At 59.8% G+C, this 57,671-nt stretch carries 43 protein-coding genes, 2 tRNA genes and 4 rRNA genes (2 of these 49 running past the window's edge); 25 read left to right on the forward strand and 24 right to left on the reverse strand.

The window, feature by feature from the left end:
* Positions 1 to 617: the 3' portion of an N-acetylmuramoyl-L-alanine amidase gene (locus H045_RS21490; protein WP_015373417.1), read on the forward strand. The gene continues 160 nt to the left of window position 1, outside the view; 617 of the gene's 777 nt are visible here — the last part of the coding sequence; the start codon falls outside the window, past its left edge; the stop codon is at positions 615 to 617.
* 224 nt (positions 618 to 841) lie between these two features.
* Here H045_RS21490 and H045_RS21495 read toward each other — a convergent pair whose 3' ends face one another.
* On the reverse strand, positions 842 to 2,629 hold the full coding sequence (locus tag H045_RS21495; protein WP_003233751.1) for a KinB sensor domain-containing domain: 1,788 nt from the start codon (positions 2,627 to 2,629) through the stop codon (positions 842 to 844).
* 10 nt (positions 2,630 to 2,639) lie between these two features.
* Entirely contained in the window at positions 2,640 to 3,986 is a 1,347-nt protein-coding gene (gene algB, locus H045_RS21500) for a sigma-54-dependent response regulator transcription factor AlgB (protein WP_003233753.1), read from the reverse strand.
* 382 nt (positions 3,987 to 4,368) lie between these two features.
* Between algB and H045_RS21505 the strand changes: the two genes are divergently transcribed.
* The 5 genes from H045_RS21505 to H045_RS21525 all read left to right on the forward strand — a co-directional run bounded on the left by H045_RS21505 (position 4,369) and on the right by H045_RS21525 (position 8,758).
* Positions 4,369 to 4,653, forward strand: coding sequence for a hypothetical protein (locus H045_RS21505; protein WP_015373418.1), 285 nt, complete (start codon positions 4,369 to 4,371; stop codon positions 4,651 to 4,653).
* A gap of 79 nt (positions 4,654 to 4,732) precedes the next feature.
* On the forward strand, positions 4,733 to 4,897 hold the full coding sequence (locus tag H045_RS24800; RefSeq protein ID WP_003187386.1) for a DUF1328 domain-containing protein: 165 nt from the start codon (positions 4,733 to 4,735) through the stop codon (positions 4,895 to 4,897).
* A gap of 2 nt (positions 4,898 to 4,899) precedes the next feature.
* Positions 4,900 to 5,370: an inhibitor of vertebrate lysozyme family protein gene (locus H045_RS21515; protein ID WP_015373419.1), complete on the forward strand. Its 471-nt coding sequence runs from the start codon at positions 4,900 to 4,902 to the stop codon at positions 5,368 to 5,370.
* Positions 5,371 to 6,098: 728 nt separating this feature from the next.
* Positions 6,099 to 7,430 (forward strand): glutamate/aspartate:proton symporter GltP, encoded by a 1,332-nt coding sequence (gene gltP, locus H045_RS21520; RefSeq protein ID WP_003233758.1) that lies wholly within the window; start codon positions 6,099 to 6,101, stop codon positions 7,428 to 7,430.
* Positions 7,431 to 7,528: 98 nt separating this feature from the next.
* Complete coding sequence (locus H045_RS21525; protein WP_015373420.1) at positions 7,529 to 8,758, forward strand: nucleoside recognition domain-containing protein; 1,230 nt, start codon at positions 7,529 to 7,531, stop codon at positions 8,756 to 8,758.
* 34 nt (positions 8,759 to 8,792) lie between these two features.
* Here the strand turns inward: H045_RS21525 and H045_RS21530 are convergent, their stop codons facing one another.
* From H045_RS21530 to H045_RS21600, 15 genes are all read right to left on the reverse strand, one after another.
* Complete coding sequence (locus tag H045_RS21530) at positions 8,793 to 9,824, reverse strand: DUF5924 family protein (protein ID WP_015373421.1); 1,032 nt, start codon at positions 9,822 to 9,824, stop codon at positions 8,793 to 8,795.
* Positions 9,825 to 9,894: 70 nt separating this feature from the next.
* Complete coding sequence (locus H045_RS21535; protein ID WP_015373422.1) at positions 9,895 to 11,280, reverse strand: M16 family metallopeptidase; 1,386 nt, start codon at positions 11,278 to 11,280, stop codon at positions 9,895 to 9,897.
* 57 nt (positions 11,281 to 11,337) lie between these two features.
* A complete protein-coding gene (locus H045_RS21540) occupies positions 11,338 to 12,996 on the reverse strand; it encodes a Na/Pi cotransporter family protein (protein WP_015373423.1) in 1,659 nt (552 codons plus the stop codon).
* 204 nt (positions 12,997 to 13,200) lie between these two features.
* A complete protein-coding gene (locus H045_RS21545) occupies positions 13,201 to 13,968 on the reverse strand; it encodes a TerC family protein (protein ID WP_003233768.1) in 768 nt (255 codons plus the stop codon).
* Between the two features lie 68 nt (positions 13,969 to 14,036).
* Positions 14,037 to 15,344, reverse strand: a complete 1,308-nt coding sequence (locus tag H045_RS21550) for a CitMHS family transporter (RefSeq protein ID WP_003233770.1) — start codon at positions 15,342 to 15,344, stop codon at positions 14,037 to 14,039.
* 320 nt (positions 15,345 to 15,664) lie between these two features.
* Complete coding sequence (locus H045_RS21555) at positions 15,665 to 17,626, reverse strand: DUF7844 domain-containing protein (RefSeq protein ID WP_015373424.1); 1,962 nt, start codon at positions 17,624 to 17,626, stop codon at positions 15,665 to 15,667.
* Positions 17,623 to 17,943: a DUF2388 domain-containing protein gene (locus tag H045_RS21560; protein WP_003233774.1), complete on the reverse strand. Its 321-nt coding sequence runs from the start codon at positions 17,941 to 17,943 to the stop codon at positions 17,623 to 17,625. The genes H045_RS21555 and H045_RS21560 overlap by 4 nt, the downstream gene beginning before the upstream one ends.
* A 17-nt stretch (positions 17,944 to 17,960) precedes the next feature.
* Positions 17,961 to 18,278, reverse strand: coding sequence for a DUF2388 domain-containing protein (locus H045_RS21565; RefSeq protein WP_015373425.1), 318 nt, complete (start codon positions 18,276 to 18,278; stop codon positions 17,961 to 17,963).
* Positions 18,279 to 18,387: 109 nt separating this feature from the next.
* Complete coding sequence (locus H045_RS21570; protein ID WP_003233778.1) at positions 18,388 to 18,708, reverse strand: DUF2388 domain-containing protein; 321 nt, start codon at positions 18,706 to 18,708, stop codon at positions 18,388 to 18,390.
* A gap of 322 nt (positions 18,709 to 19,030) precedes the next feature.
* Entirely contained in the window at positions 19,031 to 19,246 is a 216-nt protein-coding gene (locus H045_RS21575; protein WP_003233780.1) for a DUF1127 domain-containing protein, read from the reverse strand.
* A 318-nt stretch (positions 19,247 to 19,564) separates the two neighbouring features.
* The gene (locus tag H045_RS21580) at positions 19,565 to 21,058 is read right to left on the reverse strand and encodes an acetyl-CoA hydrolase/transferase family protein (protein ID WP_015373426.1); all 1,494 of its coding nucleotides are present in this window, start codon (positions 21,056 to 21,058) and stop codon (positions 19,565 to 19,567) included.
* 177 nt (positions 21,059 to 21,235) lie between these two features.
* Positions 21,236 to 22,672 carry an NAD(P)(+) transhydrogenase (Re/Si-specific) subunit beta gene (locus H045_RS21585; protein ID WP_003233784.1) on the reverse strand — a complete coding sequence of 479 codons (1,437 nt, stop codon included), beginning with the start codon at positions 22,670 to 22,672 and terminating at the stop codon, positions 21,236 to 21,238.
* Entirely contained in the window at positions 22,672 to 22,992 is a 321-nt protein-coding gene (locus H045_RS21590; RefSeq protein WP_003233786.1) for an NAD(P) transhydrogenase subunit alpha part 2, read from the reverse strand. The genes H045_RS21585 and H045_RS21590 overlap by 1 nt, the downstream gene beginning before the upstream one ends.
* Positions 22,993 to 23,007: 15 nt before the next feature.
* Entirely contained in the window at positions 23,008 to 24,129 is a 1,122-nt protein-coding gene (locus tag H045_RS21595; protein WP_015373427.1) for a Re/Si-specific NAD(P)(+) transhydrogenase subunit alpha, read from the reverse strand.
* A 451-nt stretch (positions 24,130 to 24,580) separates the two neighbouring features.
* On the reverse strand, positions 24,581 to 25,480 hold the full coding sequence (locus tag H045_RS21600; protein ID WP_015373428.1) for a LysR family transcriptional regulator: 900 nt from the start codon (positions 25,478 to 25,480) through the stop codon (positions 24,581 to 24,583).
* Positions 25,481 to 25,637: 157 nt separating this feature from the next.
* Between H045_RS21600 and H045_RS21605 the strand changes: the two genes are divergently transcribed.
* The 9 genes from H045_RS21605 (at position 25,638) to H045_RS21645 (ending at position 36,280) form a co-directional block, all read left to right on the forward strand.
* On the forward strand, positions 25,638 to 26,819 hold the full coding sequence (locus tag H045_RS21605; protein WP_003233792.1) for an acyl-CoA dehydrogenase: 1,182 nt from the start codon (positions 25,638 to 25,640) through the stop codon (positions 26,817 to 26,819).
* Positions 26,820 to 26,832: 13 nt separating this feature from the next.
* The gene (locus H045_RS21610; protein WP_003233795.1) at positions 26,833 to 28,053 is read left to right on the forward strand and encodes a CaiB/BaiF CoA transferase family protein; all 1,221 of its coding nucleotides are present in this window, start codon (positions 26,833 to 26,835) and stop codon (positions 28,051 to 28,053) included.
* Between the two features lie 622 nt (positions 28,054 to 28,675).
* Positions 28,676 to 30,212 (forward strand): 16S ribosomal RNA (locus H045_RS21615).
* A gap of 82 nt (positions 30,213 to 30,294) precedes the next feature.
* A tRNA-Ile gene (locus H045_RS21620) sits at positions 30,295 to 30,371 on the forward strand.
* A 30-nt stretch (positions 30,372 to 30,401) separates the two neighbouring features.
* Positions 30,402 to 30,477 (forward strand) — tRNA-Ala (locus tag H045_RS21625).
* 247 nt (positions 30,478 to 30,724) lie between these two features.
* Positions 30,725 to 33,616: ribosomal RNA gene (locus tag H045_RS21630) — 23S ribosomal RNA — on the forward strand.
* Positions 33,617 to 33,767: 151 nt separating this feature from the next.
* Positions 33,768 to 33,883 (forward strand): 5S ribosomal RNA (gene rrf / locus H045_RS21635).
* 109 nt (positions 33,884 to 33,992) lie between these two features.
* A 5S ribosomal RNA gene (gene rrf, locus H045_RS21640) occupies positions 33,993 to 34,108 on the forward strand.
* Together the 16S, 23S and 5S rRNA genes with 2 tRNA genes alongside form the textbook arrangement of a ribosomal RNA operon.
* A gap of 291 nt (positions 34,109 to 34,399) precedes the next feature.
* Entirely contained in the window at positions 34,400 to 36,280 is a 1,881-nt protein-coding gene (locus H045_RS21645) for a methyl-accepting chemotaxis protein (RefSeq protein ID WP_015373429.1), read from the forward strand.
* A gap of 43 nt (positions 36,281 to 36,323) precedes the next feature.
* Here H045_RS21645 and H045_RS21650 read toward each other — a convergent pair whose 3' ends face one another.
* From H045_RS21650 to H045_RS21670, 5 genes are all read right to left on the reverse strand, one after another.
* On the reverse strand, positions 36,324 to 36,782 hold the full coding sequence (locus H045_RS21650) for an SRPBCC family protein (RefSeq protein WP_041931549.1): 459 nt from the start codon (positions 36,780 to 36,782) through the stop codon (positions 36,324 to 36,326).
* 21 nt (positions 36,783 to 36,803) lie between these two features.
* A complete protein-coding gene (locus H045_RS21655) occupies positions 36,804 to 40,175 on the reverse strand; it encodes an amino acid adenylation domain-containing protein (RefSeq protein WP_015373431.1) in 3,372 nt (1,123 codons plus the stop codon).
* Positions 40,172 to 41,119, reverse strand: coding sequence for a diiron oxygenase (locus tag H045_RS21660; RefSeq protein WP_015373432.1), 948 nt, complete (start codon positions 41,117 to 41,119; stop codon positions 40,172 to 40,174). The genes H045_RS21655 and H045_RS21660 overlap by 4 nt, the downstream gene beginning before the upstream one ends.
* The gene (locus H045_RS21665; protein WP_081602910.1) at positions 41,116 to 41,874 is read right to left on the reverse strand and encodes a DUF3050 domain-containing protein; all 759 of its coding nucleotides are present in this window, start codon (positions 41,872 to 41,874) and stop codon (positions 41,116 to 41,118) included. The genes H045_RS21660 and H045_RS21665 overlap by 4 nt, the downstream gene beginning before the upstream one ends.
* A gap of 346 nt (positions 41,875 to 42,220) precedes the next feature.
* Positions 42,221 to 42,919: a GntR family transcriptional regulator gene (locus H045_RS21670; protein WP_003231031.1), complete on the reverse strand. Its 699-nt coding sequence runs from the start codon at positions 42,917 to 42,919 to the stop codon at positions 42,221 to 42,223.
* Between the two features lie 314 nt (positions 42,920 to 43,233).
* On the opposite strand from H045_RS21670, the gene H045_RS21675 reads away from it, so the two are divergent.
* The 7 genes from H045_RS21675 (at position 43,234) to H045_RS21705 (ending at position 51,006) form a co-directional block, all read left to right on the forward strand.
* A complete protein-coding gene (locus H045_RS21675; protein WP_003231029.1) occupies positions 43,234 to 44,127 on the forward strand; it encodes a TauD/TfdA dioxygenase family protein in 894 nt (297 codons plus the stop codon).
* A gap of 22 nt (positions 44,128 to 44,149) precedes the next feature.
* Positions 44,150 to 45,001, forward strand: coding sequence for an ABC transporter ATP-binding protein (locus H045_RS21680; RefSeq protein ID WP_003231027.1), 852 nt, complete (start codon positions 44,150 to 44,152; stop codon positions 44,999 to 45,001).
* Positions 45,002 to 45,012: 11 nt separating this feature from the next.
* The gene (locus tag H045_RS21685; RefSeq protein ID WP_015373434.1) at positions 45,013 to 45,861 is read left to right on the forward strand and encodes an ABC transporter permease; all 849 of its coding nucleotides are present in this window, start codon (positions 45,013 to 45,015) and stop codon (positions 45,859 to 45,861) included.
* Between the two features lie 60 nt (positions 45,862 to 45,921).
* The gene (locus tag H045_RS21690) at positions 45,922 to 46,842 is read left to right on the forward strand and encodes a LysR family transcriptional regulator (RefSeq protein ID WP_041931550.1); all 921 of its coding nucleotides are present in this window, start codon (positions 45,922 to 45,924) and stop codon (positions 46,840 to 46,842) included.
* Between the two features lie 112 nt (positions 46,843 to 46,954).
* Positions 46,955 to 48,490: an MFS transporter gene (locus tag H045_RS21695; RefSeq protein WP_015373436.1), complete on the forward strand. Its 1,536-nt coding sequence runs from the start codon at positions 46,955 to 46,957 to the stop codon at positions 48,488 to 48,490.
* 15 nt (positions 48,491 to 48,505) lie between these two features.
* Entirely contained in the window at positions 48,506 to 49,564 is a 1,059-nt protein-coding gene (locus H045_RS21700) for an HlyD family secretion protein (protein ID WP_015373437.1), read from the forward strand.
* The gene (locus tag H045_RS21705; protein ID WP_003231019.1) at positions 49,561 to 51,006 is read left to right on the forward strand and encodes an efflux transporter outer membrane subunit; all 1,446 of its coding nucleotides are present in this window, start codon (positions 49,561 to 49,563) and stop codon (positions 51,004 to 51,006) included. Before H045_RS21700 ends, H045_RS21705 begins: the two co-directional genes overlap by 4 nt.
* A 289-nt stretch (positions 51,007 to 51,295) precedes the next feature.
* Here the strand turns inward: H045_RS21705 and H045_RS21710 are convergent, their stop codons facing one another.
* On the reverse strand, positions 51,296 to 51,994 hold the full coding sequence (locus H045_RS21710) for a DUF3142 domain-containing protein (RefSeq protein ID WP_015373438.1): 699 nt from the start codon (positions 51,992 to 51,994) through the stop codon (positions 51,296 to 51,298).
* The gene (locus H045_RS21715) at positions 51,991 to 54,156 is read right to left on the reverse strand and encodes a PA5441 family protein (protein ID WP_015373439.1); all 2,166 of its coding nucleotides are present in this window, start codon (positions 54,154 to 54,156) and stop codon (positions 51,991 to 51,993) included. The genes H045_RS21710 and H045_RS21715 overlap by 4 nt, the downstream gene beginning before the upstream one ends.
* A 180-nt stretch (positions 54,157 to 54,336) precedes the next feature.
* Between H045_RS21715 and H045_RS21720 the strand changes: the two genes are divergently transcribed.
* The 3 genes from H045_RS21720 to H045_RS21730 form a co-directional block, all read left to right on the forward strand.
* Entirely contained in the window at positions 54,337 to 55,920 is a 1,584-nt protein-coding gene (locus tag H045_RS21720; protein ID WP_032869881.1) for a glycosyltransferase family 39 protein, read from the forward strand.
* Positions 55,921 to 56,094: 174 nt separating this feature from the next.
* Positions 56,095 to 56,514, forward strand: coding sequence for a MarR family winged helix-turn-helix transcriptional regulator (locus H045_RS21725; protein WP_015373440.1), 420 nt, complete (start codon positions 56,095 to 56,097; stop codon positions 56,512 to 56,514).
* Positions 56,511 to 57,671 carry the 5' portion of an FUSC family protein gene (locus H045_RS21730; protein WP_003231010.1) on the forward strand. It continues 918 nt past the right edge of the window, so the window shows 1,161 of its 2,079 coding nt (coding positions 1–1,161); it begins with the start codon at positions 56,511 to 56,513; its stop codon lies off the right edge, out of view. Before H045_RS21725 ends, H045_RS21730 begins: the two co-directional genes overlap by 4 nt.

The raw sequence follows: 57,671 nt of genomic DNA on the forward strand, positions 1-57,671 counted from the left end.
TCACCCACGGCCAGGTCAGCAGCCATTACCTGATCGGCGACGACGCCAGCGCCACCATCTACAAGCTGGTGGATGAGAGCCAGCGCGCCTGGCATGCCGGTGAAAGCGAATGGGCGGGCCGCACCTGGCTCAATTCCAGCTCCATCGGCATCGAAATCGTCAACCCCGGGTACAAGGACACTCCGACCGGTCGCCTGTGGTACCCCTATTCGGAGGCTCAGGTGAAATCCCTGGTGGTGCTGCTCAAGGACATCAGCAAGCGCAACGGCATCGATCCCAAGAACATCATCGGTCACAGCGACATCGCGCCGCTGCGCAAACTCGACCCTGGTCCCTTGTTCCCCTGGAAGCGTCTGGCCAACGAAGGCCTGGGCCTGTGGCCCGATGCCAAGGCGGTTGCCCGCTTCCAGCAGCAGTACGCCACGCAGCTGCCGAGCACCACCTGGTTCCAGGAAGAGTTGGCGAAGTTGGGCTACCCGACGCCACAGACCGGCGAGCTGGACGTGGCCACGCGGCATGTGATTTCGGCATTCCAGATGCACTTCCGTGCCTCGCTGTTCGACGGTACGCCGGACGCCGAAAGCGCGGCGATCCTGAGTGCCCTGAACCAACGCTAAACCCCGGGCAGGCCTGTGGCGAGCGACTTTCATGGCAAGCGGGCCTTGTGGCAAGCGGGATTTGTGGCGAGCGGGCTTGCCCCGCGTTGGGGTGCGAAGCGCCCCCAATCCAGCAAAACGCGGTGTACCTGATACGGCTCAGCGCCTGGTTTTGGGGCTGCTGCGCAGCCCAACGCAGGACAAGCCCGCTCGCCACAGGGTTCGCTCCCGATAGAGCCTGCGAACTACAGGGGCAACGCCATATAAAACTGCGTGCCCTGCCCCGGCCGTGAATACACGCCCATGCGTCCGCCGTGCAATTGCACGATTTCCTTGCACAGCGCCAGCCCCAGGCCGGCACCGCCTTTTTTGCGCCCCACCTGCACAAAGGGTTCGAAGATGCGCCCTTGCTGGCCGTAGGCGATGCCTTCGCCATTGTCCTCGACGCTGACAATCACCCGCTCGCCATGGCGTCGCGCCTGCAGGTGGATTTGCCCGCCTTCGGCGGTATGACGCAGTGCGTTGGCCAACAGGTTGTCGAGCACTCGTTCCAGTTGCGCCTGATCGGCGTATAGCCGTGGCACGTCAGCCTGGGCCTCCACCAGCAATTCAATATGTTGCGCATTTGCCGTCTCGGCAAAGCGGGCGCGCGCATGCTCAAGCAAATCCGTCACGTCGCACGGCCCCAGCGTGAGTTTCTGCAGGCCGTTCTGGTAGCGCGAGAAGTTGAGCAGGTCGTTGATCAACTGCATCAGGCGCTGCATTTCTTCGTTGACCGTATCCAGCAGGTCCGCTTCCCGCGACTCCGACGGAAACTTCGCGCGCTCGCGAAAAAGACCAAACGCCATGTGCATGCCGGTCACTGGCGTGCGCAGCTCATGGGAGGCGCGCAAGACGAACTCGCTGCGCACCCGCTCGAAGGCACGCTGCTCGGTGACGTCATGCAGCACCATCACCGCGCCGAGGATATGCCCCTGGGTGTGGCTTACGGGTGTCAGGCTGTAGGTCAGCAGGCGCAATTCGCCTTCGACTTCCACTTCCAGATCTTCCGGCGCCCGCTCCAGGTTGCCACCGCGCAGCACCAGTTGCAGTTGTTCGTCCAGTTCCGGACGCATCAGCGCTTCACCCAAACCTTGCCCGAGGCGCTCCTCATCCCAGCCCAACTGACGCTGCGCCACGGGATTGAGATGCTCCAGGCGGCCCTGGCGATCGATCATCAGCAGGCCATCGTCGATGCTGTCGAGCACCGCTTGCAGGCGCTGCTGGCCGGCCAGGAGTTCGTCGACATTGGTTGCCTGATGCTGGCGCAGCGCCTCAGCCATGATGCCGAAGCGCCGCGTCAGCTGGTTCATTTCCGCCGCTGAGGAGATCGGCAGCGTCACCTCGAAATCACCTTGGCCGATCCTGTCGGCCGCCTTGGCCAAGGCTTCGATCGGTCCGCCAAAGCGCCTTGCGATGCCATGGGCGGTGATGAAGCCGATAATCAGCACGGCAAGCCCAACCACCCCCAGGGCTGCGGCGATCAACAAGGCACGGCTGCGCGATTTGTGTTCGCTGGTGTTGATGTTTTCCAGGGCTTGTTTGTGTTCGGTGATCAGGCCGTTGCGCAGGGCATTGAAGCTGTCGGTCAGTTTCTGATTTTTTTTGTTCGCCAGTGGCGAACGCTGGGCTTCGTCGAAGGCTTTGAGAAAGTCCAGGTAGTCGACGCGCGCCTGGCTGAAACCGTTGATTCGTCCATCGCGCTTTTCATGGGCGATGCCTTCGTCCAGCAACGCAAAATACTGTTGCTTGGCCGTTTCCAGGGCCTTGGAATCCGGTTGCTCCTCCAGCATCAGGATCAACTGGTCCCCCAGACTCTGGCGCAGCTTGAGCCCCAGGTCCAGGGTGATGAAGTTGTTGCGGATCAGGGATTCCTGGCTTTTTGCCATTTGCATCACGCTGACCAGCCCCAGCACCAAGCCCAACAGGGCCACGGTGATCAGTGCGGAAATGCTCAGGAATAACCGAGTGCGCAGTTTCATCGCAAGCTTCATAAGGTACAGCTCACAGGTTGTACTGTTTGCGTTTGCGGTACAGGGTCGAGGCGTCGATACCGAGGGTACGGGCCGCCTGATCCAGCGTGTCGCTGGTGGCCAGCACGGCGCCGATGTGGGCTTTTTCCAGCTCATCCAGGCTCAGCGCGGCACCGATGCGCGGCGCATTGTTGGTCGGTTGCTCCGCCATGCCCAAGTGGCTGATCTCGACTTTTTCCTGGGGGCAAATGATGCTCGCGCGCTCCACGACGTTGCGCAGTTCGCGGATATTGCCAGGCCAGCGGTAGTTGAGCAGCGCTTCGCGGGCCTGGTCGCTGAAACCTCGCGCCGGTCGGGCGTAGTCCTTGACGAAGCGCGCCAGGAAGCGGTCCGCCAGGGTCAGGATATCTTCACTGCGCTCGCGCAGCGGCGGCAGGTGCAAGGTGATCACGTTGAGACGGTAAAGCAGGTCTTCACGGAAGCGGCCGTCGCGCACCATGTCTTCCAGGTTCAGGTTGGTGGCCGCGAGGATACGCACATCGGCACGGCGGGTAACCGGATCGCCCACACGTTCGTATTCCTTGTCCTGGATGAAACGCAGCAACTTGGGCTGCAGAGTGAGGGGAAAATCGCCGATTTCGTCGAGAAACAGCGTGCCGCCGTCTGCCTGGTTGACCCGACCCAGTGTGCTCTCGCTGGCCCCGGTGAAGGCACCGCGGCTGTGGCCGAACAACTCGCTCTCCATCAATTCCGCCGTGAGCGACGGGCAGTTGATGGTGACGCAGGACTTTTTGGTGCGCTTGCTCCAGCCATGAATGGCCCGCGCCAGCTCACCTTTACCGGTGCCAGACTCGCCCAGTATGAGGATGTTGGCGTCGGTACCGGCCACCTGGCGTGCGGTTTCGAGCACCACCATCATCGCCGGGCTGTGGGAGTCGAGGCCGTCCTTGGGTTTGCGTACTTCGCCTTCCAGCGCTTCCAGGCGCGCGGATAGCTGGCGCACTTCCAGCTGCTTGGCGGTGGCCAGACGCAATTGGTCCGGGCTGCACGGCTTGACCAGGTAATCGGCCGCGCCGGCTTGGATTGCATCCACGGCGGTGTCGACGGCCGAATGCGCAGTGACGATCACCACGCGCATCCACGGCGCCTGAATACGCATCTGGGCGAGCACATCCAGGCCATTGTCTTCACCCAGGCGCAGGTCGAGGAAACACAGGTCGAACACTTGGCGCTGCATCAGGGCATCGGCCTGGGCGGCGCTGTTGGCGGTAGCTACGGTGTAGCCTTCGTCTTCCAGGCAGTAACGGAAGGTGCGGAGGATCGCGGATTCGTCATCCACTAAAAGAATGCGGCCTTGAAGTTCCTTGGCTGATTCCATCTGTCCCGCGCTCCTTAACTTTAAATAATGATGGTGATTAGTCCCGGAATAATCGGGCAAGTTGCATGGTTTATTCTGATTCATAAAAGGCGACTTCGCGCAGCTATCTGCGCACCTTCCTACAGCACGCCCTTTTTAGCCCTTGGTGCCAATTCGGCAAGCGTTGCGACAGGTTCTATCCCTTGACCCGACCACTGGCCATCGTGCATTTCGCACGGCCTACAGGCGGGCATCGTGCAGGATGCTGGGGCGTTTGTATTGGATGTAATTATAACTTGTTGATTTTATTAGTATTTATTTTGAAAAAAAGCTGGCATGCGCTCTGCAATACATCTCCCAAGAACGTCATGAACGAATAATCAGAATGCGGGAGAAATGCAGCATGACTCGCCAAAGCCTCAGCCAACTGCGTGTATCGCCACTGCTCCTGCAACAGGGTTTGTTCGCCAGCTTGGCCCTCATGGTCACGTTGATTGGCGGCCAGCAGCTGCAGCACTGGCAGCAGAGTCAGCAGCAAATGCCCCAATTCGACCGTCCAGCCATGACGCAAAACCATTTTCGTTCCATCGCCAGCGCGGCTGCCGATGTGACTGCCCCGCAATTGCGCGTGGTCGACCAGGACAACACCCTGGACGAGCTGCCGGTACAAGAGCGTTGGGTGTTCTAGGCAATAAATCGGGCGCTGTATTGAGCGACCGCACTGCACTACAGCTGTTACCCCCTATGAAAGCGTAAGGAGAATCACCATGTTGAGTTGGGCAATCACGTTTCTGATCATCGCCATTGTGGCTGCAGTCCTGGGCTTCGGTGGCATCGCCGGCACCGCCACGGGTATCGCCAAGATCCTGTTCGTTGTCTTCCTGGTGATGTTCATCGCTTCGTTCTTCTTTGGTCGTAAAGGCCGAGGCTGAAGATGACCACTCTTTCTTTTAAAGCCATTACTGTCGCCCTTTTATTGGGCGGCAGCGGTTTGGCGATGGCCGCCCATGATGGTCAGACCCGAGCCAACGAATTGCTCAGTGCGGACCCGCAGTACCGTGAAACCTGGCGAGACGTGGTGAAGAAAGAAGAGCGCCTGCCGGAATGGGTGATGAACCTGTCCGGCTCGGCCGAACAGCAGATGACTGCTGTTGAGGAAGATGGCGACAAGTACTTGGTCGGGCCGCTCTGCGAGACCGCAGACACTTGCCTGAACAAGCGTCTGATCGTCGCCGTCAGCTTCGACAAGGAAGATGCCTACGCCCTGTTGGTGCAAGTCCCGGCCGGTTTGCCGAAGGACAAATCGCCGACGCGGCACGCCGATTACCGATTTATCGGTAAGCCGGACGAAGGCATGCAAAAGCTGTTGATGGAACAGCTCAAGAAAGATCCGAATTGGTACTAGGTTCCGTATGACGCGTCCAGCGTCTGCGGGGCCGGCGTCCATAGAAGGAAGCCCGTCGCTTCTTTCTGTCTGCATCGCTCGCCAAGGGCGATGCATGGCCAGGGGGCCGGGTTGCTCTGATCAATCGAGATCGGCGTGACCTACGGGTACAGGGAGTGCCTGCGCAAGGGCCGGGTCAGGCGAAAAGCTGCGGCGCAAGTTCACAGGTCCTCAAGCTTGTTGAACTTGCGACGGGCTCACTGCTCTGATGGCGGCGTCCCATGTCGGCCTTAGCCGAACATTTCGTTTTCGCTCGTCATCAACCATTGCCGGTTGTGTCTTCGCGACCATCTATCGAGAAAGTTTTGTCTGCGCCATCGGGTATTTCTGACGCGAGCTCCGTTAATTTTCGAGAGGCCGTGCCAGCCACCCAGCACGCGTCTGACTCTCTGAGCAAGCCTGTAATGGCAGGTTCACGGCCTATTTGCCGTTCAGATTGGCGTAATCGAGCTGACCACTCAGACAGTTATCCCCCCAAAAAGCCATGCCGATTCTGCATAGGGTAGGCGTTTACGGCATTAGACGTTGCGCCCTTGCATGGGAATAGTTGCGGCTTTTTTCGCATGCCATTAAGCCATTTCGGCCATGCGGCGGTAACTTTCGACGGAGGCTGGTGCACACACTTTTTCGCTCTCGAGCGTTGCGGCTGGCGCATTTGCCTTAAGTTCACGTGAAGTAAGGGTAATGACATGAAGAAGGCAAAACTAAGCCTCGCCTGGCAGATCCTCATCGGTCTGGTGCTGGGGATTGCAATCGGTGCGGTGCTCAACCATTTCAGTGCTGAAAAGGCCTGGTGGATCAGCAACGTCTTGCAGCCGGCAGGCGATATCTTTATTCGCCTGATCAAGATGATCGTCATCCCGATTGTAATTTCCTCGCTGATCGTCGGCATCGCTGGTGTTGGTGACGCGAAAAAACTGGGTCGAATTGGTGTCAAAACCATCCTTTACTTCGAAATTGTCACCACTATCGCCATCGTGGTCGGCCTGTTGCTGGCCAACCTGTTCCATCCGGGTGCGGGCATCGACATGAGCACCCTGGGCACCGTCGATATTTCCAAGTACCAGGCGACTGCCGCTGAGGTGCAGCATGAACACGCGTTCATCCAGACCATCCTCAACCTGATCCCCTCGAACATCTTTGCCGCCGTCGCCCGCGGCGAGATGCTGCCGATCATTTTCTTCTCGGTACTCTTCGGCCTCGGCTTGTCGAGTCTCAAGCCGGAGTTGCGCGAGCCGCTGGTGACCATGTTCCAGGGCGTGTCCGAGAGCATGTTCAAAGTCACGCACATGATCATGAAGTACGCCCCCATCGGGGTCTTCGCGCTGATCGCAGTGACCGTCGCCAACTTCGGCTTCGCCTCCCTGCTGCCGCTGGCCAAGCTGGTGATCCTGGTTTACGTCGCCATCCTGTTCTTCGCCTTTGTGGTGTTGGGCCTGATCGCCCGCCTGTTCGGCTTCTCGGTGCTCAAGCTGATGCGCATCTTCAAGGATGAACTGGTACTGGCCTACTCCACCGCCAGTTCCGAGACCGTGCTGCCGCGCGTGATCGAGAAGATGGAAGCTTACGGCGCGCCGAAGGCGATCTGCAGCTTTGTGGTGCCGACCGGTTACTCGTTCAACCTCGACGGCTCGACCCTGTACCAGAGCATTGCCGCCCTCTTTATCGCCCAGCTGTACGGCATCGACCTGTCGATCGGCCAGCAACTGATGCTGGTGCTGACCCTGATGGTCACCTCCAAAGGGATTGCCGGCGTGCCGGGCGTGTCCTTCGTGGTGTTGCTGGCCACCCTGGGCAGCGTGGGCATTCCGCTGGAAGGCCTGGCCTTCATCGCTGGCGTCGATCGCATCATGGACATGGCGCGCACTGCGCTCAACGTGATCGGCAACGCCCTGGCCGTGCTGGTGATCTCTCGCTGGGAAGGCATGTACGACGATGCCAAGGGCGAGCGCTACTGGAACTCGCTGCCGCACTGGCGCACCCGGACTGCGGTGCCAACCGCCCAGGCCACTCGCGGCTGATTGCACTCAGGTGCTGAAACAAACCCCGGAACATTCCGGGGTTTGTCGTTTCTGTCAGCCCCGCTATCATTCGCCCCATCTTTCGGGGGATTCAACTGATGCTCAATGGCCTGTGGCTTGGCTTCTTTGTCGTGGCAATGGTGTCAGCACTGGCGCAATGGCTGGTGGGCGGTAACGCCGGGATTTTCGCGGCGATGGTCGAAAGCATTTTCGCCATGGCCAAATTGTCGGTGGAGGTCATGGTGCTGCTGTTCGGCACCCTGACGTTATGGCTGGGCTTTTTGCGCATCGCTGAAAAAGCCGGGATCGTCGACTGGCTGGCCAAGGCCCTCGGGCCGCTGTTTCGCCGACTGATGCCCGAAGTGCCGGCCGGCCACCCGGCCATCGGCCTGATTACCCTCAACTTCGCCGCCAACGGCCTGGGCCTGGACAACGCCGCGACGCCCATTGGCCTGAAGGCCATGAAGGCGCTGCAGGAACTCAATCCCATCCCCAACACCGCCAGTAACGCGCAGATCCTTTTCCTGGTGCTTAACGCCTCGTCGCTGACGCTGTTGCCGGTGACTATCTTCATGTACCGCGCCCAGCAAGGCGCCGCTGACCCGACACTGGTGTTCCTGCCGATCCTGCTGGCCACCAGCGCCTCGACCCTGGTGGGCCTGCTGTCGGTGGCGGTGATGCAACGCCTGCGGTTGTGGGACCCGGTGGTGCTGGCCTACCTGATCCCCGGTGCGCTGGTGCTGGGTGGTTTCATGGCGTTGCTGGCGACCCTGTCCGCCACCGCGCTGGCCGGGTTGTCGTCGATCCTTGGCAACCTGACGCTGTTTGGCTTGATCATGCTGTTTTTGCTGATCGGCGCGCTGCGCAAGGTCAAGGTGTACGAGGCGTTTGTCGAAGGGGCCAAGGAAGGCTTCGATGTGGCGAAAAACCTGCTGCCCTACCTGGTGGCGATGCTCTGCGCGGTCGGCGTATTGCGTGCTTCCGGGGCGCTGGACTTCGGCCTGGAAGGCATCCGTCATCTGGTGGCGTGGACCGGCATGGACACGCGGTTTGTCGATGCCCTGCCAACCGCGATGGTCAAACCGTTCTCTGGCAGCGCGGCACGGGCGATGCTGATCGAGACCATGCAGACTCAGGGCGTGGACAGCTTTCCCGCGTTGGTGGCGGCGACGGTTCAAGGCAGCACCGAGACCACGTTTTACGTGCTGGCGGTGTACTTTGGGTCGGTCGGGATCCAGCGGGCAAGGCATGCCGTTGGGTGTGCGTTGCTGGCAGAGTTTGCTGGTGTGGTTGCGGCGATTTCGGTGTGCTACTGGTTTTTTGGCTGAGGCTGAAATCGCTATCGGGGGATTGCTCCACCGCTTACGTGGGATTGTCCGTTTGTGCTGTGTCCGTCACTTTGAAGCGCAGCACGCCGATCACTTGCCCGTCTTCGGTGAGCACCTGCACCTGCCAGCGCCCTGCTGCGTCGCCGGGGAAGTTCTGTTTGTGAGTCCAGGCGCGGTAGCCTTCCTTGCGTCCGCCGTGGATATCGAGGGCGATGCGGTCGACCTCTTTGCCGTTGAATTTCCACACATGGTAGATCCGCTCATCCAGCCCGCGCGGCGCATTGATGGCGGTGTAGGCGTACAACCCGCCGCTGCGCAACTGGGCGGCGTTGACCTCCTTGAGGTCGTCGCCTGGTGTGCGATCCTGCATCTGCGTGCTGATGGCCACTTCGGTCATCCACAACGTTGCGGGCGGCACCCAACTGCGCAGGAACCAGCCGGCGCAGCCGATGGCGGCCGTGACCCCCAGCAGCATCGCCCAGCCCTTGAGGCTGCGCAGCGGCAGGCTCAACGCCAGGCTTGGAATCGACAGCGCCATGGCCACGCCAAGCGCCAGCTTGTAACTCTCGGCGGTGGTCAGGTGCAGGATGATCGGCAGCGCGGTCAGCAGTGCGGCAAACAGTGTCAGGGTGTGCAGAGCCAGGAACAGCGAACGCTTGGGTGCCAGCCATTTGTAATACAGCGGGTCGATGATCGACACCAGCGCCGCCGCACCGAGCAGGCCGGTGAACACTGACTGGCCGCTGTTCCAGGCGGTGGTGACGAAGAAAAACGGCAGCACGAAAAACAGGCTTTCCTGATGGATCATCTGGGTGGCATAGCGCAACAGGGGCTCGGGAATTTCCCGCTTGAACAGCTTGGCGAACAGTTGGGTAAAACTGTTCTCCAGCATCAGCCACAACCAGCTCACCAGCATGATCACCGCGATCCAACTGGCCATGCCCTGCTGGCGGTCCACCAGAATGAAGCTACCCACACCCGAGATGAAGCCGCCGAGTGCGATCACCCCTGGGTAGCGCTTCATCAGTTCGAGGATGCGCTGGATTACGTGACTCAGGTTTGGCATTCGGCGATTCGCAGTAGGTGTAGGAAAAGGTCCCGGACAGGATAGCGTTTCGGTGCGCGTGTGCGGTGGCTCACTGCGCGATCCGTTTGCGATAACTGCGTACGCCGATCAACACAATTGCGATCAGCCCAAGCATGCCGGCACCGATCCAGTTCAGGGCGTCGTAGCTGAGCAGCGGTTTTTCGATGCGCCAGTAGCCCGGTTGCTTGAGCACCCGGCGCATGGCCTGGTTGGTCTGCTCCAGGCTGACCGCCTTGATGCGCTTGACCGGGTCGCTGAAGCGCCCGTTGGCGTACTCGCCGGACGCGGCCCAATAATAGTCGGCCAGGGCGCTGTTGCCCTGCACGGCCCAGGCCTGGCGAGCGATGGCAGCCTGCTTCAGGCGGGCGAAGGTGGCCGGGTCGAGGCCGTCCTTGAGTAACCTGGCGGTGAGGTCGTGCAGCACCTGTTCGGCCTCGGGGAGGTCTTCGCGTTCAAGATCGGCATTCAGGCTGAGGAAGCCAACGCCACCGAGTACTTCGCGCTCGCTCCAGGGGCCGTAGGACAAACCGTGCCTGAGGCGCAGTTCGCGGTACAACGCCCAGTCCAGGTAATCCTTGAGCAGGTCGTAGGTTTGGTCATGCTGATCGTCCAGCATCGGTTCAGGAAACAGCCAGTGCAGCTTGGCGCCGTCACCGACCCAGCCGTGCATCAGGTCGCGATGGTGGGCTGCGGTGTGCTGGATTTCGGGCAGGGTCAGGTGGTCGGTCGGCTCGACTGGATCGAGTTCGCCGTAGGTGCGCTCCAGGTAGGCCGGCAGCAGTTTGTCGAGGTCGCCGACGATGATCAGGGTCATGTTGTTGGGTGCGTACCAGTTTTTGCGCAGCGCCTCCAATTGGTCGCGCGTGAGTTGACCGACCTCGGCGCGTTCGGCGCACTTGAGGCCCAGCTCGACAGCCAATTGATTGCTGGCGGTGTGGCCCAGGTCCTGGCGGTCGAGCAGGCGCTGCAGGTGCGAGTAATGCCCGCCGTCCTCGCGCTCGACGACGCGCTTGGCGGCACTGATATTGGCGTCGGTCAGTTCGGTACGGGTGAGGATGGCCAGTAGCAGGTCGAGCACCTTGCGCTGGTTTTGCGCCGGGGCCTCGATCACGAAGGTGGTGTCGGCGTTGCTGGTGTAGGCGTTCCACTCACCGCCCAGGGCTTGCATGCGGTCTTCGAGATCACCTTCGCCGCCGCCGTCGATGCCGCTGAACAGCAGGTGTTCGAGCAGGTGCGGCAGCTCTTTTTGCTCACAACTGAAATCATCCAGGCCCACGCCGACCACCAGGCGGATCGCCACATGCCCGCGCTCGGTGCCTGGCTTGAGCAGCACTTGCAGGCCGTTGGGCAAGGTGTAGCCCTCGACTTGCAAACGGTCAAAAGCAAAGGCATGGGCAGAACCCATGAGCAGACAAGCGAACAACAGGCGACGCATAACAAGCTTCCTGGCGAGTGAGGTCAGCTTTAACTGACTTCACAGGCCACCATCCGTTCAGGGTGAATGCGTGATGTCGGCAATATCGTCGGCGGAGAGTGCGCTGGTGTCGGACGTTTCCAGCACGACATAGGCGCTGCTGCAAAACAGCGAGTTGAGACGCTTCATGTCGGCAATCAGCTCCAGGTGCAGGGAGCTGGTCTCCAGGCTCTGTACGACCTTGTGCTGCAGTCGGCTGACGTGGGCGTGTGCCAGGCGGCGCTCCTGGGCGCGGAAGCGACGTTTTTCGCGCAGTAATTGGCGTGCGCTCTCCGGGTCGGCACTCAGAAACACCGACAGCCCCAGGCGCAGATTGGCGATCAACTGGCTGTGCAGGCCTGAAAGCTCCTCCAGGCCGACTTCGGAAAACTGGCGGCGCTGCGAGGTCTTCTGCTGCTGCACCTTGCGCAGCATGCGCTCGATCAGGTCGCCGGCCAGCTTCAGGTTGATCGACAGTTCGATGATTTCGGCCCAGCGGCGGCTGTCGTGTTCGCCCAGGTCTTCGCGGGGCATTTGCGCGAGGTAAAGCTTGATCGCGCTGTACAGTGCCTCGACGTCGTCGCTGAGGCTGCGCATTTCCTGGGTGATGGCGGTTTGCTTGCCGCGCAGCACTTCCTGCATGGCCATCAGCATGTTGTCGATCAGGTCACCCAGGCGCAGGGTTTCCCGCGCGGCGTTGGCCAGGGCCAGGCTCGGTGTGGCGAGGGCGGCAGCGTCCAGATGGCGCGGCTTGGCCTTGCCGTTGATCTCTTCGCGCTCCGGCAGCAGCCACTCGCACAGTCGCGCCATCGGGCCGATGGTGGGTAGCAGGATCAGGCAGCGGCTGACGTTGTAGAGCAGGTGAAAGGTGATGACCATGCCCTGGGCGCTGTAGTCCAGGCTGTCCATCCACAGCACCAGCGGGTCGAGCACCGGGATAATCAGCAGCAGGCCGATCAGTTTGTAGAGCAGGCTGCCCAGCGCTACCTGGCGCCCGGCGGCGTTTTGCATGCTGGTGCTGAGGAAGGCCAGTATGCCGCTGCCGATATTGGCGCCGATCACCAGGCCGATGGCCACGTGCAGGCCGATCACACCCGCACCGGCCAGGGTGGCGGTGAGCAGCACGGCGGCCAGGCTGGAGTAGGAAATCATCGCGAACAGCGCGCCGATCAGGGCGTCGAGCAGGATGTCGCCAGTGAGCGAGGCGAAGATCACTTTGACGCCCTGAGCATGGGTGATCGGCCCGGCAGCTTCGACGATCAATTGCAGGGCGAGGATGATCAGGCCTAGGCCGATGCTCACACGGCCCATTTGACCGGCACGCGTCTGTTTGCGCGAAAGGAAGAAGATAACGCCGAGGAAAATCAGCAGCGGTGACAGCCAGGACAGGTCGAAGGTCAGCACCCGCGCCATCAACGCCGTACCGACGTCGGCACCGAGCATGGTCGCCAGTGCAGGCACCAGCCCCATGAGGCCTTGGCCGACAAAGGATGTCACCAGCATCGCGGTGGCGTTGCTGCTTTGCACCATGGCTGTTACCAGGATACCGGCAACGAAGGCCAGCCAGCGCCTGGACATGTTCTGCCCGATGACCTGGCGCAAATTGGAACCGTAGACCCGCAGAATGCCGGTACGGACGATGTGCGTGCCCCAGATAAGCAGGGTCACGGCGGAAAGCAGATTGAGCAAGGTCAGCATGCTCGGCCCCCCGTGTGGGTGTGCTCCATGAGGAGCGAAGGAAAGTTGCCGCGTGCCGTTCTACGTCTTGTACTTAAGCTGTAGTTGGCGAATGGGCTGCGCGCCAGCATCGCATAGCTAAAGTGAGGATTGAAACAAAACTGTCATATGCAGGAGCGAGCAAGCTCGCTCCTGCAGGCCGTTTGTGGTGCGCGACGTTCCGGGTTATTGACCCGGAACATCCTTGCGCAGTTTCACCGGATCCTGCTGTTTCTTCTTTTTCGCGATGGCGGTACGCATCTTGATGTTGACCGCTTCCACCGCCAGCGAGAACGCCATGGCAAAGTAGACGTAGCCTTTTGGCACGTGCACGTCGAAGGATTCGGCGATCAGCACGGTACCCACCACCAGCAGGAACGACAGCGCCAGCATCTTCAGCGACGGATGTTTGTCGATGAACGCGCTGATGGTGCCGGCTGCCAGCATCATCACCAGCACCGCGACCACAATGGCCGCGACCATCACCGGCACATGGGACACCATGCCGACGGCGGTGATCACCGAGTCCAGGGAGAACACGATGTCGATGATCGCGATCTGGATGATGGTGTAGATGAACTTGCCACCCTTGCCGCCGGGTTCGTCGTGGGATTCGTCTTCACCTTCCAGGGCGTGGTACATCTCCTGGGAGCTTTTCCACAGCAGGAACAGGCCACCGAAGAACAGGATCAGGTCGCGACCGGAAATGCCTTGGCCGAACACCACGAACAGGTCAGCCGTAAGTCGCATGACCCAGGTGATCGACAGCAGCAACAGGATGCGCGTGACCATCGCCAGGGCCAGGCCGAAGATCCGGGTGCGCGCCTGCATGTGCTTGGGCATGCGGCTGACCAGGATCGAAATCATGATGATGTTATCGATGCCCAGGACGATCTCGAGGGCCGTCAGGGTGAAGAAGGCAATCCAGATTTCCGGATTGGTCAGCCATTCCATGTGTATTCCTTTGAGCAAATGTTAAACCGCGCAAGCTGCAGCGCCGCGCGGTGAGTGAGTCGGTAGGATTATAGAGTGCTGAACAGCGGAAAAATCCCCATCAGCAATGCGGCGACCATTATGCACAGGCATACCAGCACTGCCCACTTCAGGGTAAAGCGCTGGTGATCGCCGAATTCGATACCGGCCAAGGCCACCAGCAGGTACGTCGACGGCACCAGCGGGCTGAGCAAGTGCACCGGTTGGCCGACGATCGAGGCGCGGGCCATCTCCACGGCGGTGATGCCGTAGTGGCTGGCGGCTTCGGCAAGTACCGGCAGTACGCCGTAGTAGAACGCGTCGTTGGACATGAAGAACGTGAACGGCATGCTCACCAGTGCGGTGATTACCGCTAGGTATGGGCCCAGGGCTTCCGGGATCACGGCCAGCAGGCTTTTGGACATGGCGTCGACCATGCCGGTGCCTGACAGGATGCCGGTGAAGATACCGGCGGCGAAGATCAGCCCGACCACCGCCAGTACGCTGCCGGCGTGTGCGGCGACGCGGTCTTTCTGTTGTTGCAGGCACGGGTAGTTGACGATCATGGCGATACTGAACGCCACCATGAACAGCACCGGCAGCGGCAACAGGCCGGCGATGAGTGTGCACATCAGGCCCAGGGTCAGCGCGCCGTTGAACCAGATCAGCTTGGGACGGCGGGCGTCCGGGAATTGCGACACGCTGATGTCGCTGTGATCGATGTCGTCGCCCTGCAGATGCAGCTCACCCAGGCGCGCACGTTCGCGTTTGCCGTACATGTAAGCGATCACCAGGATTGCGACTACACCGGCAGCCATGGCCGGAATCATGGGTACGAAGATGTCGGATGGGTCTACATGCAGCGCACTGGCCGCACGGGCGGTCGGGCCACCCCAGGGGGTCATGTTCATCACGCCACCGGCGAGGATGATCAAGCCGGCCATGATCCGCGGGCTCATGCCGATGCGTTTGTACAGCGGCAGCATGGCCGCCACGCAGATCATGTAGGTGGTGGCACCGTCACCGTCGAGCGACACAACCAGAGCCAGCACGGCGGTGCCGACCGACACTTTGAGCGGGTCGCCCTTGACCATCTTGAGGATCTTGCGCACGGCCGGGTCGAACAGGCCGGAGTCGATCATCAGGGCAAAGTAGAGAATGGCGAACATCAGCATCACGCCGGTCGGCGCAAGCTTGGTGATGCCTTCGAGCATCATCGGGCCGATCTTCGGTGCGAAACCGCCGAACAGCGCGAACAGGATCGGCACGATGATCAAGGCGATCAGCGCGGACAGGCGCTTGGTCATGATCAGGAACATGAACGTGATGACCATGGCAAAGCCAAGGAAAGTCAGCATAGGAATACTCCAGGCGTAGCGCGGCTAGGGAATGGCGAACCGGTTGGGTCAGCGCAGAACGAAAGGCACGAGGCGTACGGGGGGAGTGAGGGCAAGCAGGCGTTTACTAGCGGACATCAGGGTCACCATTGTTGTTGTTAACAGTCGGTCTGTTGCCGACAGTGAAGGCGATCCTAGACGCGTAAGCTTTCAGCCAGCTTTCGCCGGGGAAACAGGGGACACACGGTAAAAATTTCAGGCTGCTTGAATTTATACAGCCTGGCTTTATGTGGGAGGGGGCAAGTTCCCTCTCACATTTGGACTGTGTTGCAACACAGGGTCTACGGCAGTTCGAGACCACCAGCGGCTTTATGGAGACTGCGCAGGTGTTCGCCGACTTGCTTGAGGTTAGCCTCGCACGCGGCGATCTCGGCGGCGCGGGATGGCTCCAGCAGCGCCCTTACCTCCTTATCCAGCTCACCGGTCAGCGATTGCAGTTGCTTCTGGCGTTCGGCGCTTTCCGATTCCAGGCGCTTGGCTTCGGACGGCTGCGGCAGGCCGTAACCGCTGCTGCCGAGCAACTCCGCCGGGCGGCTGAGAAAGCCGCTGTTGGCGAGGATCTGTTGCAGCGTCGCGTTGGCCTTCTCCATGCCGCCATTCTTCAGCTCGCGGGCACCGAGGTAGCGTTGTTTGACTTCATCCTGGGCCAGCATCAACTGTCTGCGAAAGCTGGCCTGCTCCAGCAGCAGCAAGGCAGCGCTGGTGCGCAGGTCGGCCTGGCCGAACCATTGACGGCGCTCTTCGGCACTGAGCGCCAACCAGTCTTCGACCTCGGCCTGCTTGATCGGCAGGTATTTGCGTAGCACATCGAACATCGCCTGATAGCGCTCGCGGAACGAGTCGAAGTGATAACCCAGGCGCAGCGCCTTGCGTTTGTCGTCCAGTACGCTGGTGTCCGCCAGGCCCCGTGCCTGCAGAACTTCAAGCAGGCCGTTGGGGGTAATGTTGTCCAGCCCGGTCAGTTGCGGGTTGGCACTGCCGCTGCGCAACAGCTTGAGGCTTTCGACGGCGCAGTTATTGGAAATGAAGAAATAGTTGCCGTCGTAGCTCCAGTGCATCTCGGCGGCGTGTTCGACGGTGTCGTTGATTTCCTGACGTGACAGCTTCAGGGGCACGGAGGCGAGGCCGCGCAGCTCGGTCTTGGTGTACTCGTCGATCACCTGGGCCAGCGGCAGCACGAACAGGCGTGAAGGGTACTTGCCCACCAGGCCATCCCAGCTCGACAGCTGTACGTCACCGACGAATGCGCGGTAGGACAACACCAGGTGCTGGTCCAGGTCCAGCCGGCAATCCGGGCCGCGAGGGCGTCCGGGGGCGCAGATCACCAGCCGCAGCATGCTGTGGCCCCAGCGGCTGACCAGGTTCTGGTTGGCTTCGGCGAGCAGGTAATCAATTTCGTAGACGCGCTCGGGATCGACGTGGCCCAGTGGCGTTTTGGCAAAGTCATTGCCGGCATTGAGAAAGGCGTAGGTCTTTTCGCAGGCATCCTGCTGGGGAGGAGCCCAGCCGAAGTGTTTCTTGTAATAGCGGAACAGCGAAGGGCGACGGCAGGCGTAGCTCGGATCAAGGAGGAAGTACTCCATGTTGACCGCCACGAACTCCAGCGGGCTGGTGGTTTCGTAGAGGTCAGGGCTGCGCGCGATCTGGCGGTTGTGCTGTTCGCGTTCGCCGCGCCGGCCCACATATTGCGGCCAGCCGGCGATGTCCAGCAGGCGTGGATCATCGCTGAGGGTGAAGCGGCGGTTGTTCTGCCCACGGCATTCGTCCGGCAGGCCGATCAGACCGGTGATGCTGTTCTGGCGGCTGCAGCGGTTGATCAGCGCGCGGTCGTCCTTGGACCACAGGCGCGCACGGTCATAGATGTGGGTCAGTTCATGCAGCACGGTGGCGAGCATTTCCCGGCGCACGGTGCCGTGGGGGCGGTGGGTCTTTTGGGTGGCGGCGCTGCCGTCGGTGAGGCTGGCGAGCAGGTTGCGGTTGAGGTCCAGCTCGGACACCAGTGAGGCTTGGCCATAAGCGTTTTCGGGCATCTGGTCGGTCCAGCCGACATCGATGCGGCGGTCCAGTTGCTCGATAAAACGGGGCGGCAAGGCGCTCATCGCTTCATCGAGCAACGCCTGGCTGGCTTGCTGTTCGGCGGGGCTCAGACCGTCGGTCTTGAGCCGCAGTTGCAGGCTGGCCTGGGCTGCGCCGCCACCTAGCAGCACAGTCCCGGCCAGGAGCCAGGCGACCAGGCGCCTCACAGAGCGAGAATAGCTTCGGCGAGGGTCTGGTCAGTGGCATCGCGGGCTTCGGGCACGCGGGTGCGCAGGGTATCGAAAGCGGCTTCGAGTTGTGCGCCACGGATCTCGCCATTGGTGGCGACGAAACTGGCGGCATCATCGTGGGCTTCGCGCACAACTTTGGAGTCGCGGATGGAGGTGGTGGTGTCCGAGGTGAAATCGATGGTGCGCGCAGAAGCGCGGACGACGATGTTACTGGTGGCCTTGAGGGTTTGCGCCTGGGCGACATCGGCCAGGAACAGCAGGCCGAGGGCGGCGACGATCAGCGGGCTACGCATGGAATGGCTCCAGAATATTAAGATGACGATTGGACGAGAATTGCCTGCGCCAGTTCAAGGTCGCTTGCATGAAGTTTTGGCCGGGTGCGGCGCAGGTAATCCAGCGCGGACTCCAGACGTGCGCCTCGCCATTGGCCGTCAGTGGCAATGAAAGCGGCAGCATCATCCCGTGCGGCCAGTATTCTTTTTCTGTCGAAGGGTGCAGACGTCACCTTGCTGGTGGCATATACGCTGACGACGGTGCTCTGCACGGTCACATCAAAGGCCGAAGCCAACGGTGACCAGCCGACGCACATCAACAAGGCAACGGTGAAGAGGCGGTAAGAAAAAGCCATGGGACTCGACGCTTGAAAACGAGCGCCAAGGCTAGCGCAATGCCCCAGCGAGAGCCAGCGCAGCGGCGTTCGGGAGCGGCTGGCGCTCCCTTTTCCTACACCGCTGTTATCAGATGGCCAGAATTGCCTGGGCCAGTTGTGCATCGGTGGCGGTATTGAGCTGCGGCGCTTGTTGGCGGATCTGCGCCAGGGCGCTCTCCAGCTTCACGCCACGGATGGCGCCTTCACTGGCAACAAAACTGGCGGCATCGTCACGGGCGGCGCGTACGACTTTGTTGTCGCGCAGGGAGGACGTGGCGTCGGAGGTTGCATCGGATGTGGCTTTCAGCGCGCCGACGATGGAGTCGGTGGTGACGATAAAGCTGCTGGCGTGAGCATTGGTGGCCACAACAAGAAGCGTGGCAGCGCTCAACAGGCGAAGACGGGACATGGGGTGACTCCTGTGGATGGACAATCAAGGTGGCGCAGTGGGCAATTGTTGCCGTTGGGCATAAGACGTCAGCTGTACACGGTCTGCCACGTAGTACCGGGATATTAGGCTGCGGCTTGAGTGTTCGGGTAGTTTTATATCGCCGCCAAAATTGTACCTGTCTAAAAATTCATTTAAAGAACTGTACCGTTTGTATGCAAGTTGCTTTAAGTCCAGGCGTCGAATACAACAAAGCCCGCCACCGGTCTCCCGGGGCGGGCTTTGTTTTGACAAATCAGGTTGCTGGCGGGGGACCTGGAAGGTCAGGGCCAGCGAGCGCCAATCAGCGCCAGAACGGCTTGCTCAGCTCTTCGTAGCGTTGAGCTTCGCTGATACCGGCATCAGCCAGCAGGCGCGAATCCAGTCGAGCCAGTTGGTGGCGGCTGGAGATGCGGCGCTGCCACAACATCAGGTTGGCGAGAACGCGCAAAGGCATGGAAGCCTGGTTGTTTACAGCTTTTTCTTCGAAGAACAGTTCGGAACTGAGTGTACGTTCCATGATTGCATCCTTCCGCTTATGGCGGGATTAGGTAGTGGTTTAACTGATGCCAATCATCCTCTTCGAGCGCAAGACTCTCCAGATACAGTTCCCCTGTATTGTGAGGGCCCAGTTAACTGTTTAGAGGTGCTGTACTGTACGTAAATGGGGCAACTGTACTTGTCCGCACTGAAATGGGGCGAAATATGCAATTTCGCCGCGAGCTGTGGGATATTTCAGTAAGAAGTCACCGGTACAGCAGTACAGTTTTTTACATAATCACGGGCGATGGTTGCGAGCTGAGCAAACTGTGTGTGCATCAGCTCGGATCTGTATCCATCACGCCTTGAGCATATGCCCGGTTTCTTCCAGGTTAATGTGCCAGCTCAGTGCTTCGCGCAGGATGTGCGGCGTGTGCCCGCCGACAGCGCAGGCCGCTTCGAAGTAACGGTTGAGGGCATCGCGGTACGCCGGGTGCACACAGTTGTCGATGATTACCCGTGCACGTTCCCTTGGCGCCAGGCCTCGCAGGTCGGCCAGGCCGATTTCGGTCACGAGGATATCGACGTCATGCTCGGTGTGGTCCACATGGCTGACCATCGGCACCACGCTGGAAATCGCGCCATTCTTGGCAATCGACTTGGTGACGAAGATCGCCAGGTGTGCATTGCGCGCGAAGTCGCCGGAGCCGCCGATGCCGTTCATCATCCGCGTGCCGCAGACGTGGGTGGAGTTGACGTTGCCGTAGATGTCGAACTCCAGCGCCGTGTTGATACCGATAATGCCCAGACGCCTGACTACTTCAGGGTGGTTGGAAATTTCCTGTGGTCGCAGTACCAGCTTGTCCTTGTAGTGTTTCAGGTTGCCGAACACGTCCGCATTGCGCCGTTCCGACAATGTGATCGAGCTGCCGGAGGCGAAGCTCAGCTTGCCGGCGTCGATCAGGTCGAATGTCGAATCCTGCAACACTTCCGAATACATGGTCAGGTCTTCGAACGGCGATTCGATCAAGCCGCACATTACCGCGTTGGCGATGTTGCCGATGCCGGCCTGCAGCGGGCCGAGCTTGTTAGTCATGCGCCCGGCATCGACTTCCTGCTTGAGAAAGTTGATCAGGTGATCGGCGATGCCCTGGGTGTCGCTGTCCGGTGGCGTCACGGTCGAAGCCGAATCCGCCTGGTTGGTGATGACGATGGCGACGATTTTTTCCGGCGGGATCGCAATTGCGGTGCTGCCAATGCGGTCGTCGACGTTCACCAGCGGTATCGGTGTGCGAGTCGGCCGGTACGTGGGGATATAGATGTCGTGCAACCCTTCCAGGTTCGGGTTGTGGGCCAGGTTGATCTCGACGATCACCCGCTTGGCGAAGATCGCAAAACTGGCCGAATTGCCCACCGATGTGGTGGGCACGATATGCCCCTGCTCGGTAATAGCGATCGCTTCGATCACGGCAATGTCCGGCAACTTGAGCTGGCTGTTGCGCAGTTGCTCAACGGTTTCCGACAGATGCTGATCAATGAACATCACTTGGCCAGCGTTGATCGCCTTGCGCAGTGTGCTGTCGACCTGGAACGGCATGCGGCGCGATAGCACACCGGCTTCGGTCAATTGCTTGTCCAGATCGTTGCCCAGGCTGGCACCGGTCATCAGGGTGATTTTCAGCGGTGACGTCTTGGCGCGTTCGGCCAGGGCGTGGGGGACGGCCTTGGCCTCGCCGGCGCGGGTGAAGCCGCTCATGCCGACGGTCATGCCGTCCTCGATCAGTGCGGCGGCGTCGGCCGCGCTCATGACCTTGTTCATCAATGAAAGCAAGCGGATACGATCACGGTACATGGATAGTTATCTCGGACTACGGAAGCAAAGTGCGCAGTTTAGTCATTTCAAAAAGTTTCGGCGCGCTACCATGGTCGCATGCCAGGCCTTGATTTAGAGCCTTTGGTCGGTTTTGCCCGCGCATAAAAAACCCCAGCCTACGACAGGCCGGGGTTTGGTGTATTGCGCTGGAGCAGGTTACTCGACGGCCTTGACCATCTCTTCAATGACTTTTTTGGCATCACCAAAGACCATCATGGTCTTGTCGAGGTAGAACAGTTCATTGTCCAGGCCGGCATAACCGCTGGCCATCGAGCGCTTGTTGACGATGATGGTCTTGGCCTTGAACGCCTCCAGGATCGGCATGCCGGCGATCGGCGAGTTCGGGTCGTTCTTGGCGGCCGGGTTGACCACGTCGTTTGCGCCCAGCACGAGCACAACGTCGGCCTGGCCGAACTCGGAGTTGATGTCCTCCATCTCGAACACCTGGTCGTAGGGCACTTCCGCCTCGGCCAGCAGTACGTTCATGTGCCCCGGCATACGGCCGGCCACCGGGTGGATTGCGTACTTCACGGTGACGCCGCGGTGAGTGAGTTTTTCGGTCAGTTCCTTGAGCGCATGCTGCGCGCGCGCCACGGCCAGGCCGTAGCCTGGCACGATGATCACGGTGTCGGCGTTGGTCAGCAGGAAGGTCGCGTCGTCGGCCGAGCCGGACTTCACCGGGCGTGTTTCTTTCGACCCTGCCGCCGCACCGGCATCCGGCGCATTGCCGAAACCGCCGAGCAGTACATTGAAGAAGGAACGGTTCATGGCCTTGCACATGATGTACGACAGGATCGCACCGCTGGAGCCCACCAGTGAGCCGGCGATGATCAGCATCGAGTTGTTCAGCGAAAAGCCGATGCCCGCCGCGGCCCAGCCGGAATAGCTGTTGAGCATCGACACCACCACCGGCATGTCGGCACCGCCGATGGGGATGATGATCAGCACGCCCAGTACGAACGCCAGGGCCAGCATCAGCGCAAAGGCCGTGAGGTTGCCAGTGAGCATGAACAGCAGGCCCAGGCCCAGTGTTGTCAGGCCGAGCACGAGGTTCAGCTTATGCTGACCCGCGAACTGTACTGGTGCGCCCTGAAACAGGCGGAACTTGTACTTGCCCGACAGTTTGCCGAAGGCGATCACCGAACCGGAAAAGGTGATGGCGCCGATGGCTGCGCCGAGGAACAGTTCCAGGCGGTTACCGGCAGGGATCGCGTCACCCAGCTGTTTGACGATACCCAGGGACTGCGGCTCGACCACAGCGGCAATCGCAATAAATACCGCAGCCAGGCCGATCATGCTGTGCATGAATGCCACCAGCTCCGGCATCTTGGTCATTTCCACGCGCTTGGCCATGATCGAGCCGGCGGTGCCGCCGATCAGCAGGCCGACGATCACGTAGCCGATACCGGCCGTCGCCAGTTCAGCGCCCAGCTTATAGATGAGGCCCACGGTCGTCAGCACCGCCAGCGCCATGCCGAGCATGCCGAACAGGTTGCCACGCCGCGACGTGGTGGGGTGTGACAGGCCCTTGAGAGCCTGGATGAAACAGATCGAGGCGATCAGGTAAAGCGTCGTGACAAGGTTCATGCTCATTATTTCTGCACCTCTTCTTTAGCCTTGGGCGCTTTCTTCTTGAACATCTCAAGCATCCTGCGGGTTACCAGAAAACCGCCGAATACATTCACCGCCGCGAGGGCAACGGCCAGGGTGCCCATGGTCTTGCCCAGTGGGGTAACCGTGAGGGCGGCTGCGAGCATGGCGCCGACGATCACGATCGCCGAGATTGCGTTGGTCACGGCCATCAACGGCGTGTGCAACGCAGGGGTGACGTTCCAGACCACGTGATAACCGACATAGATCGCCAGCACAAAGATGATCAGGTTGTAGATACCTGGGGAGATAAGCTCTTCCATTGTCTGAATCCCTGCTTAGGCGTTTTTGCGGATGACTTGGCCGTCGCGGCACATCAGGCACGCGGCGACGATGTCGTCTTCGAGGTTGATTTCAAACTGCCCTTCCCTGGTGAAAACCAGCTTCAGGAAGTCCAGCAGGTTGCGCGCGTACAGGGCCGAGGCGTCGGCGGCCACGGTGCCGGCGAGGTTGGTCGGGCCGCAGATGATCACGCCGTTTTCCACGACGACCTGATCGGCGACGGTCAGTGGGCAATTACCGCCTTGAGCGGCAGCGAGGTCGATGACCACCGAACCTGGCTTCATTTGCGCGACGGTCTCGGCGCTGAGCAAGGTCGGCGCCTTGCGGCCAGGGATCAGGGCGGTGGTGATGACAATATCGGCCTGCCTGGCGCGTTCATGCACGGCCACGGCCTGACGCTGCATCCAGCTCGCGGGCATTGGGCGTGCGTAGCCGCCGACCCCGACGGCGCACTCGCGCTCTTCATCGGTTTCGTAGGGCACGTCGACGAACTTGGCGCCGAGAGACTCAATTTGTTCCTTTACTGCCGGGCGCACGTCGGAGGCTTCGATCACTGCACCCAGACGTTTCGCCGTGGCGATGGCCTGCAGGCCCGCAACGCCGGCGCCAAGGATCAACACGCGCGCCGCTTTCACGGTACCTGCGGCGGTCATCAGCATTGGCATGAAGCGCGGGTAGTGGTGTGCGGCCAGCAACACCGCCTTGTAACCGGCGATGTTAGCCTGAGAAGACAGCACGTCGAGGCTTTGGGCGCGTGATGTACGCGGCGCCGCCTCGAGAGCGAAGGCAGTAATCCCATGCCCGGCGAGCCTGGCGATGGTTTCGTTGCTGAAAGGGTTGAGCATGCCCACCAGGACGCTATCGCTTTTGATCAGCGCCAGTTCGCTGTCGCTGGGCGCCGCCACCTTGAGAATCAGCTCGGCGCCAAAGGCATCGTTGGCGCTGCCAATGATTGCGCCCGCCGCTTCATAGGCACTGTCGACGATGCTGGCCTTGGCGCCTGCTCCGCTTTGTACCGTGACCTTATGGCCCTGGCCGATCAGCTTCTTGATGGTTTCCGGGGTGGCAGCCACCCGCGTTTCACCGGTCTGGGTTTCGAGAGGAACACCAATGTGCACGTCAAATCTCCTGCATGATCTTTTTGCTTTTGATCTTTTTGTAAAAAGGCCAGTGCGCCGCGAGTGGCGCAACTGGGGCGGCCGATCAGCACGGCCCCGCAAAAATGACAGCGGGGCGCGGCATTTTGCAGGCGAACTTTACGGCCTTCAAGGGATTATGACGGGTGACGAATAATTAACTACAAGTCACCGTGTGACTGATTGTCGCAGTATCGGAACGTAATCTCTTTAACTTCATAGAGTTAGCGGGATAACAGTGTTTATAGCGTGTTTTTTAGTGACTGCCATAAAACGTCGCGCATTGAACAATGAGAGTCGCTGAAAGCCTTGGAAATAATGAGGTTTAGGCTTTTTTGATCAGGAAGGTACGGTCGGCTAAATTGCGACATATAAATATATCTGTAGGGCTTTATGTAGTCTGACTACAAGGTCAGCAATTCTGTTTTGTCCTTTAAATGCTGGGGTTGTAGCGCCGCGACTGCTCAAGCAGCCAGTCTTTGAAAGCGTGCAGCGAGGCAGATTCGACCTTTCTCTCGGGAATCATAAGGAAATAGGCTTTGGAACTGTTCAGCGCTTCCGGGTTAGCGATCACCAAACGCTGATCTTCAAGCTCTCGCTGGATAAGGAAAGGCGGAATCAGGGCTATGCCCATGTCGTGCATGGCTGCCTGGGACAGCATCGAGAACAGTTCGTAACGGGGGCCTGTCATGTCGCGGGGTACGCTCAGCTGCTGGGCATTGAACCAATGGCGCCAGGCATAAGGGCGCGTGGTCTGTTGCAGCAGTGGCAGTTCAGCTATTTCCTGTGGGCTGAAATGCTTTCGTGTGCCGAGCAAGCCTGGACTGCAGACCGGAACGGGGTTTTCGCCCATCAGTCTGTGGGATTCGGTACCGGACCAGTCGGCGTCGCCAAAGTAGATGGCTGCGTCGAATTCCGTGTCTGCAAACAGGAAGGGGCGCGTGCGGTTGGTCAGGTTGACGGTGACTTCCGGGCGCTGATGCTGGAAGTCCTTCAAGCGTGGGATCAGCCATTGCGTACCAAAAGTCGGCACCACGGCCAACTCGATGACATTGGTGCCCTGCTGGCCCATCACCGACAAGGTGTCGCGCTCCACGGCGTCCAGTTGCGTGGCAACTCTGCGGCTATAGGACAACCCCGCTTCGGTGAGTTTGACGCCACGTCGCGATCGTCGAAACAGTTCCACACTCAAGAACTCCTCAAGGCTGGCAATTTGTCGACAAATGGCGCCTTGGGTAATGGATAGCTCGTGGGCCGCCTTGGTAAAGCTCTCGTGACGGGCTGCGGCTTCGAAGCTGACGAGGGCGGTGGTGCTGGGGATTTTTCTGCGCATGTACCGTGCTCTCACATCAAAGGCGCGTCTGCGGTGATCTTGAGTATTACGAAGTGACAAATTATCACAAGGCTATGCGGAAACCTCGTTTGCCGTCTCCTCTTGGCCGACCTACGCTGCATGCACGACTTCTGATTCTCCCCCCGAGGACTTATTCATGGCTGGCAAGGCAAGCTTCAACTGGATCGATCCACTCCTGCTGGATCAACAGCTCACCGAAGAAGAGCGCATGGTGCGCGACACGGCCGAGCAATTCGCGCAGGACAAGCTGGCGCCGCGCGTACTTGAAGCCTTCCGTCATGAAAAGACCGACCCTGCCATCTTCCGTGAAATGGGCGAAACCGGACTGCTCGGGGCAATGATTCCCGAGCAGTACGGTGGCAGCGGTTTGAATTACGTCAGCTACGGGTTGATTGCTCGCGAAGTGGAGCGTGTCGATTCGGGTTATCGCTCAATGATGAGTGTGCAATCGTCACTGGTCATGGTGCCAATCAATGAGTTCGGTACAGAGGCGCAGAAACAGAAGTACCTGCCGAAGCTGGCGTCCGGCGAGTGGATCGGCTGTTTTGGTCTGACGGAACCTGACCATGGTTCCGACCCGGGCGCGATGATAACCCGCGCGCGCAAAGTGGATGGGGGCTACAGCCTTACCGGTGCCAAGATGTGGATCACCAATAGCCCGATCGCGGATGTGTTCGTGGTGTGGGGAAAGGACGATGCCGGTGATATCCGTGGGTTTGTCCTGGAGAAAGGCTGGAAGGGCCTGAGTGCTCCGGCGATCCATGGCAAGGTGGGTCTTCGTGCGTCCATTACCGGTGAGATCGTGATGGAAAACGTATTTGTACCGGAAGAGAACATTTTTCCCGACGTGCGTGGTTTGAAGGGGCCTTTCACGTGCCTCAACTCGGCGCGCTACGGAATCTCATGGGGCGCGTTGGGTGCTGCGGAATTTTGCTGGCACACCGCTCGCCAATACACCCTTGATCGCCAGCAGTTCGGGCGACCACTGGCCGCTACCCAGTTAATCCAGAAGAAGCTGGCCGACATGCAGACCGAAATCACCCTGGCCTTGCAAGGTTGCCTGCGTCTGGGGCGGATGAAAGACGAGGGGACGGCTGCTGTAGAGATTACATCGATCATGAAGCGCAACTCGTGCGGCAAGTCGCTGGATATCGCGCGTATGGCGCGGGATATGCTGGGTGGCAACGGGATCTCCGATGAGTTCGGCGTGGCGCGTCACCTGGTCAATCTTGAGGTGGTCAACACCTATGAAGGCACCCACGATGTACATGCCTTGATTCTGGGGCGTGCGCAAACCGGTCTCCAGGCTTTCTATTAATAGGAGCATGGGCATGGGCGCGCTTTCGCATTTACGAGTACTGGATTTATCGCGGGTGCTCGCGGGGCCATGGGCCGGGCAGATTCTTGCGGACCTTGGGGCTGAGGTGATCAAGGTTGAGCGACCGGGTAAAGGTGACGACACTCGAGCATGGGGGCCTCCGTTCCTTAAGGACGCCTACGGCGAGAATACGAGTGAGGCGGCGTATTACCTTTCGGCGAACCGTAATAAGGAGTCGGTGACCATCGACTTCACTCGGCCGGAGGGTCAGAAGCTGGTGCGTGAGCTGGCAGCCAAGTCAGACATTCTTATCGAGAATTTCAAGGTGGGTGGTCTTGCCGCGTATGGGCTGGACTATGAGTCGCTCAAGGCAATCAACCCGGAGCTGATTTATTGCTCGATTACGGGGTTTGGTCAGACCGGTCCGTATGCGTCGCGCGCGGGTTACGACTTCATGATCCAGGGTTTAGGTGGGCTCATGAGCCTGACCGGTCGGCCCGAGGGCGAGGAGGGGGCGGGGCCCGTCAAGGTTGGGGTGGCGTTGACGGACATTCTGACTGGGCTTTACTCAAGCGTAGCGATCCTTGCGGCGCTGGCGCATCGCGACCATGACGGTGGCGGGCAGCATATAGATATGGCGTTGCTGGATGTGCAGGTGGCTTGTCTGGCTAATCAGGCAATGAACTACCTGACCACAGGTGTTTCGCCCAAGCGCCTGGGTAATGCTCATCCGAACATCGTGCCGTATCAGGATTTTCCCACCGCCGATGGCGATTTCATCCTGACGGTGGGTAATGACGGGCAGTTTCGCAAGTTTGCTGAAGCTGCCGGGCAGTCGCAGTGGGCGGATGATGCGCGTTTTGCCACTAACCAGATGCGGGTGGCTAATCGAGCGCAGCTGATCCCGCTGATTCGCCAGGTCACCGTTTTCAAGACGACAGCCGAGTGGGTGTCATTGCTGGAGCGGATCGGTGTGCCGTGTGGACCGATCAATGATCTTGCGCAGGTGTTTGCCGATCCGCAGGTAAAGGCGCGCGGCCTGGCGATGGAGCTGCCTCATGTGCTGGCGGGGAGGGTGCCTCAGGTAGCCAGCCCTATGCGGCTGTCCAAGACGCCTGTTGAATATCGAAGCGCGCCTCCTCTATTGGGTGAGCATACGGCCCAGGTGCTACAAACGGTACTGGGGTTGGGGCCTGAGAAGGTCGCTGTTCTGAGGGCAGCTGGAGTTGTCTGATCTATCTCTTCTATATAGAAGGAGTAGGTTGTTGATGATTTTTTAATCAATCCTAACTAATTGATAAAGAATACAAAATTAAGGGTTGACGGCAGATTCTGGAAGTCTATAATTCGCCCCACTTCCGGCGCAGTCGAAACGGAAAACTCCTTGGTAAACAAGTAGTTACGCAGAATTCGACAGCGAGTTGCTTCAGGTCATCGAAGCCCAGAAGGAGTTGATAGTGCAGTGTTGTTTGGCGCTATTAGCGTTTCGATCTTCTCGATCGAAAGCTGAGAAAAATAGGTGTTGACAGCAGCGTGTAACGCTGTAGAATTCGCCTCCCGCTGACGAGAGATCGGAAGCGCAAGTGGTTGAAGTTGTTGAAGAATTCTTCGAAAGCTTCTGAAAATAATCACTTGACAGCAAATGAGGCTGCTGTAGAATGCGCGCCTCGGTTGAGACGAAAGATCTTAACCAACCGCTCTTTAACAACTGAATCAAGCAATTCGTGTGGGTGCTTGTGTAGTCAGACTGATAGTCAACAAGATTATCAGCATCACAAGTTACTCCGCGAGAAATCAAAGAATAACCAACGATTGCTGAGCCAAGTTTAGGGTTTCTTAAAAACCCAAAGATGTTTGAACTGAAGAGTTTGATCATGGCTCAGATTGAACGCTGGCGGCAGGCCTAACACATGCAAGTCGAGCGGTAGAGAGAAGCTCGCTTCTCTTGAGAGCGGCGGACGGGTGAGTAATGCCTAGGAATCTGCCTGGTAGTGGGGGATAACGTTCGGAAACGGACGCTAATACCGCATACGTCCTACGGGAGAAAGCAGGGGACCTTCGGGCCTTGCGCTATCAGATGAGCCTAGGTCGGATTAGCTAGTTGGTGGGGTAATGGCTCACCAAGGCGACGATCCGTAACTGGTCTGAGAGGATGATCAGTCACACTGGAACTGAGACACGGTCCAGACTCCTACGGGAGGCAGCAGTGGGGAATATTGGACAATGGGCGAAAGCCTGATCCAGCCATGCCGCGTGTGTGAAGAAGGTCTTCGGATTGTAAAGCACTTTAAGTTGGGAGGAAGGGCAGTTACCTAATACGTGATTGTTTTGACGTTACCGACAGAATAAGCACCGGCTAACTCTGTGCCAGCAGCCGCGGTAATACAGAGGGTGCAAGCGTTAATCGGAATTACTGGGCGTAAAGCGCGCGTAGGTGGTTTGTTAAGTTGGATGTGAAATCCCCGGGCTCAACCTGGGAACTGCATTCAAAACTGACTGACTAGAGTATGGTAGAGGGTGGTGGAATTTCCTGTGTAGCGGTGAAATGCGTAGATATAGGAAGGAACACCAGTGGCGAAGGCGACCACCTGGACTAATACTGACACTGAGGTGCGAAAGCGTGGGGAGCAAACAGGATTAGATACCCTGGTAGTCCACGCCGTAAACGATGTCAACTAGCCGTTGGAAGCCTTGAGCTTTTAGTGGCGCAGCTAACGCATTAAGTTGACCGCCTGGGGAGTACGGCCGCAAGGTTAAAACTCAAATGAATTGACGGGGGCCCGCACAAGCGGTGGAGCATGTGGTTTAATTCGAAGCAACGCGAAGAACCTTACCAGGCCTTGACATCCAATGAACTTTCTAGAGATAGATTGGTGCCTTCGGGAACATTGAGACAGGTGCTGCATGGCTGTCGTCAGCTCGTGTCGTGAGATGTTGGGTTAAGTCCCGTAACGAGCGCAACCCTTGTCCTTAGTTACCAGCACGTCATGGTGGGCACTCTAAGGAGACTGCCGGTGACAAACCGGAGGAAGGTGGGGATGACGTCAAGTCATCATGGCCCTTACGGCCTGGGCTACACACGTGCTACAATGGTCGGTACAGAGGGTTGCCAAGCCGCGAGGTGGAGCTAATCCCATAAAACCGATCGTAGTCCGGATCGCAGTCTGCAACTCGACTGCGTGAAGTCGGAATCGCTAGTAATCGCGAATCAGAATGTCGCGGTGAATACGTTCCCGGGCCTTGTACACACCGCCCGTCACACCATGGGAGTGGGTTGCACCAGAAGTAGCTAGTCTAACCTTCGGGAGGACGGTTACCACGGTGTGATTCATGACTGGGGTGAAGTCGTAACAAGGTAGCCGTAGGGGAACCTGCGGCTGGATCACCTCCTTAATCGACGACATCAGCTGCTCCATAAGTTCCCACACGAATTGCTTGATTCATTGAAGAAGACGATAAGAAGCAGCCCGAAATTGGGTCTGTAGCTCAGTTGGTTAGAGCGCACCCCTGATAAGGGTGAGGTCGGCAGTTCGAATCTGCCCAGACCCACCAATTTTGTGTGGGAAACGCCTGTAGAAATACGGGGCCATAGCTCAGCTGGGAGAGCGCCTGCCTTGCACGCAGGAGGTCAACGGTTCGATCCCGTTTGGCTCCACCACTACTGCTTCTGTTGTATGAAAGCTTAGAAATGAGCATTCCATTGTGATGATGGTGAATGTTGATTTCTAGTCTTTGATTAGATCGTTCTTTAAAAATTTGGGTATGTGATAGAAAGATAGACTGAACGTTACTTTCACTGGTAACGGATCAGGCTAAGGTAAAATTTGTGAGTTCTCTTAATTGAGAAATTCGAATTTTCGGCGAATGTTGTCTTCACAGTATAACCAGATTGCTTGGGGTTATATGGTCAAGTGAAGAAGCGCATACGGTGGATGCCTTGGCAGTCAGAGGCGATGAAAGACGTGGTAGCCTGCGAAAAGCTTCGGGGAGTCGGCAAACAGACTTTGATCCGGAGATGTCTGAATGGGGGAACCCAGCCATCATAAGATGGTTATCTTACGCTGAATACATAGGCGTAAGAGGCGAACCAGGGGAACTGAAACATCTAAGTACCCTGAGGAAAAGAAATCAACCGAGATTCCCTTAGTAGTGGCGAGCGAACGGGGACTAGCCCTTAAGTGGCTTTGAGATTAGCGGAACGCTCTGGAAAGTGCGGCCATAGTGGGTGATAGCCCTGTACGCGAAAATCTCTTAGTCATGAAATCGAGTAGGACGGAGCACGAGAAACTTTGTCTGAATATGGGGGGACCATCCTCCAAGGCTAAATACTACTGACTGACCGATAGTGAACTAGTACCGTGAGGGAAAGGCGAAAAGAACCCCGGAGAGGGGAGTGAAATAGATCCTGAAACCGTATGCGTACAAGCAGTGGGAGCCTACTTTGTTAGGTGACTGCGTACCTTTTGTATAATGGGTCAGCGACTTATTTTCAGTGGCGAGCTTAACCGAATAGGGGAGGCGTAGCGAAAGCGAGTCTTAATAGGGCGTCTAGTCGCTGGGAATAGACCCGAAACCGGGCGATCTATCCATGGGCAGGTTGAAGGTTGGGTAACACTAACTGGAGGACCGAACCGACTACCGTTGAAAAGTTAGCGGATGACCTGTGGATCGGAGTGAAAGGCTAATCAAGCTCGGAGATAGCTGGTTCTCCTCGAAAGCTATTTAGGTAGCGCCTCATGTATCACTGTAGGGGGTAGAGCACTGTTTCGGCTAGGGGGTCATCCCGACTTACCAAACCGATGCAAACTCCGAATACCTACAAGTGCCGAGCATGGGAGACACACGGCGGGTGCTAACGTCCGTCGTGAAAAGGGAAACAACCCAGACCGTCAGCTAAGGTCCCAAAGTTATGGTTAAGTGGGAAACGATGTGGGAAGGCTTAGACAGCTAGGAGGTTGGCTTAGAAGCAGCCACCCTTTAAAGAAAGCGTAATAGCTCACTAGTCGAGTCGGCCTGCGCGGAAGATGTAACGGGGCTCAAACCATACACCGAAGCTACGGGTATCACGTAAGTGATGCGGTAGAGGAGCGTTCTGTAAGCCTGTGAAGGTGAGTTGAGAAGCTTGCTGGAGGTATCAGAAGTGCGAATGCTGACATGAGTAACGACAATGGGTGTGAAAAACACCCACGCCGAAAGACCAAGGTTTCCTGCGCAACGTTAATCGACGCAGGGTTAGTCGGTCCCTAAGGCGAGGCTGAAAAGCGTAGTCGATGGAAAACAGGTTAATATTCCTGTACTTCTGGTTATTGCGATGGAGGGACGGAGAAGGCTAGGCCAGCTTGGCGTTGGTTGTCCAAGTTTAAGGTGGTAGGCTGAGATCTTAGGTAAATCCGGGATCTTAAGGCCGAGAGCTGATGACGAGTGTTCTTTTAGAACACGAAGTGGTTGATGCCATGCTTCCAAGAAAAGCTTCTAAGCTTCAGGTAACCAGGAACCGTACCCCAAACCGACACAGGTGGTTGGGTAGAGAATACCAAGGCGCTTGAGAGAACTCGGGTGAAGGAACTAGGCAAAATGGCACCGTAACTTCGGGAGAAGGTGCGCCGGTGAGGGTGAAGGACTTGCTCCGTAAGCTCATGCCGGTCGAAGATACCAGGCCGCTGCGACTGTTTATTAAAAACACAGCACTCTGCAAACACGAAAGTGGACGTATAGGGTGTGACGCCTGCCCGGTGCCGGAAGGTTAATTGATGGGGTTAGCTAACGCGAAGCTCTTGATCGAAGCCCCGGTAAACGGCGGCCGTAACTATAACGGTCCTAAGGTAGCGAAATTCCTTGTCGGGTAAGTTCCGACCTGCACGAATGGCGTAACGATGGCGGCGCTGTCTCCACCCGAGACTCAGTGAAATTGAAATCGCTGTGAAGATGCAGTGTATCCGCGGCTAGACGGAAAGACCCCGTGAACCTTTACTATAGCTTTGCACTGGACTTTGAATTTGCTTGTGTAGGATAGGTGGGAGGCTTTGAAGCGTGGACGCCAGTCTGCGTGGAGCCAACCTTGAAATACCACCCTGGCAACTTTGAGGTTCTAACTCAGGTCCGTTATCCGGATCGAGGACAGTGTATGGTGGGTAGTTTGACTGGGGCGGTCTCCTCCTAAAGAGTAACGGAGGAGTACGAAGGTGCGCTCAGACCGGTCGGAAATCGGTCGTAGAGTATAAAGGCAAAAGCGCGCTTGACTGCGAGACAGACACGTCGAGCAGGTACGAAAGTAGGTCTTAGTGATCCGGTGGTTCTGTATGGAAGGGCCATCGCTCAACGGATAAAAGGTACTCCGGGGATAACAGGCTGATACCGCCCAAGAGTTCATATCGACGGCGGTGTTTGGCACCTCGATGTCGGCTCATCACATCCTGGGGCTGAAGCCGGTCCCAAGGGTATGGCTGTTCGCCATTTAAAGTGGTACGCGAGCTGGGTTTAGAACGTCGTGAGACAGTTCGGTCCCTATCTGCCGTGGACGTTTGAGATTTGAGAGGGGCTGCTCCTAGTACGAGAGGACCGGAGTGGACGAACCTCTGGTGTTCCGGTTGTCACGCCAGTGGCATTGCCGGGTAGCTATGTTCGGAATAGATAACCGCTGAAAGCATCTAAGCGGGAAACTAGCCTCAAGATGAGATCTCACTGGAACCTTGAGTTCCCTGAAGGGCCGTCGAAGACTACGACGTTGATAGGTTGGGTGTGTAAGCGCTGTGAGGCGTTGAGCTAACCAATACTAATTGCCCGTGAGGCTTGACCATATAACACCCAAGCAATTTGCGTCGAAAGGCCAGATTGCGGTGTGTGAAGACGAGATGAACCGAAAGTTCGACGCTCACAAAGCACCGACAGCTGTCACATACCCAATTTGCTGAAGCGAGGCCATCTGGTCACGACTCAGTACCCGAATTTCTTGACGACCATAGAGCATTGGAACCACCTGATCCCATCCCGAACTCAGCAGTGAAACGATGCATCGCCGATGGTAGTGTGGGGTTTCCCCATGTGAGAGTAGGTCATCGTCAAGATTAAATTCCGAAACCCCATTTGCGAAAGCAGATGGGGTTTTGTTTTTGTAGAAGTCCATGAATTTTCACCGGCGTGTTGGTTTGTACAACGCTCTGGTACACAGAATTTCTTGACGACCATAGAGCATTGGAACCACCTGATCCCATCCCGAACTCAGCAGTGAAACGATGCATCGCCGATGGTAGTGTGGGGTTTCCCCATGTGAGAGTAGGTCATCGTCAAGATTGAATTCCAGAACCCCTGTCTGCTAGCGCAGACGGGGGTTTTTTCGTTTAAAGACCTAGATCAGGACTTTGGCTCACCCATATCACTCGAGCGTGAGAGTACTTGTACGATAACCATTGGTCGGCTGTCGTGTAGGAAATGAGAATACATCTCAAGCTTTCCTCAGTCCCTGCCGAAAGCCTGACGAGCCACGCGTGCCCCGAGATAGAGCGGCCGAAGAGCATGCCTATAGCGCTACATGGAACGTTCCACGCGGCACGCTCACCCCTTTGGCAAAAGAAGTCTAAAAAATGAATCTAAAGTTCAGTCATAAAATCCTGCTGGCTGCGTCAGGCGTTGTTGTTCTGGCCTTTGCGTTATTCACGCTTTACAACGACTACCTACAGCGCAGCACCATCAAACAAAATCTGGAGTCGTCCATCCAGCAGTCTGGTGAACTCACCGCCAGCAGTGTGCAGAACTGGCTCAGCGGCCGCGTACTGGTCCTCGAGAACCTGGCGCAAAACATCGCACACCAAGGCGCAACTGCCGACCTTCCTGGTTTGGTTGATCAGCCTGCACTCACCTCAAATTTTCAATTCACCTACGTAGGCCAAACCAACGGCGTGTTCACGCAGCGGCCTGACGCCAAGATGCCAGATGGCTACGACCCGCGTCAGCGTCCTTGGTACAAACAAGCTGTAACCGTCGATAAGCCCATGCTCACACCGCCCTATATGGCCGCGGTGGGTGGGCAGATCGTCACCATCGCCATGCCGGTCAAGAAGAATGGTGAGCTCTTGGGCGTTGTCGGTGGAGATCTGAGCCTGCAGACCCTGGTGAAGATCATCAATGCCGTGGACTTCGGTGGCATTGGTCATGCGTTCCTGGTCAGCGCCGACGGCCAAGTCATCGTCAGCCCGGACGAGGACCAGGTGATGAAGAACCTCAAGGATATCTACCCAGGCACCAGTCTGCGCATCGACAAGGTCAACCAGGACGTCGTCCTCAACGGTCAGGACCGCATCCTGTCGTTCACACCTATCACCGGCTTGCCAGGCGCGGATTGGTATATCGGTCTGTCGATCGACAAAGAAAAGGCTTACGCACCCCTGGGCAGATTCCGCACTTCAGCTCTGATTGCCATGGTGATCGCTGTGGTAGCGATTGCCGTGCTCCTGAGCCTGCTTATTCAAGTGCTACTGCGGCCCCTGACCACCATGGGCGCGGCAATGAAGGACATCGCCCAGGGTGAAGGTGACCTCACTCGCCGCTTGAATGTGACCAGCAAAGACGAGTTTGGCGAGGTGGGCAGTGCCTTCAACCAGTTCGTTGAGCGAATCCACGCCTCCATTTCCGAGGTGTCCTCGGCGACGCGTCAGGTACACGACCTGTCCCAACGCGTGATGGCCTCGTCCAACGCCTCCATCATCGGATCCGACGAGCAGAGCGCCCGCACCAACAGCGTAGCCGCCGCGATCAACGAGCTGGGCGCCGCCACGCAGGAAATCGCGCGTAACGCCGCAGACGCCTCGCAGCATGCCAGCGGTGCCAGCGAGCAAGCGGATGGCGGACGCAAAGTGGTTGAGCAAACCATCCTGGCAATGTCGCAGTTGTCGCAAAAAATTAGCCTGTCCTGCACTCAGATCGAAACGCTGAATGCCAGCACCGACAACATCGGCCACATTCTCGATGTGATCAAAGGTATCTCCCAGCAAACCAACCTGCTCGCGCTCAATGCGGCGATCGAAGCGGCGCGGGCCGGCGAGGCAGGTCGCGGCTTTGCCGTAGTCGCTGATGAGGTGCGTAACCTCGCTCACCGCACTCAGGAGTCGGCTGAAGAGATCCATAAAATGATCACCTCGCTGCAAGTGGGCTCGCGTGAAGCGGTAACCACCATGAACGCCAGCCAGGCTTCCAGCGAAGAGAGCGTCGAAGTGGCCAACCAGGCCGGCGAGCGGCTGGTCAGCGTGACGCAGCGAATTGTCGAGATCGACGGCATGAACCAATCAGTGGCCGCCGCCACCGAGGAGCAGACCGCCGTGGTAGAAAGCCTCAACGTTGATATCAACCAGATCAACCTGCTGAACCAGCAGGGCGTGGTCAACCTCAATGAAACACTGCGGGACTGCGATGCGCTCTCCCAGCAGGCCAGCCGATTGAAGCAGTTGGTTGACAGCTTCAAGCTCTGACTTTCGAGTGCAAAGCAGGAGCGAGTGCGCTCGCTCCTGCTGTTCAGCCGACTATCCGGCGCACATTCTCCAGCGCACTGTCGGCAAACGCTTGTGCAAACGCATCAAATTGCGCCTGGGTGGCTTCAACCGGTTCACCGATGATCGTCCAGGTTGCTCTGGAGCGACCGTCGTCCAGCGCCTCGACGCTCATCGCCGCCCACAGGCGCGCTATACCCATGGTGTTGTAGATCGTAGTCCAGGTCATGTGCATGGCGGCTTCATCCCGGCTGTTGAGTTGTTCAACCACGCAGTGACCGTCGTGAAAAAATTTGGTGCGCAAGGCACCGATGCCCGAGCCGGTCATTTCTATATGTGACAGGGCCGGAATAAAAGTATCAAAACCTGCAAAGTGACCGACCAAGGCCCACAGGCGAGCCGCTTTGCACTCGACGATAACGCAGGCCTGTACCGGTGCCGCACACGGATTTCGGATTAACGTATCCGGTTGTAGTGGTTTCATGAAAAAGGTCCTTAAAGCAGTTCACAGAAAGCCGACAGCCTTGAGGTAGTCGCAGCCCTGGCGAAGCAGCGCCGAAGTCTTTTCGGGGTAGTGCGCGCCCATCTTTTCCACACCATGACGTGCGTTGTCATGCCGGATCATTGAGGTGTCGCCGATGTCTTCGCCCAGCCCATCCAGATAAAACCCCAGCACCCCGAACAACGCGTTGTCTCGATCAACTGTTCGCAACGCCTGTTGCCAGTGCGCAACACTGACACGGTCGAAGGCATGCCCTGCCTGGCAGAACGCATCAAGGTAGTTGTCCCAACTCAGCGGCTGTGGGTTGTGCAAGTTGAAGACGTTGCGCTCGCTGTCGAACTGGCCGCAGTGAAAAGCGAGAAAACGCGCAAAAAAGTCCACCGGCATCAGGTCGAAGTTCACCTCCAGTCGAGGCACCAGACCCAGTTGCAGCGAGCCCTTGAGCATCAGCATCAGGCGATTTTTCCGGGGTTGGCAAACACCGTTGCGGCTGTTGAAACCGATGTTGCCCGGACGCAGTATGTTGACCCACGCGCCTTGGGCCACCGCACGCCCCAATAGCCGCTCAGCCACCCACTTGGAGAGGTTGTAGCCATTCTTGACGTAGATCGGCAGTGTCGCCGCCGCCGGTGACTCCAGAACGTGGCCGCCCGTATCGATGCTGCTGCAGGCCGACAGCGTTGAGATGAAGTTCATGACTTTCTTGCAGTGAGTCTCGCACAGGCGCAAACATTCCCGAACGGGGTGGACGTTGTCCGGTGCCAACAACGCATAGTCCATCACGTGGTTGACCTGTGCCGCGTTGTGCACCAGCACGCCAAACTCCCTTGCGAGCGCGTCATACACGTCGCAGGCCAGACCCAGGCGTGGCTGGCTGACATTGGCGGCGTACACCCGCACCCGGCTCATGTCCAGATGCTCCAGGCGATACTCCTTCAATGCCTGGCTCAATCTCGTTGCGGCCGGTTGGCCCGGCAACTCACGCACCAGGCACGCGATCTCTGTTGCGCCACCTGCCAGCAATGCTTCGACGACATGTATGCCAATAAAACTGTTGGCGCCCGTCACAATCACTTTGCGCCGATCGCCAGCCCGTGTCCCGGGCAGCACCGCCAGCACCTGTTCAGTTTGCGCATCGCGCACGGCCTGGCTGGATGCGGCATCGGGCAGCGCACTGTTCTCCATCAGCAAGGCGAGGGTGTTGATCGTCGGCCTTTCGAAGAAGCGATTGAGCGGCACACTGCGGCCGAATTGTTCACGAATTCTCAGCAACAGAGTCGACAGCAAAATGGAGTGGCCACCGAGGGTGAAGAAGCTGTCATCCAGCCCCAGATCATCCACAGGCACCCGCAGCAATTCACCCCATAGCCGCGCCAGTTGCCGTTGAAGTGGCGTATGCGCAGTGCGGCCATCGCCAGCCAATGAGGTTTGAACCGGCAACGCCAGCAAGGCCTGACGGTCGATCTTTCCGCTGCCGGAGCAGGGCAGGGCAGGCAGTTCGGCCCACACTTGGGGTTGCAGATAATCAGGCAACCACTGCCGCGCGTGTTGCTTGAGGTCGACCAGCGTAGCGTTGCCCTCCGGATGAGCGACTACCCCACGAATCCTGCCGTCGCGCTCGATCACCACCGCAACCTGACGAAACAGCTGACTGTCGCGCAGGCATTGCTCGATCTCCTGCGGCTCGACCCGCACCCCACGGATCTTTACCCGATCATCACGGCGTCCGCCGAGTTGTATGCCGTCGTCCGTCCATTTCGCGAGGTCACCACTGCGGTAGGCCCTGACAACCTGAGCGTCCGGCAGTGTCAGCTCGACAAAGGGACTGTCGAGTACTGGCGTGGCGCTCAAGTACCCCAGGCTCACCCCGGGCCCGACGATATACAACTCGCCCATGACCTGCTCATCCACGGGCTTCATGTCCTCGTCGAGAATCAGCACCTGACTATTGGCGATCGGACGCCCAACATTCGTGTTGCTATCTGTGCGCTGCAGCACGCGATGCGTCACCAGTACCGTGGCTTCGGTGGGGCCGTAGAGGTTGTGCAGGTGGCATTGGCCGGCCAGGCGTTCGATGACATGAGGTTCGCATGCTTCGCCACCCGTCAGCAGGTGGGTCAGGCCCAGCGGCTCATCCAGCGGCAGGATACCGAGTAGCGCCGGTGGCAGGAATGCGTGGGTGATGTGCTGCTGGTGAATCAATTCCACCAGTTGCTGTGGGTCACGCCGCTGCGCCTCACCGGGAATGATTAACTGCGCGCCGGCCATCAGGCTCGGGAAAATATCCATCAGCGATGCATCAAAGTGCAACGCGGCAAACTGCAGCACACGGCTCTGTTCACTCAATCCCATGCAACCACAGAACCAGGCGGTGAAGTGCGCCAGGTTGCCCTGGCTGAGTCGCACGCCTTTTGGTCGGCCACTGGTGCCGGACGTGAAGAGCATGATGCACGGAGCGCTTGGGTCTGGCCGAGGGGGCGGCAGCGGTGGCGCAGCATCTTGCAGGTCGCAACCACGCACATCCAGCGCCGTGAAGTGTTCACGCAGGGGGTGGTGGCCCTCATCGAGCAATACACGGGCGCCTGCGCTTTCCAGCATGGCCTGCTGCCGCCGGAGAGGATGCTCCGCAGCCACTGGCAGGTACACCGCGCCGCAGCCAAGAATCGCAAGGATGCTCGCGTACAGTGCAACTGACTTTTCCAGGCAGACCCCGACGATCGCTGACCCTTCAACACCCTCCAGCAGTGCTGCCAGCCTTTGCTGGATCGCCCAGGCCTGCGTCTGCAGTTGCCGGTAAGTAACGACCTCGCCCGCTATATACAGCGCGGGGCGCTCGGCGAAGGTAATGAGGCTGGCCTGCAGTCGCTTGATCATCGGCACTTGCGCCGCCCGCAGTAGCGCCGGGTCTGCCGTGCGATTGAACCGATGCAGGTAGGCCAGTGCATCCAGACTCTGCAAGTCCTGGTCAGGCCAGTCGTTGGCAAAGGCTGGCGAAACACACAGCTGCGGATCGCGTGCAAGGCGACTCACCTGCAGCGCCACCCACTCCACCAGCGCGCGTGTCGCTCGGCGACACAATTGATGGCCATTCCCGCTGGGCTCTTCGGCCACGTCCAGTACGCTCACCAGGCAATGGTCATGGTTGTAGCTGCGCAACTGCACTACAGGTAATCCAGACTCGGTCGGCGAGCCAATGCCCAGTCGCAGGCTCAGGCGCGGCGTTCCCGCCAATCGAATCGGCAGTGGCTGGCCGCCGTCGTCGATCACCAGATCAACGCCCTCGTCTGCGCTGCGATGACCATAGTCTTCCAGCTCTGCCCGCACAGCATTCAACGCCTTGCTGGTGCCGACCCATCCCACTGTCAGGCACCTCATGCCGCTCTCCCGGCCGGCGACAGATAGTCATCCACGGCCGCTGCCACGCTGGGCGTCTGGAGCAGACCGCTGTGCTGCAAAAACGTCATGATGTTGCCAACCAAGGGGTGCTGGCGGGTGATGGGAAACGCCAGTGCCTCCACCTCGTCTTTCAAGGCCTCACGGATGCGCGCGCTGACACCCAGATGTTCGATCAACTGCAGGTCGAAGGTTTTTTGCAGATCGTTGGTCAAGTAATGCATTAGAAACGTCGGCAGCACATGAGCGATGCTGTCGCGATCAGCCGGGCTGGCCGCCTGCCAATACAAATGCACCAGATTTGTCCAGAAACGGGCATGGCGGCCTTCGTCGAACAGGTGATCGGCCATCATGCCGCGGATGGACGACTTGACACTTTCGTCCCTGGAAAAAGCCGCCACCTCATGGGTCACGGTGTTTTCGGCAATCGCCACACCAATCAACTCCACGGCATCGCGCAGATGAGCAGGCGCCTGTGCCTGCGCTGCCGGCAGCGCGCGGCTGAGTTCGATCTGCCTGGGCAGTTCGAGGGGCTGGATGCCGGTCATGCTCAGGGTCTGATGCAGGAAATCCAATGCCACCAGTGCGTGGTAATCCTCGTCCACCACGACGGACATTGCGTCGTAGCGACAGGCCAGGGGGAAGGGGGGCGTGAAGCGATCCTTGGCAATGCTGCGGGCGGTCCTGTCGACAATTTCAGTCTCGAAAATCACTACATCATTGATGTATTTGTAAAAGCTTTGTACCAGCACAAAGTCTCGCCATTGCGCGCAGTGTTCGACGAACGTCGCACTCAATACCAGCGGCTGGCGGCACAGCGGGAAGATCAATTTGTCATCGTTTTCCAGCAGACGGCGCGGGCGCGTGCGCACGGTTGCGCGGTGCTCCCAATCGTCAGCGAAGGCGCAGTGATCGGTGATGCTCATGGATGCGCCTCCTGCAGCGAGGTTCGAAGGTCGTCCCAGAAATGGATCCGTTGCTCAATCGCGCTCAAGGCGAACGCTTCAGCCTGTTGCCGGCGATGCACGTCCCCACTGATCAGGCGCTCAAGCATCGCCCGCGCGCCGGGTTCATGGTCCTCGGCGTCCAATTGAATGTGGCGGTTGAGATAATGGCGCAGCATCGGCGCCTGGCTGATCAAGGCCGCGCTGCCTTGCAACAGGCGCCCAAACATGGCCGGTATGACGCTCTCACGGCCGTGCAGGAAGGCTGCCGCAACGCAGTGGGTAGGTGCGTCTAGCACGGTGTGCAGCGTGCTGCCGACAAACCGCGCCATGCCGGGCAAAATCTCTAAAGATTGCAACGCAACGTGAGCGTCTACCCCCTGGCGTTGAAGCGTGATGAAACGGTCGATGGCGACAGTGCTGGCACCTGTTTCAAGCATGCCCTCAAGGTACAACTCGAAATGGCTGCAATAGCCTGCGCCAGGATGTTCATCCGACTCCTCACCCAGCACGATCTCATTGATTAGCCGAGCGGCCAGAGGGTCGGTGGGAGGGAGCCAGGGCAACTGCGTGCCAGCCAGGTCCCGTTGCAGGCGTTTGGTGAGGCTCATGAAGTCCCATACAGCAAATACATGGCTCTGCATAAAAAGTTGTAACTTTCTGAGTGAAGTTATTTCATTAAATAAAGGATGACTGCATAGCTGCAGTTTTTTCTGCTCAATTAAAATTCGATACATGGTTGATGCCTATAAATTTGTTGCGACTGCGCTGACCGCAGAACGGCTTTATTGGTTTTGAACTAGACAGTCAGGATTTTTACCGGGCCGAGCGCGTAGCGGCGCATTTTCGAAGGCATGGACTTGCGCGGCCGGTTTAAGTGTCTGGTTTAGTGGCGCAGGATAATAAGCGGATTAAACGTTTGGATGAGCTTGCAAATCATATTAAAAGTTTTTCGAGAAAATACGTGTTGTGAGGGAGTTATTTACTTAAGTGTGGGAAGTTTCTTTAACCTGCGCAGGCTCAAGCAAGTTGTGTCGGCAGGGCCTGCCCTTGATGGCAAGGGCGCCCCGAACGGCATGAGCTTTACTTGGCGGCTGTTTCAAGGCCATTAAGATAGGCGGATATAACTTCCATCCCTCGCGTCAGGTGATTGCGCAGGGTGAGGATGCTCTCATCGGTCTTCTTCTGCGCCACCAGGCTCAGCAGTTCGCGGTGGTCTTCCTGAGACGTCTCACCCAGCCCCATCGCCTCCAGATTGAAGCGCAGGAAGCGTTCTTCTTCATTCAGGCCATGTTCGACCAGCTTGAGCAGCCGCTGATTGGGCGCCTTGCCATACAGCGCCATGTGGAACAGACGGTTCAGGCGTCCGATCTCGGTATAGTCTTTTTCCCGTTCCAGGGCGTTGATCAATGTCTCGGCCTCGGCAATATCGGCCTCGGTGAGCAACGGAATCGACAGGCGCAGGGCTTCTGACTCCAGCAGGATGCGCAAAGCGTAGGTTTCAGCCGAGTTGTCTTCGATCAAGGGCGCCACCACAGCGCCTTTATGCGTCACCACGTGCAGCAATGACTGCGCCTCCAGCTGGCGCAAGGCTTCACGCACCGGCATACGGCTGACGCCGAACAGGCTGGCCAGTTCCTGCTGGCGCATAGCGGTGCCGCACGGTAAACGGCCATCGAGAATCGCGTTGCGCAAGGTTTCTTCAATTACGGAACGAGCAAGATGAGCGGGAATGGGTCCACTGACCTTAATGCTGTTCAACAGGTTCGGTTTCTGCGTCACGGCTACGCTCTCCTCCCTTTTTAAAATGAGTATGGCTAATTGGATCCAAAGCACACTAGAGACCGCCCCAAAACTTGTCAAACGAGCAAGGTTTTCGGCTTGTAATGGCTTAAACAAGGGGTTCTTGGCCCCCACGCCCAGGTTTGCGACGTCTTACATGACTTCGTCAAATTAATGATTTGCCGCTTTTGCGCAGCTTACCCGCCCCAGCCTGTTCATCGACACATTAGCGTCTATAGATATTCACTAATGGTATTTAAACTAGCGTTCTTATGTCTATAAAGTTGCTCTCCTGTCCGACCGGGAGTCAGTTCATGTCCGCCACCTCTACTGTGCCAACAGCGACCCTCACCCCTCAAGCGTTCGAGATTCGTCCACTGTCCGGCAGCGTCGGTGCCGAGGTCATTGGTCTGGACCTTTCTCACCCGGTCAGCGACGAGGATTTCGCGCGCATTCACCGCGCGCATCTGGACCATCACGTCGTGGTATTTCGCGACCAGCGCATTACGCCCGCTCAGCAGATCGCCTTCAGCCGCCGTTTCGGTGTATTGCAAATTCACGTACTCAAACAGTTCCTGCTTGCCAATCACCCGGAAATCCTGATCGTTTCCAACATCATGGAAAACGGCCAATCCATCGGCTTGGGCGATGCCGGTAAATTCTGGCATTCGGACCTCTCCTACAAGGAACTGCCGAGCCTGGGTTCGATGCTGCACGCCCAGGAGCTGCCTTCCGAAGGCGGCGACACCCTGTTTGCCGACATGCACAAAGCCTGGGACCAGTTGCCCGAGCACCTGCGCAACGCCGTGCAAGGCCGCAGCGCCGCGCATTCCTACACGGCGCGCTACAGCGAAACCAAATTCGAAGGTAACTGGCGCCCGACGCTCACCCCGGAGCAGTTGGCCCAGGTGGCGGAAGTGGTGCACCCCATCGTGCGCACCCACCCGGAAAACGGCCGCAAGGCGCTGTTCGTCAGTGAGGGGTTCACCACCCGCATCGTCGGCCTGCCCGAAGACGAAAGCCGCGACCTGCTGGCCCAGCTCTATGCCCACAGCGTGCTGCCGGAAAACATCTACCGCCATCGATGGCAACCCCACGACATGGTGTTCTGGGACAACCGCTCGCTGATCCACCTGGCCGCCGGTTGCCCGAGCCACCTGCGGCGCAAATTGTTCCGCACCACCATCCAGGGCGATGCGCCTTTCTGAACCTTATTGCACGAGAGTTGAAATGAACGCGCCTTTGCCAGGCCACGCGGCCAGCAACCTGAGCACCGCCCAACCGCTGTTGGCAGTGGACAACGTCAGCCTCGAATACCGCACCCCGGAGCGGGTGGTGCGCGCCACGCACCAGGTCAGTTTCGAGATCGACCCGGCCGATCGCTACGTGTTGCTCGGCCCCTCGGGCTGCGGCAAATCCACGCTGCTCAAGTCCATCGCCGGGTTTATCAAACCCAGTGAAGGCGAGATTCGCTTGCTGGGGCACAAAGTCGAGCAACCGGGTCCGGATCGCATCGTGGTGTTCCAGGAATTCGACCAACTGCCGCCCTGGAAAACCGTCAAACAGAACGTGATGTTCCCGTTGCTGGCGTCCAGGACCCTCAAGCGCCGTGAGGCCGAAGAACGCGCGCTGCATTACCTCGACAAAGTCGGCCTCAGTGCCTTCGCCGATGCCTATCCGCACACCTTGTCCGGCGGCATGAAAGCCCGCGTGGCCATCGCCCGTGCCCTGGCCATGCAGCCGAAAATCCTGCTGATGGACGAACCCTTCGCCGCCCTCGACGCCCTTACCCGACGCAAGATGCAGGAAGAACTGCTGCTGCTCTGGGAAGAGGTGCGCTTCACCCTGCTGTTCGTCACCCACTCCATCGAAGAAGCGCTGGTGGTCGGCAACCGCATCCTCCTGCTGTCGCCCCACCCGGGGCGCGTGCGCGCGGAAATCCACAGCCATCAATACGACCTGCACAGCCTCGGCGGTGTGGACTTTCAGGCCTCGGCGCGGCGCATTCATCGTCTGCTGTTCGATGAAGCGCCCGAGGCCGAACGCGAGTTGGGTTTCGCCGATATTCGCATCGCTTACTAGAGGGTTGCCCCATGCGCCAGGAATACGAAATAACCCTCGAACCGCTGCTCAGTGTGCCGGTGGAACGCGCATTGCCGCTGCGCCAGCGCCTGTGGCAACAAGGTTGGCTGCGCAAGGGCTTGATCCTGATCGTGCTCGCGATCATTTGGGAGTCTGTGGCGCGCTATCAGAACAACGACCTGCTGCTGCCGAGCTTCTTGCAGACCTTCCAAGCGTTGTACGACGGTCTGCTCAGCGGTGAACTGCTGAGCAAGGTCAGCATTTCCCTGGCGGTGCTGATCAAGGGCTACCTGATCGGCATCGTGCTGGCCTTTGCCCTGACCACGCTTGCCGTCTCGACGCAACTGGGCCGCGACTTGTTGAGCACGCTGACCTCGATGTTCAACCCGCTGCCGGCGATTGCCCTGCTGCCGCTGGCGCTGTTGTGGTTCGGCCTGGGCCAGAACAGCCTGATCTTCGTGTTGGTGCATTCGGTGCTGTGGGCGCTGGCGCTCAATACCTATTCGGGGTTTCTCGGCGTGTCCGACACCCTGCGCATGGCCGGTCGCAACTACGGCCTCAAGGGCATGCGCTTCGTGCTGTTCATTCTGATCCCGGCCGCGCTGCCATCGATCCTGGCCGGCCTCAAAATCGGCTGGGCCTTTGCCTGGCGCACCTTGATCGCCGCCGAGCTGGTGTTTGGCGCCACCAGCGGCAAGGGCGGGCTGGGCTGGTACATCTTCCAGAACCGCAACGAGCTGTACACCGACAAGGTATTCGCCGGCCTGGCCGTGGTGATTCTGATCGGCCTGCTGGTGGAAAACCTGGTGTTCGACACGTTCGAGCGGCTCACCGTGAAACGCTGGGGCATGCAGCGATAGGCCGGCCATCCCTGTTAGGATTGCGGTCCATTCACCCTTTCAAGACCGCGAGTGCCTGGCATGCAATTACCGGACATGAACCTGCTGGTCGCCCTCGACGCACTGCTCGATGAAGGCAGCGTGGTCGGCGCCGCACGGCGGATGAACCTCAGCCCGGCGGCCATGAGCCGCACCCTCACACGTATCCGCGAGGCGGTGGGCGACCCGATCCTGGTGCGCGCCGGACGCGGCCTGGTGCCCACGCCCAAGGCGCTGCAACTGCAAGGCCAGGTGCGCAACGTGGTGGAACAGGCCGCGCTGTTGTTTCGCTCGGCCGACCAGGTGGATTTGAGCACCTTGCGGCGTCGCTTCAGCGTGCGAGCCAACGACTTCTTCATCGGCGTGTATGGCGGTCGTCTGTTCGACACCATGGAGCGCATGGCGCCACTTTGCGAGCTGTACTTCGTGCCCGAAGGCGACACCGACGACGAGGCTCTGCGCGAAGGGCGCCTGGACCTGCGGGTGAGCAACACGCTGCCCGTCACTCCTGAAGTGAAGGTGCAGAACCTCTTTTCCACCACCTTCGTCGGGCTGGCGCGCGAAGGCCATCCCTTGTTCGACGGGGACATCACCGCCGCACGGTTTGCCGGTTATTCCCATATCAGCATCTCGCGCCGGGGCATCGCGCGCGGGCCGATCGACACCGCCTTGAACGCACAAGGCCTGGAGCGTCGGGTGGCGATGATTGCCCCGGGGTTTCATGGCGCGATGTTCATGCTGCCCGACTCCGACCTGCTGCTGCCGGTGCCCAAGGAAGCGCTCCTGAGCGTCAAGCGGCTGAACCTGCCGTTGCGTGCTTTTGCCTTGCCAATCTCGCTGCCGACGTTGGTGCTGACCCAATCCTGGCACCCGCGTTTCGACAAGGACCCGGCGCACAAATGGCTGCGCGAAACCTTTCGCGAAAGCTGCCAGGCCACCTGGCTCGAAGCCCAGCCCACCTGACCCTCCCACATGGATTGCGTTGTACGCAGTTATACCCTGCCAATAAGTAACTTTTTGTCATGTGTACACCCCCCTAAACTGCTCGGGTGCTTAACAACCCGAGTTACCGTACATGACTTCCCTCGCTGCCCCCGCCCTGCAGGCCGCAGCCAAACCTGTCGCGCTTGACCCGCCGGTGTTCGGCCCGCGCATCATCATCGGCCTGGTCGGTGTGTTACTGGCGGTGCTGGTGTCCGGCCTCAACGACATGGTCACCAAGATCGCCCTCGCCGACATCCGTGGCGCGCTGTTCATCGGCTATGACGAAGGCACCTGGCTGGTCGCGGCCTACACCGCTACCTCCGTGGCGGCCATGGCCTTTGCGCCCTGGTGCGCGGTGACCTTCTCCCTGCGTCGCTTCACCCTGTGCGCCATCGGCCTGTTCACTCTGCTCGGTATCCTCTGCCCGTTCGCGCCGAACTACGAAAGCCTGTTGCTGCTGCGCACCGTGCAAGGCCTGGCCGGCGGCGCATTGCCGCCGATGCTGATGTCGGTGGCGCTGCGCTTTCTGCCGGCCAACATCAAGCTGTATGGCCTGGCCGGCTACGCACTCACCGCCACCTTCGGCCCGAGCCTGGGCACGCCGCTGGCTGCGCTGTGGACCGAGTACGTGGGCTGGCAGTGGGCGTTCTGGCAGATTGTCGCGCCCTGCCTGCTGGCGATGGCGGCGGTGGCCTACGGGTTGCCGCAGGACCCGCTGCGCCTGGAGCGCTTCAGGCAGTTCAACTGGCGTGGCCTGCTGCTGGGCTTTCCGGCGCTCTGCATGCTGGTGATCGGCCTGCTGCAAGGCAACCGCCTGGACTGGTTCGAGTCCGGCCTGATCACCTTTTTGCTCGGCGGCGGCACCCTGTTGCTGGTGCTGTTCCTGCTCAATGAGTGGTCGCAGCCGCTGCCGTTTTTCAATGTGCAGATGCTTGGCCTGCGCAACCTGGCGTTTGCCCTGATCGTGCTGGCTGGGGTGCTGATGGTGCTCACCTCGGTGATCATCATCCCGTCGAGTTTCCTTGCTCAGGTGCAGGGCTACAGGCCGCTGCAGACCGCGCCGGTGATGTTGCTGATGGCCTTGCCGCAATTGATCGCGCTGCCGCTGGTGGCGGCGCTGTGCAACCTGCGTCGGGTCGATTGCCGCTGGGTGCTGGGCGTGGGTTTGAGCCTGCTGGTGCTCAGTTGTCTGGGCAGTTCGCACCTGACCTCGGCGTGGATTCGCGACGACTTCTATGGCTGGTACCTGCTGCAAATCATCGGGCAACCCATGGCGGTTCTGCCGCTGCTGATGCTCTCCACCGGCAGCATCCAGCCTGTTGAGGGGCCGTTCGCCTCGGCCTGGTTCAACACCGTCAAGGGCCTGTCTGCGGTGGTTGCCGCCGCAGTGCTCGAAACCCTGACCACCCGGCGCGAACACTTCCACTCCACCACCCTGGTGGACCGCCTGGGCAACTCGCCCCTGGCCGACGGCGATGCGCCGGGCCTGGCTCAGCGCCTGCACGAGCAGGCCGCGGTGCTCACCTATTCGGATCTGTATGTAGTCATGGCCGGTGTCGCGGTGGCGTTGATCCTGCTGATTTTCTGGATGCCCACGCGGATTTATCCGCCTCGCGCACCGACGTAGCCTCAAGGACTCCCCATGAAACGCAAAGACAAAATTGCCGTCTCCGTTATCGCTGTATTTGCCGTAGGCGTGCTGGTGTATCTGGTCACGCCGGGCCTGCTGGGCAGCCGGCGCCAGTCCACCAACGATGCCTTCGTCGCCGCCGACTTCACCCTGATCGCCCCGCGTGTGGCCGGTTTTATCAAAGAGGTGCTGGTGCAAGACAACCAGCAGGTCAAGGCAGGCCAACTGCTGGCGCTGATCGACGACCGTGATTTTCGCGCCGCCGCCCAGGCCGCCGATGCCGATGCGTTGGTCGCCCAAGCCCAGCTCGAAAACGCCGGCGCCACCCTGGAGCGCCAAGGCTCGGTGATCGCCCAGGCCCAGGCCACCGTAGCGGCAGACCGCGCCGAAGTGGCGTTCGCCGAGCACGAACTGAACCGCTACAACCACCTCGCCGGCGTGGGCGCGGGCACCGTGCAGAACGCCCAGCAAGCCAAAACCCGCATCGACCAGGCCACCGCGCGCCTGGCCAAATCCACGGCGGTGCTGGCGGCCGAACGCAAGCAGGTCGAGATTCTCAGCGCCCAGCGCGATGCAGCCGAAGGGGGGCTCAAGCGCGCTCAGGCGGCATTGGAAATGGCCAGTTATCAGCTGTCCTACACGCGCATCGTCGCGCCGGTGGACGGCATGGTCGGCGAGCGCGCGGTGCGGGTCGGCGCCTATGTCACGCCGGGCAGCAAGTTGCTCGCCGTGGTGCCGCTGAGCGAGGCCTATGTGGTGGCCAATTTCCAGGAAACCCAGCTGTCGCACATGCACGCCGGCCAACCCGTGCAGGTGCGGGTCGACAGCCTCGACGGTGAGGTGCTCAACGGTCATCTGGAAAGCCTGGCGCCGGCTACCGGTGTGACGTTCGCCTCGATCAAACCGGACAACGCGACCGGCAACTTCACCAAAGTGGTGCAGCGCATCCCGGTGAAGATCATCCTCGAACCCGGCCAGCCCCTCACCGAGCGTCTGCGGGTGGGCATGTCGGTGGAGGCCAGCGTCGACACCCAGCCGGTCGCGCAACCGCGTGAGGTGGCCCAGCAATGACACGTCTTGCCTGGCTCGCCTTGAGCGTCATCAGCCTGAGCGCCTGCACCGTCGGCCCGGATTTTCACACGCCCCAGGGGCCGCATGTCGAGCGTTGGCGCGAACCCCAGGGCCGTCAGGCGGACAGCCGCGCTGTAGCCGATCCGCTGCAGGAACGCTGGTGGGACGTGTTCGGTGATGCGCAACTGTCAGCCCTCACACGTCGCGCCCTCACCGATAACCTCGATCTGAAACTGGCCGGCAGCCGTCTGCAGCAAAGCCGCGCCGTGCGCCAGGTGACCACCGCCGGACGTTACCCCAACCTCGCGGCAAGCGGTGGCTACCAGCGCAAACGCAACAGTGGCGAAGGCCTGAACGACCCCTCCGGAGAAAACGGCCGCTCGGCGTTCAACCAATGGGACACGGGCTTCTCGGCTGCCTGGGAGCTGGACTTCTGGGGCCGCGTCAAGCGTGAGACCGAAGCCGCCGACGCCACCCTGCAAGTCGCCGAAGACGACCGCCGCGCCGTGCTGCTCTCGGTGCTGGCCGAGACCGCCCAGGACTACATCCAACTGCGCGGCGTGCAGAACACCCGCGCCGTCACCGAGCAGAACCTCGACGTCGCCCGGCACAGCCTGAAGCTCTCGCAACTGCGACTGGCCGACGGCGTCGCCACCGATCTGGACGTGGCCGAAGCCGCCGCTCAGGTCGCCACCATCGAAGCGCGCCTGCCGGAGTTGCAACAACGTCAGGACCAGTTGATCAACGCCCTCAGCCTGCTGATGGGCGAGCCGCCGCAAGCGTTGCACGCGCAACTGTCCCAAGACGCCGCCGTACCGCAAACCCCGCGTCAGGTCGCCATTGGCCTGCCGTCGCAGTTGGCCGAGCGCCGTCCGGATATCCGCCAGGCCGAGGCGCGCCTGCACGCCGCCACCGCCAACATTGGCGTGGCCAAGGGCGATTTTTACCCGCGCATCACCCTGTCCGGCAGCCTCGGCACCCAGGCCCTGCAACTGGCGGATTTCGGCACCTGGGGCTCGCGCGCGTTTGCCTTCGGCCCGCAGTTCAGCCTGCCGCTATTCAATGGCGGCCGCTTGCAGGGCATGTTGACGCTGCGCGAAGCCCAGCAGCAGGAAGCGGCGCTGGCCTATCAGCACACCGTGCTGCGCGCCTGGCACGAGATCGACGACCAGTTGACCCGCTACAACGCCAGCCAGTTGCGCCGCGACAGCCTCGCCGAAGCCGTGCGCCAGAACCGGATCGCCCTGACCACCGCGCAGCACCAATACGTCGAAGGCGTGGCGGATTTCGTCAACGTCCTCACCGTGCAGAGCGCGTTGCTGGCGACTCAGGAGCAATGGGTGCAAAGCTCCACCGACGTGTCGCTGGCCATGGTCGGTTTGTACAAGGCCCTGGGCGGTGGGTGGGAGTCGGTGTACCCGGTGCAAACGGCCGGGCGCTAAGCCTTGGCACGCCCTGTGATTATTGCGGTGAGCAGGCGTTTTTGTGGTGACCAGACTTAGTGTGGTCACCAGGCTTGTTGTGGCGAGCGGGCTTGCCCCGCGTTGGGGTGCGAAGCGCCCCCAATCCAGCAAAACGCAGTGTACCTGATACGGCTCAGCGCCTGGTGTTGGGGCTGCTGCGCAGCCCAACGCAGGACAAGCCTGCTCGCCACAGGGAATCTGCGCGTAACTGAACGGCATTGGGGCTTGCCACAGGAATGGGGTTGCCTGAAATAGCCCATTCGCAGCGCTAAGGATTGCGCAAAAACACCACATACCCGCCGAACCACTTGCTCTCGCGCAAATACGCCGGTGCCTGCCACTCGCCGCCCTGAATCAAGCCCACCTTGAACGGCACGCCCATCCGGCTCACCCTCGGCAGATACGCCGCGTAATCCGGGATGCTGTGCCGCCCCTGGTACGTCTGCACCACCACCTCATCCACCACGCCCTTAAGCTGAGCGATGGCGGTCGGGTCGGCGTTGCTGCCCCAGTCCAGCAGACCGGTGATGCTCAGGCGCAGGTCGGCAGGCAGGCGTTGGCGCAGGTCGCGCAGAAAGTCTGCGTATTCGTGCAGGTATTGGGTGCGCGCATCGAAGTCGATCTGGATGCCTATCACCGTATTGCCCGCGTCACGCCAGCGTTGCACCTGGCCGAGCAGTTGCGTGTAGACGCGCTCCGGCCAGTGCAGGGTGTGGGCGCGGTAGACGATCCAGATCTCGCCCTGGGTGATACGCGGCACGCTCATGCCCTGCGCGATCAAACGTACGGTGGGCGTGCGGCGGGTAGCGTTGATCTGGCCCTGAAGGATGTACAGCGTCTTCGCCTGCTTGAGCACCGGCTGCGGGGTGACGCCACTCCACAGCCAGAAAGCGTCATAGTCGCCGGCATCGACAGCGCCGAAGGCCGGGCTTGCCAGCAACAGCAGGCCCAGCCAGAGGTGTTTCACCAGTAGTACTGCAAGGCGTTGCCCCACTGGGTGTCGCTAAAGCCAGTCTTGAGCTGGCGGAACCAGGCCTTGCGCACGGCCGGCGCGACGTCTTCGCCGCCGCAACTGTTATAGCCGGCGGGCGCGTAGCAGTTGATGGCGCGAAACAGCGCATAGGCCTTGTCGGTTTTCGGCGCCTTGGGGTTGGCGATCACCCGTTTGTAGCCATCCAGGCGCGAGAAGGTTTCACCGGGGAAGTCCGACGCGCTGCTGCCCAGGCTGCCGGCGGCGCGGGCTTGTTCCAGAGGCATGCCGTCCAGGCTGTTGCGCAGAATGAATTCACCGAAGCAATTGAGCGCCTGCGGGTTTTTTGCGTCGCTCTGCAAAATCGCGGCGGTTTGCGCGATGCTCGGGCAGGTGTAGCCGGATTCGGCCTTGTCGCCATTCCACTGGAACAGCTTCAAGGTTTGCCCGCCGCCGTAGGTGTAGCCCAGGCTGGTGCCGAGTTTGTCTTCAGGCGGCGTGGCCGGCAGTTGCTTGAGGTCGTCGGCGAAGGTGGCGAACTGGCTGCGCAGCAAGTCCTTGTAGAGCAGCACGAACTGCGCCGTGTGGCGCTCCACCGGATCGCGGGCATTGGCGATCTGCTGGCGCAGCAGGTCGGGACCGGCAACGGTGCGCAGCAGCAGATAGCGCACGTTGTTGGCGTCGATCAGAGAATCGGCCGCGAAGACCTTGGCCAACTCGCCGCTGCGTTCGTAGTTCATCGCCAGGGCCAGCTCCAACTGGTCGCGTTGCAGGGGCTGTTTGGCCAGCGGCAGCAGTTGCAGCCAAAGGGCTTGGGCCGCTTTCCAGTCCTGCCTGGCTTCCAGGGCCAGGCCGCGCAAGGTCTGCTGGCTGAAAGCGAAGTAATCCAGGTTCGACGGCACGTCCTGTGGCAGCAGCTTCAGGGCGGCTTCGGGTTGATGCGCCACGTACAGTGCAAACGCCGCTTGCAGGTAAGCGTACAGCGCCGGTTCGCCCGCAAACGTGGCCTTCTGTTTGTCGAGGTCGGCGCGGGTCAGTTTGGGCGGCGTTTCGGCGCGTATCAGCATCAGGTCGTTGACCGCCTGCAGCATCGGGTTCTTCAGGCTGCCAGCGCTGTCCATCAACAGCTTGAGGTCGGCCTCTTGCACCAGGTCATCGAGTGACACATTGCGCTGCTCAGCGGTGGCTTCGGTCATTTGCCAGGCGAAGTCCTCCGCGAGCTTGCCATCGTCATTGGCCAGCCAGTGCACACGCCGTAACAGGCCTCGGGCGGAGGTCGCGTACCGGCCCTGTGGATAAGTGCTCAGGTAGCCGCGCAAACCCTTTTCGGCGTTGTCCAGCGCAGACTTATCCACATGCTCACGCTGCGGCATGCCGTATTCGTCGAAGGCTTCGGCCTGGGCCTGGTTCAACGCCGTGCGCGCGGTCATGTACAGCGCGGTTTCCTGCAGCCACGGCAGGGTTGAGCCGCTGGCAGCGGCAAAACCGCGTTCGGCTTCACTGAAGCGCCCGCTGTAGAAGTCGGCGGCGGCTTGCAGGTAGGTGCCCAACAGGCGGCCGTTCGAGGACTCGATTTCGCCAGTGACCACCGCGCCATCCCAACTGCAGGCCGTGAGTAATTGCAGGCGCGCCCTGGCCAGCAGCACGCGTTCGGTATCCGGCATATCGGCCTTGATTACCTGGCTGACAAACGCCGTGGCGCTGTTATCGTCGTTGCTGCGGCAGCGGCTGCCTTCACCGCTCAAAAACGCTTCGCCGGCGGTTTTGTAGTCCTCGCGCTGGATGCCCAAGGTTTTGAGCAGCGTGTCCAGTTCGGCGGTGCGGGAGTCGTCGAGCTTGTCGTCCGGTTCGTCGTTGCTGGCAGGCGCAGGGCTGAGGCGATACACCGCAAACGGTACCTGGCCGAATCCCTCGGACAGGTCGGTTTCGTCCAGGGCATTGGGGGCCAGCGGTGCGACCTTTTTATCGGACAGCAGCAGGCGCAGGTTCACCCGGCTGTCGTTGCCGGGGCTCAGAAAGGGCAGGTTGTTGCACGGGTCCAGGCTGTCACGCGACACCCGCCAGTCCGGGTAGCACGAGTCGTCCGAGCTGGCCGCAGCCTGCTGGGAAATACCGGCGAGCAGTGCCAGTGCCAGGGGTGACAGAAAACCGATGCGCATGGAGTGTCCTTGAGCCTGAGTCCTTGGAGGAGGGCAATCATAGCGTGATCCGGCCAGCGCTTCGGTGAAGTCCTGCGCAATTGGCCGATTTGTCCGATTGCACAAGCGAATCAGGGGCATTTGTCCTAAAGTGGCGTGGGTTTGCATGTCGGCAATCAGAGCAGTGGCAGGGGAATCAAGGTGCGTCGGTCTGTGGTAGAGCAAAACGAAAAAATCACGGCATTGCCCGCGCTCAACCGACTTGGCTGGGAGCGGGCCGGCTGGGTCAGCCAACTCTGGTGGGTACCGATCCTGGCGCTGGCAATGGCCCTGCGGTTCTACAACCTGACGACGTCGGCCATCTGGGGCGATGAAGGCTCAAGCCTCCTGCTCAGTGAATACGCCGTGGACGACCTGTGGTTCCACGCGGCCCACGACGTGCATCCGCCGCTCTACTTCTTTTTGCTGCGCGGCTGGATTGAACTGTTCGGCGACAGCATCGGGTCGATCAGGGCCATGAGTGCCATTCCTGGTGTGATCGTCGTGGGCCTGGGCACCTGGCTTGCGCGGCAGCTGTCCACACGGCGCGCGGCGGTACTGGCCGGTGTCCTGCTGGCGCTGCTGCCGACGGCGGTGCGATACAGCCAGGAAGTGCGCATGTATTCGCTGCTGGGCGTATGGCTGCTGGGCGCAACGCTGGCGCTGGTGTATTGGGTGCGCCAACCCGAACGCACACGCTATCTGGTGGCCTATGGGGTGCTGATGGCGGCAGGTTTCTACACTCATTACTTCACCGCACTGTGCGTGCTGGTGCATTGGGCGTACCTGGGCGTGCTGGGCACCTGCGGTCAGCGTCTGATCACGCGCCGGGCATGGTGGGCGACCAACATCGCAATTGTGCTGGTGTACCTGCCCTGGTTGCCAGGCCTGCTGGATCTGGTACAGCACGTCGACCAGCTCAAGGTCGGCGGCGACATCGGCTGGGAAGATCCGGTCAATGCGCTGTCCGTGCCATCGATGATCTGGCAGTTCATGTTGCAGGATGAAGGCCTGGATCTGTGGCGACCGCTGTTCTGGGGGTTTGCGCTGCTATTGATCGCGCTGGTTGGCGTCAGCGTCTGGCGTGATCGCGAACCTTATCGACCAGCCATCCTGCTGGCGCTGTTTTTCCTGCTGCCGCTTTTGCTGGTCTACGCCGTGTCGTTTATCTCGCCGGTGTTCATTGAACGCTACCTCACGGTGTATGCCCTGGGCTTGCCGATCCTGCTGGCGCTGCTCATCGACCGTGGGTCGTGGTGGGGCGCGGCGTTGTTCGTGTTGGTGGTGGGGGTGGAGCTGGTTGGGCTGAAGAACAACTTCACGGTGGACGAGCAGGACCAATTCAACGTGCCGGTGGAGTTCGTCAACCGCAACTATCAGGAAGATGATCGCATCGTGCTCAGCGACATGATGTGGTACCTCAGTTACGTCTATTACGACCAGACCGACGCCCAATTGCAGCTCTACACCCCGCCCAAACCCGACGGCACCCCAACGCGACCGAATGCCTACGGCTTCGGCACGCTGGTGGATCAAGACGGCGGGCGCATCTACCTCGACCACCTCTCGTCACTGCCTGCCGGCACCCGACGCGTATGGCTGATCAGCAGCAACGAAACGCCGGACGAATTTGCGCCACTGCCCCCGGGCTGGCACGAACTCAGTCGCCAGGACGGCGGTGGCGCCAGGGCACGCTTGTTTGTGTTGTGCACTGTGCCGTCGATGTTGCCCGAGGGCTGCCCCTAGACTGGGCTTGGGCTTCGACGCGACAGCCCCGGCGCCAAGACTGATCCAAATGCCACCACCCATCCGCCAAATTGTTTCAAAACTTGACGCTCAAGCCTGCTTCCACCATATTGATAGTTAGCAAACTAACTGTATGCGAACGATCCCGTGTCCCAATCCCTCGAACAACTCCAGATGAACCTTAGCAGCAGCATGGTGGTGGGCGCCCGCAACTGGCGCAAAATCTGCCAGGCCACGTTGGTGAGCTATGGCATCTCCGAAGCCTGCGCCGTGCCGCTGTTGATGATCGGCCGTCTGGGCGACGGTGTGCATCAGGTCAAGGTGGCCCAGGCCTCCGGCATCGAAAGCCCGTCACTGGTGCGTCTGCTCGACCAGCTGTGCAGCGGCGGCTATGTGTGCCGTACCGAAGACGCCCACGACCGCCGCGCCAAGGCCCTGAGCCTCACCGAGCGCGGCCGTGAGCTGGTGCAGGCGGTGGAAGCGCAACTGGTGCGCCTGCGCCGCGAAGTGCTGGCCGACATTCCTCACAGCGACCTCGAAGTCGCGTTGCGTGTGCTGCGCGCCTTCGAGGCCGCGGGGGCGGTGGCGTCTTGAACGGATTCTTGACCGGCATGCCGCCGGCCCGCGACTGGTTTTACGGCGTGCGCACCTTCGCGGCGTCGATGATCGCGCTGTACATCGCCATGCTCATGCAAATGCCGCGTCCGTATTGGGCGATGGCCACCGTGTACATCGTCTCCAGCCCGTTCGTCGGCCCTACCAGCTCCAAGGCGCTGTACCGCGCCATCGGCACCCTGATGGGCGCGGCGGCGGCGGTGTTGTTCGTGCCGATGTTCGTGCAGTCGCCCTACATCCTGGTGGTGGTGATTGCGCTGTGGACCGGCACCTTGCTGTTCCTCTCCATGCACCTGCGCACCGCCAACAACTATGCCCTGATGCTCGCCGGCTACACCCTGCCGCTGATCGCGCTGCCCGTGGTGGATAACCCCTTGGCGGTATGGGACGTGGCTGAAGCGCGTACCGAAGAAATCTTCCTCGGCATCGTCGTGGCCGCCGTGGTCGGCGCGATGTTCTGGCCGCGTCGACTGATGCCGGTGTTCGACGGTTCGGTGGCCAAGTGGTTTGCCGACGCGCAGGTCTACAGCCAGCGCTTTCTCACGCGCAACGTCGATACCGAGGAAGTCAGCAACCTGCGTGGCGGCATGGTCGCCACGTTCAACACCCTTGAATTGATGATCGGCCAATTGCCCCACGAAGGCGCGCGGCCGCAGACGGTGCGCAACACCAAGGAACTGCGCGGGCGCATGATTCACCTGTTGCCGGTGATCGACGCCCTGGACGACGCGGTGTACGCCCTCGAACACCGCGCCCCCGAGTTTCTTGAACGCTTCACACCGTTGCTGCACGCCGCCAACACCTGGCTCGAAAGCACAACCGACACCGCGCCCCTTGAACGCTGGCGTCAGCTGCGCGACCAGATCGACGCCGCCCAACCCCAGGGCGACGCACTCAACGACCGCCACACGCTGCTGTTCTCCAACGCGCTCTACCGCCTGGCCGAGTGGGTCGACCTGTGGCAGGACTGCCGCAGCTTGCAGGCCGCCATCCAGTGCGAAAGCCAGGACAGCTGGCGCGCCGTCTACCGTCATTGGCGCCTGGGCCGACTCACGCCGTTCCTCGACCGTGGCCTGATGTTCTACTCGGCGTTTTCCACTGTCAGCGCGATCATCGTCGCCTCGGTGCTGTGGATC

It is taken from the genome of Pseudomonas poae RE*1-1-14 (genome assembly GCF_000336465.1).
GTDB lineage: Bacteria > Pseudomonadota > Gammaproteobacteria > Pseudomonadales > Pseudomonadaceae > Aquipseudomonas > Aquipseudomonas poae.

Excerpts from the sequence above, each read along its gene's own strand:
- H045_RS21590 (WP_003233786.1), bottom strand. The coding sequence starts at position 22,992 with ATGGAAGAGCTTATCTCCCCAGGTATCTACAACCTGATCATCTTTGTG.
- H045_RS21690 (WP_041931550.1), top strand. The coding sequence starts at position 45,922 with ATGCAATTACCGGACATGAACCTGCTGGTCGCCCTCGACGCACTGCTC.
- H045_RS21715 (WP_015373439.1), bottom strand. The coding sequence starts at position 54,156 with ATGCGCATCGGTTTTCTGTCACCCCTGGCACTGGCACTGCTCGCCGGT.
- H045_RS21545 (WP_003233768.1), bottom strand. The coding sequence starts at position 13,968 with ATGGAATGGCTGACCAATCCGGAAATCTGGATTGCCTTCTTCACCCTG.
- H045_RS21565 (WP_015373425.1), bottom strand. The coding sequence starts at position 18,278 with ATGGCTTTTTCTTACCGCCTCTTCACCGTTGCCTTGTTGATGTGCGTC.
- H045_RS21655 (WP_015373431.1), bottom strand. The coding sequence starts at position 40,175 with ATGAGGTGCCTGACAGTGGGATGGGTCGGCACCAGCAAGGCGTTGAAT.
- H045_RS21580 (WP_015373426.1), bottom strand. The coding sequence starts at position 21,058 with ATGTACCGTGATCGTATCCGCTTGCTTTCATTGATGAACAAGGTCATG.
- H045_RS21540 (WP_015373423.1), bottom strand. The coding sequence starts at position 12,996 with ATGCTGACCTTGCTCAATCTGCTTTCCGCCGTGACCCTGCTTATCTGG.
- H045_RS21685 (WP_015373434.1), top strand. The coding sequence starts at position 45,013 with ATGCGCCAGGAATACGAAATAACCCTCGAACCGCTGCTCAGTGTGCCG.
- H045_RS21600 (WP_015373428.1), bottom strand. The coding sequence starts at position 25,480 with ATGCGCAGAAAAATCCCCAGCACCACCGCCCTCGTCAGCTTCGAAGCC.
- H045_RS21535 (WP_015373422.1), bottom strand. The coding sequence starts at position 11,280 with ATGCGTCGCCTGTTGTTCGCTTGTCTGCTCATGGGTTCTGCCCATGCC.
- H045_RS21725 (WP_015373440.1), top strand. The coding sequence starts at position 56,095 with ATGAACCTTAGCAGCAGCATGGTGGTGGGCGCCCGCAACTGGCGCAAA.
- H045_RS21530 (WP_015373421.1), bottom strand. The coding sequence starts at position 9,824 with ATGCCAAACCTGAGTCACGTAATCCAGCGCATCCTCGAACTGATGAAG.
- H045_RS21650 (WP_041931549.1), bottom strand. The coding sequence starts at position 36,782 with ATGAAACCACTACAACCGGATACGTTAATCCGAAATCCGTGTGCGGCA.
- H045_RS21570 (WP_003233778.1), bottom strand. The coding sequence starts at position 18,708 with ATGTCCCGTCTTCGCCTGTTGAGCGCTGCCACGCTTCTTGTTGTGGCC.
- H045_RS21495 (WP_003233751.1), bottom strand. The coding sequence starts at position 2,629 with ATGAAGCTTGCGATGAAACTGCGCACTCGGTTATTCCTGAGCATTTCC.
- H045_RS21560 (WP_003233774.1), bottom strand. The coding sequence starts at position 17,943 with ATGCGTAGCCCGCTGATCGTCGCCGCCCTCGGCCTGCTGTTCCTGGCC.
- H045_RS21680 (WP_003231027.1), top strand. The coding sequence starts at position 44,150 with ATGAACGCGCCTTTGCCAGGCCACGCGGCCAGCAACCTGAGCACCGCC.
- H045_RS21525 (WP_015373420.1), top strand. The coding sequence starts at position 7,529 with ATGCTCAATGGCCTGTGGCTTGGCTTCTTTGTCGTGGCAATGGTGTCA.
- H045_RS21660 (WP_015373432.1), bottom strand. The coding sequence starts at position 41,119 with ATGAGCATCACCGATCACTGCGCCTTCGCTGACGATTGGGAGCACCGC.
- H045_RS21645 (WP_015373429.1), top strand. The coding sequence starts at position 34,400 with ATGAATCTAAAGTTCAGTCATAAAATCCTGCTGGCTGCGTCAGGCGTT.
- H045_RS21575 (WP_003233780.1), bottom strand. The coding sequence starts at position 19,246 with ATGGAACGTACACTCAGTTCCGAACTGTTCTTCGAAGAAAAAGCTGTA.
- H045_RS21585 (WP_003233784.1), bottom strand. The coding sequence starts at position 22,672 with ATGAGCATGAACCTTGTCACGACGCTTTACCTGATCGCCTCGATCTGT.
- H045_RS21610 (WP_003233795.1), top strand. The coding sequence starts at position 26,833 with ATGGGCGCGCTTTCGCATTTACGAGTACTGGATTTATCGCGGGTGCTC.
- H045_RS21695 (WP_015373436.1), top strand. The coding sequence starts at position 46,955 with ATGACTTCCCTCGCTGCCCCCGCCCTGCAGGCCGCAGCCAAACCTGTC.
- H045_RS21705 (WP_003231019.1), top strand. The coding sequence starts at position 49,561 with ATGACACGTCTTGCCTGGCTCGCCTTGAGCGTCATCAGCCTGAGCGCC.
- H045_RS21515 (WP_015373419.1), top strand. The coding sequence starts at position 4,900 with ATGACCACTCTTTCTTTTAAAGCCATTACTGTCGCCCTTTTATTGGGC.
- H045_RS21665 (WP_081602910.1), bottom strand. The coding sequence starts at position 41,874 with ATGTATCGAATTTTAATTGAGCAGAAAAAACTGCAGCTATGCAGTCAT.
- H045_RS24800 (WP_003187386.1), top strand. The coding sequence starts at position 4,733 with ATGTTGAGTTGGGCAATCACGTTTCTGATCATCGCCATTGTGGCTGCA.
- H045_RS21605 (WP_003233792.1), top strand. The coding sequence starts at position 25,638 with ATGGCTGGCAAGGCAAGCTTCAACTGGATCGATCCACTCCTGCTGGAT.
- H045_RS21550 (WP_003233770.1), bottom strand. The coding sequence starts at position 15,344 with ATGCTGACTTTCCTTGGCTTTGCCATGGTCATCACGTTCATGTTCCTG.
- H045_RS21505 (WP_015373418.1), top strand. The coding sequence starts at position 4,369 with ATGACTCGCCAAAGCCTCAGCCAACTGCGTGTATCGCCACTGCTCCTG.
- H045_RS21675 (WP_003231029.1), top strand. The coding sequence starts at position 43,234 with ATGTCCGCCACCTCTACTGTGCCAACAGCGACCCTCACCCCTCAAGCG.
- H045_RS21700 (WP_015373437.1), top strand. The coding sequence starts at position 48,506 with ATGAAACGCAAAGACAAAATTGCCGTCTCCGTTATCGCTGTATTTGCC.
- gltP (WP_003233758.1), top strand. The coding sequence starts at position 6,099 with ATGAAGAAGGCAAAACTAAGCCTCGCCTGGCAGATCCTCATCGGTCTG.
- algB (WP_003233753.1), bottom strand. The coding sequence starts at position 3,986 with ATGGAATCAGCCAAGGAACTTCAAGGCCGCATTCTTTTAGTGGATGAC.